Consider the following 57,671-nt stretch of genomic DNA (forward strand, 5'->3'; position numbering starts at 1 on the left):
TTATTTATTATATCATTCTGCTTTATATTTTTCCGCTGCTTTCAAAGTTCGAGAACACTACAAAAAACATGTTTAAGAACGCGCTCCTTATCGGAATCAGAAATCTTCCTCTGACGATCCTTCTGGGAATCTTCACAGGGATCATTGCTGTGACAGCCTATATATTCGTTGCTTTGATTCCTCTCTGGCTTTTCCTCGGAGTAGCTCTGGCAGCATATCTGGCTTCCTTCATCTATTCGAAAATATTTGAAAAGATTATCCTTTCAAATGATGAAGCTGATAAGGATGACAAAGAAGGACAGGATGATAAAACAGAGTAATCGTTAACAGAAACAGGACATTTTCCCTGTTCGGTAAAAAGAAGATGCAGGCGGTCGACAGACTGCCTGCATCTTCTTTTTTATTTTTTCTCTGATCAGAAATCTCTGGTTTCCAGTCCAGCCCTACAGGCTTTCGAAAAATTTCACGATTGCATCCACTAATTTCGAAAAGAAATTTCCTATTTTCTCCATAATTCCATCCGTGTCGACATTCAGGTCTGAAAGCCTGTCATAGAGCTCCTTCGCCTGATTTTTTATGGCATCGATGTCCAGATCCAGGCCGCTGATCTTATCCATCAGGCTTATGATCTTATCGATATCCGCATCCGACAATTCAATGTTCAGCTCTTCTGCGCCTTTCTTGATTGCGTCCCTGATCTCCTCTTCGGAATCCAGATTATTTTCAATCACCTGCTGCTTGATCAGGGCAATCAGCTCCTCGACCTTGTCCGAATCCCCAATGGAATCGGCCAGCTCTCCTGTGACTACAAGCTCGTTAGTTGCGGCGTCCATGCTTTCCTGGGAAATCTCCTCGCCTGTCATAACGCTGTATGCCTTCATGGCACCTACAAGCGCCGCCGTTCCTGTTATGGAAAACGGGCCGGCCACGGTGATATCCGCATCCTCAAGACCTGCCGTAATAAGAGCATTCCGGTACATTCCCGTCGTGCAGTAGGAGATGTTTTTTGTCGTGACCACCACTCCATGCCCTGCCTCACGCTTCTCGACAAGTACCGATGAAAGGGATCTGGTTCCGATTACGTCAGCTGCTACGTAATCGCCGAGAAATGCATGTTCCTCTTCGTTTGTAATGGTAATCACATCATATCCGCTGAGGTCTGCACCCGAAAGTCCTAATAGGTCAAGGACCACAGCCTTCTCGCTTTCCTTCAGATCTGCACCCAATGCCAGAAATGGTCTGGATTCCTCTGTGTTTTCCGAAGCCACCGCCGTCTCCTCAGCCGCTTCTGTATTCTCTCCCTGGGCAAATACAGGCATGCATGCCATCATAAACATAATCGCTGCAAGCGCCGTGGAAACTGTCCTTTTTTTCATTTTTCCTATTCTGTATTTCTTCATTTTCCTGCGTCCTCCTGTGCTCTGGTTATGTGTCCTTCCAGCCATTCATATATGCCGTTATAGACTATTTCTTTATTCGTCTCATTCAAAATCTCATGACGGGCACCCTCATACAGCCTGATCGAAATATCTTTCATCCCGGTCCCTGCAAATCTTCTGTATGCCCTTTCGACGCCCTTTCCGAATTCTCCCACGGGATCATCTTTTCCCGACAGGAATATTACCGGAAGGCTTTTAGGCATCTGTTCAAGATTTTTCTTCTTCTTTATATAGAGCATCTGCCTAAACATATCACGATAAGCGCTCAAAGTAAATATGAAACCACATTTCTCATTTGCCAGATACCATTCTACAATGCTTTCATCTGTGGTAAGCCAGTCTGCCCTGGTTCTGGAAGGCATGAATCTGCTGTTGTTGCTGTCGAAAGCAAGCTTGTTGATAAAAGGACTCCTGTATCTGGGACCTTTGGCTGTTTCAATCATCCGGGTTATGATAATGCCAAACCAGAGCATGAAATCCGGCTGATCCGCAGTCCCCGACAGGATGGCTCCGTTTATCTCTCCACCATATTTCGTTATGAATATTCTGGTCAGGAAAGATCCCATGCTATGGCCAATGAGAAAATACGGCACTGAAGGATACTGTTTTTTTGTCATTTTCATGAGGGTATGCATGTCGCCAATTACAAAATCATTCCCTCTTCTGTCTGCAAAAAATCCGAGATCATCCATGGTCCTTATTGACCCGCCGTGGCCAAGATGGTCATTTCCGACTGCAAGAATGCCTTTTTCTGCCATATATTCTGCAAATCCGTCATATCTGTCAAGAAATTCTGCCATTCCGTGGGAAATCTGCAGCACCGCTCTTATTTCCACGTCCGGAATCCACCTGATTCCGTGGATTTTTGTAAGACCGTCCATTGAGTCATAAAAGAATTCTTCTTTTTTCATCCGTCATCCTCCCATCTGTTTCTGTCTCTGTTATTATACCCCGACCGCCTTCGTTTTACATTATTTTTTTGTTCCGTACAAAGGACATGCCAACTACCCAAAGGCTGTATTCTATGTTACAATGAAGGCAAATTTGATATCCATTTGAATTTTATCAAATCCCCAATTACAGCAATCTGTTAAACTCATTCAATCGCGGGGATTGTATCAACTACTTACCTATTCAAAGAAAGAGAGCTACTATCATGAGAAAAACAAAGATTATATGTACCTTAGGCCCTTCAGTACGAGATGATGCCACGCTAAGGGAACTTATGCTTTCAGGCATGAATATCGCCCGTATCAACTTTTCACACGGCACCTATGCCGAACATAAAAAGGCACTTGACCAGGTTACAAAGCTTCGTGAAGAGCTGAATCTTCCGATTGCAACTCTTTTAGATACCAAGGGACCTGAGGTCCGCATCAAATCTTTTAAAGAAGGAAAAGTCGAACTCAAAAAAGGACAGACTTTCATTCTCACAACACGAGAAATAGAAGGCGATTCCTCCATCGTTTCTCTCACTTATCCTAATTTAGTAAACGACGTTCATGTTGGCTCCACGATCCTCATAGATGACGGCCTCATTGAAATGACCGTAACAGGCATAAAGGATTCCGATATCATATGCGAAGTCCAGAACAACGGATTCATTTCCAATAACAAAGGCGTAAATGTACCAGGCGTAAACCTTTCCATGCCTTTCATCAGCCCAAAAGACAGGGAAGACATTATCTGGGGAATCCAGCATGATTTCGACTTCGTTGCAGCTTCCTTCACGCGAAGCGCCGACGACATCCTCGAAATACGAAAGATTTTCAGCGAATATAACTGCAATACGGTAAACATCATTGCAAAAATCGAAAATCTGCAGGGCGTCGACAACATCGATGAAATAATCCGCGTATCCGACGGAATCATGATCGCCCGCGGCGACATGGGCGTTGAAATCCCTCTTGAAGATGTTCCAGTTATCCAGAAGATGATCATCAAAAAAGTCTACAATGCCGGAAAACAGGTTATCACGGCAACTCAGATGCTGGATTCCATGATGAAGAACCCGCGTCCGACACGAGCAGAGGCTACCGACGTTGCCAATGCGATCTATGACGGAACAAGTGCCATCATGCTTTCAGGCGAGACTGCTGCCGGACAATATCCTGTAGAAGCCCTCAAGACCATGGTTAAAATAGCGAAACGAGCAGAAAGCGACATCAACCTCGCTGCCCGGTTCAAATTAAGGGAAAGCCTCGATAATCCTGACGTTACGAATGCAATCTCCCATGCGACCTGCACTACGGCACATGACCTGAATGCTTCCGCCATCGTCACCTTAACACACTCAGGAAAGACAGCGCGCATGGTCTCCAAATACCGCCCAATCTGCCCGATTATCGGCTGCAGCCCTAACGCGAAGGTATGCCGCCAGCTGAATCTTTCCTGGGGGGTTACGCCGCTCCTGATCAACGAAGAAAGCAACTCCGACGAATTATTCGACCACGCTATCGACGCTGCTGAAAAAGCTGGTCTTGTGAAGGCTGGCGAAATCACTGTCATCACTGCCGGAGTTCCTCTTGGCATATCAGGTACTACAAACATTATCAAGGTTCAGGTCGTTGGACATGTCCTGCTGAAAGGAATCGGCGTGACGGAACCTACTGTCTGCGCAAGGCTCTGTGTGTGCAAAACCGCCGAAGAGGCAAAGGAAGCCTTTTTACCCGGAGATATTCTGGTGATTCCAGAAACCTCCAATGAACTCATGAGCCAGCTCAAGCATGCCAGCGGAATCATCACGGAAGCTGATGGGACAAACTCCCATGCAGCGGTGGTCGGCTTAAGCCTTGATATCCCGGTCATCATCGGTGCTGTCAATGCAACGAAAATCTTAAAAAGCGGTGCTTTCGTCACGATGGACCCGAACAGGGGAATCGTATTCTGTAACACTAACAAAGAACCGGCAAAGAAGGACAAATAGTCCGCTTTTCAAAAAACGGCTGCAGAATAAATCACCTATAATAGAACAAAAAATGGACTCCTATATGCTGAGTCCATTTTTTTATTCAAGTTTATTTTTTACCTGTAGGATTCCATGAATATCTCCACACAGTCCTCCTCAGAAAGCATTGTATAATCATTCAGGAACTTAGATCCCATCGAGAATTTTGCATTCTTTGCAAACTTTTCAAACTCTTCTTTTAAAATCCCATATTCCGACATCTTCAAATCCGAAAGACCGCATTCTTCTATTAAATGTTCCAATGCCTTAATAAAATCCATTGGTTCCGCAGCTTCTTCCGCTCCCAAGGCCTTCGCCATCTTTATATATCGTTCTCTTAACTCCGGGACATTTACAAAATGTTTATAGTATGCTGCACTGATCAATACCAATCCTGCTCCATGAGGCAGGTTCTGATGATAGGCAGACATTGCATGCTCCAGGGAATGTGCCGAGGTCAGGCTTCCAATGGCCAACTGCATGCCGGAAAGGGTGCTTCCCAATGCCACCCTTTCACGTGCTTCCAGGTCGCTGCCGTTCTTAACCGCTGCCGTAAGATTCCGGCCTATCAGTTCGATAGCCGTTGCAGCGACCATATCACTCATCAGATGGGCTTTATTGCTGATATACCCTTCCGTACTATGAAACAGTGCGTCGAACCCCTGGAATGCCGTATATTTTGGCGGCACTGTAGTCATCATTTCCGGATCGACTACTGCAATTGCTGGAAATAATTCCGGCAGGTACAGGCCTATTTTTTCATTGGTTTCTTCATTAGATATAACGAATGCCGAATCCGCTTCAGAACCGGTTCCGGCTGTTGTCGTGATGGCTATGACCGGCAATGGCTTTTCCTTTACAGGAAGGCCTTTTCCGGTTCCTGTCCCCATATAATCCCATAGTTCTCCGTCATTTACTGCCATCATTGCAATTGCCTTGCCCGCATCGATTGCGCTGCCGCCGCCTAAGCCGATTATAAAATCACATTTATGCTCTCTTGCCTTGTCTGCACCCTCCACGATATTCTCAACGACCGGGTTTGATGCCACCTTATCATAAACAACATATGCGACATCGGAACGTTTCAGTTCCTGCTTCACGATATCCAGATACCCGTTTTCTCTTGCTGATTTTCCGCTTGTTATGACAATTAATGCTTTCCTGCCCGGCAATCTGCAGTTATGAAGCTTTTTTACCTGCCCTCTGCCAAACATGATTTTTGTCGGTACCAGAAAATCAAATACTGCTCCTGCTTCCATATAAAATTCCTCCTATAGTCAATGCGGTATTTTTCCATCCTCTATTTTGCTGCTTCCGGAAACCTGATATGCAGGTAATCCTTAATCACTTCCACACTGTTATCTATGCCCATACGCCCGCTGTTCAGGGTCAGGTCATAATTCACCGGATTCGTCCAGTAGTTTCCGCCCGTATAGTGTTCATAATACGCTGCCCTGTATTGGTCCGTTTTTGTAATGGAAGCATTGGCAGTCTCTTCGTTCACCCCCATTTTTCCCATTACCCTTTCCAGACAAAATGCCCGTGACGCTTCGATGTAAACAGATACCACATTCGGATAGTCCCTGAGGACCCAGTCGGCACACTTGCCAACAACAACGCAGGATTCCGTTTTGGCAAGATTCTCAATGATTTGCTTCTGAAATTCAAACAGCCTTTCGTCCGATACAAATTCATCATCCACAGGTTTTGGCTTTATGGTTCTTGGCAGTCCCTTCAGCAGACCCGAGAATTTTTTTCCTCTCATTTTTTCATTTACCTCGGTAAACAGCTGTTCGTCCAGGCCGCTCAGCTGTGATGCCAGGGTTAAAATTCTGTTTTCATAGCAGGGGATTCCCAGCTCTTCCGCAAGTTTAGAAGCTATTTCTTTTCCTCCGCTGCCAAATCCTCTTGCCACCGTAATCACATAATTTTCCATTTTAATCCCTCCTTAGAGAAGACTTTCTACAGTATCTCTGATTATTTCATATGCCTGATCGCAATCCGCTTCCGTCAGGATAAGTGGCGGAACCATTCTGATCGTGTGTCCGCCTATGGCTGTAATAAGAAGTTTTCTATCAAGGCAGCCATGCTTAACATCGGCCGCGCCTACAGCCTCATCAAATTCAACACCCACCAGCAGCCCCTGGCCTCTTACCTCTTTTACATGGGGCAGCGCCTGTAATTTTTCCATAAAGTATGCACCCATTTTTTTTGCATTGCCTGCCAGATCCCTGTCCAGAAGTTCGTTGATCTGGGCCAGGGACGCGGCACAGGATACAGGATGTCCGCCATATGTGGTTCCGTGGGATCCTTTTGTAAATACCCTTGCCATTTCTTCGCGTGCACAGATGGCGCCGATCGGCATGCCTCCGCCCATGGCCTTCGCCATGGATATAATGTCCGGTTTTACATCATAATTCATGAATGACATCACCGCACCTGTCCTGCACCAGCCTGTCTGCACTTCATCCATTAGCAGCAGCATTCCTTTTTCATCGCAAAGCCTGCGCAGACCCTCTATGAATTCCTGGGTTGCCGGATTCACGCCTCCTTCGCCCTGTACAGGCTCAATCATAATGCCTATTGTTTGATCCGTTACTGCATCTTCAAAGGATTTTAAGTTATTAAATTCTGCATATCTGAATCCCGGCGTCATATCTCCGAACCCGGCCTGACATGCATTATCGGGCTGCCCTGTCGCACTCATGGCGCCAAAGGTTCTTCCATGAAATGATTTTTTCGCTGTGATGATTTCGTATTTTCCCGGACCATATTTTTCAACGCCATATTTCCTTGCCATCTTGATCATCGCTTCATTCGATTCAGCTCCTGAATTCTGGAAAAAGATTTTATCCATTCCTATGGTCGTGCATATTTTTTCTGCAAGCAGGGCCTGGGGCACTGTGTACGGATAGTTGAACACATGCATGATATCGGATACCTGATCCTTGACAGCGGCTACTACCTTTTCATTACAGCTGCCTGCGCTGTTAACGGCGATGCCCGCGTAAAAATCCAGATACGCTGTACCCTCTTCATCATACAGATACATATCCTTCCCTGTTTCAGCCACGAAATCGAATCTTTCATATGTCTCGATCATGTATTTATTTACTTTTGCCTTCAGCTCTTCTTTGGTTAATCCTGTGTCTTTTAGTTTCATGCTGTCCGCCTCAACTTTCTCTGTTTATTTCATTGCTTTGTCTGTTTATTTCATTGTTTGAAGGAAAATACCGTTGTAAGCCGTACGACCTCTTCTCCATAATTACAGTACCAGTGCTCCTTATCGGAATCGAATCGGAACGCATCTCCCGGCATGATTTCAAACTTCTGCTCCGGGAGTTCCAGGGTCAGTTTCCCGGCTGCTACTGTCAGATATTCCACTGTTTTTTCGCCATGTGATCCGCTGTAATAGGTTCCGTTCGGATGGATTTCCATTCCATATATTTCAAACTGCCTGTCCTTCTCATAGGGAAAATAGGTACAGACAGCATACTGGCCTTCCACTTCTTTGGTCGGTATCAGTTCCGTCTTTGAAATGTAGTATGATTCCATCCTTGGCGTTTCCAACAATTCATTGAGTCCGACCCTTAATCCGCTGACGATCTTCCCCAGACATCCGATGGAGGGATTTGCTTCGCCACGCTCTATCTGGGCCAGCATGCTTTTGCTGACGCCGGTCTGTTCTGCGGTCTCATCCAGACTCAGTTTTTTCCCGATCCGTATTTTTTTCAAATTGATTGCGATATTTTGATTGATATAATCCACTATTCCTCACTCCTTTTTAAAGCTCATCATGCACTCATGAATCTTGATAAGAATTCCTTCGTTCTGGGATTTTTCGGAGAAACAAAGAATTTTTCAGGAGCTCCGTCTTCCGCAATCACGCCCTGATCCATGAATATCGTCTTGGTGGAAACATCACGGGCAAAAGACATTTCGTGGGTAACAATGATCATAGTCAGGCCTTCCTCTGCCAGTTCCTTGATTACGTTCAGCACTTCTCCCACCATCTCCGGATCCAGTGCACTTGTCGGCTCATCAAAAAGCAGTACTTCCGGTTCCATAGTCAATGCCCTGGCAATGGCTACTCTCTGCTTCTGTCCGCCTGAAAGCTGTGCGGGTTTTGCATTGATATAGGGAGCCATCCCTACTTTTTTCAAATACTTGATTGCATTCGCCTTTGATTCCTCTTTGCTTTTTTTCAGAACCTTCCTGCTGCCTGCCATGCAGTTCTCTAGCACCGTCATATTATTGAAGAGGTTGAAGGACTGGAATACCATCCCTACTTTTGCACGGTATTCATTGATCTTCTTCTCACCTCCGCCGATTTCCCCGCCGCCGAACAGGATGATGCCGTCTGTGGGCGTTTCCAGTAAATTCAGGCATCTTAGCAGGGTTGACTTGCCGGATCCTGACGACCCGATGATGCATACCACTTCCCCTTTATCAATTCTGAAATCGATATCCCTTAACACTTCATGGGTGCCAAAAGCTTTGCTTAAATGCTGCACATGAATGATTGCCATATTATCCGCCTCCTAATCTCCAATGTATTCTGTCGCCAGTTCATAATCTTTTTTACCTTCCATTTTTTTCTCAAGAATCGAAAGCAGCTTGCTGAAAACAGCACACAGGATAAAATAAATCGCACCTGTAATCAGAAAGGCTTCAAAATATCTGTAATACGTGTTGGCTGCCGTCTTGGTTGCAAAATAAAGTTCTGAGATACCGATGACATTCAATACGGATGTCATTTTCAGATTCGTAATAAAGAGGTTTCCCGTCTCCGGAATGATATTCCTGAAGGCCTGGGGCAATACTACCGAAAACATGATTGTAAAATGCGACATGCCTAACGCTTTGCCGCCTTCAAACTGGCCATTGTCGATTGACTGGATACCGCCCCTGACTGTTTCTGCCATGTAGGCTCCGGTATTTAGCAGGATTACCAGGATAGCTGCGTTAAAAGACGAAATGTCGATGCCGTACTGTTTCAGCCCGTAATAGATGATCATTGCCTGGACCATCATCGGTGTTCCCCTGAATACCTGGACGAATCCGTCACAGACGGTTTTCAGCACCTTGTAATATATTTTTTTAACCATACTGTCTTCCGGGGCAATCGGCGTCGATTTCACAATTCCAATCACAAAGCCTAATACGAGGCCCAGCAGTGTGCCAAGTATGGCAGTTTCTAAAGTCACCAATGTTCCTTTCCAAAAGTAGGTGCCATATTCCTGCATTAAAAATATGATCCACTGAATAATATTTCTCTCCATACTCATTCTCCTTTACACATTATGAGAAAACTGCTTTGCGGGGTTCTCAGGTTGTCACAAAAAAATGACGCATAGGAGTTCGTGCGCCCCTATGCGTCATGATTTTATGTAACTATTCAGGACTATGTCAGTCGGTGTTCTGAACAGTTACTATTTTTCCTATTTTCATGTACCGTTTTTCTATTCGCTCAATGGCTGTAATTCCACCGCGAGATTCATAAGATCCGCCATTTTTGCTTCATCCCATTCGATTGCATCCAATGCATCATCCAGAGACTTCTGTAATTCACTATTGCCTTCCTTCACAGCAACGCATACATTCAGCGACTGTCCTTCCGGAACAATGAATCCATCGGAATCATCCAGCTTCACATAATTGATATCCGGGTTTGCAATTGATGCCGACATGGCGGTAGGTTCATCCAGTACGCCGCAATCCGCTGCTCCCATGGAAACTGCCATGACGATTTCCGATGTCGTCTCATAATAGGTCAGCTGGTTGACATCCGGAATCTGCGGAACATACTGTTCCCAAATCGTTCCGATCTGTGTTGTTGCCGAAGCTCCTGTAAAGTCCGCTAATGTTTTTACATCTGCATAGGCGCCTTCTCTGTTGACAATCAGAACATTGTTTCGAATGTAGTAGGGATCCGTGAAATCAACACTGTTGTCCCGTTCTTCCGTATATCCCATTCCGGCAATTATGACATCATAGTCTCCGGAGTTCATGCCCAGCACGATACTTGACCATTCCACTTTATGTATTTCAAGTTCCCAGCCAAGTTCATCTGCAAGCTTCTGTGCCAGCATAACGTCATAACCGTATGCATAATCTTCGCTGCCATAGATCGGAACTGCCTTATCGCCATTCGATACCTCTTCTGATGACTGTGTCCAGTTAAACGGAGCATATGCACATTCCATGCCAACTCTCAATACCTTCTTTTCTTCCTTCGCGCTGCTCTTTACCGCTCCACATCCTGCAAGTAACGATACCACTAAAATAATACACAACAAAACACTAACTGTTCTCTTTTTCATATGGATGACCTCCTTCATAATCGGGGTTGTAGTTTTCGTTGAAACTTATTCTGCAGATAAGCCTCGATCCATGAGCTCATGACAGGTACATTGTTGAACAAGAGTTTCGCTTGCGAAACTCTCGCGCTGACGCGCAGTCGCTTCTGCGACATATTCTTCTTGCGCGTCATTCGCCTCCTCGCGGAGCGTTTTTGATTCCTAGGAAATTCGAAGAATTTACTAAGAATCAAAAAAGGCGCCGGACTTTTGTCCAACGCCTTTGTTTTTGATAGGTCTCATTCTAACCCCATTGCAATTATTTTGTCAATACCTTTTTTATCAATATATTGCACAACAATTATTTTTCTGCATATATTTTTCAGTCTATTTACTTGAAAACCATGCAATATAATGCATTTTTCTGCATTATATTATTGCTTTTAACTATTCAGGATTTCATCCTTTGCAGTTATAAAGAGTGAAAAAAACGCAATTTAAAACGGCAGCAAAAACGTGCCCGAAACAAGCAGCGAAACCGTGACTGCCAGGAAACACCAGTCGTACCATCTGATGACGGTAACCGTATAATACGTCCTGGCGCCTTCCCCATCGAATCCTTTTGACTCCATTGCCATGGCTACATGCTCCGACCAGTGAACGGTATTCACAAGCATTGCAAATACAGGCTTCATTGAAAACGGCGTGACCGGAATCCCCCGGACCCGGAACGCCATCTGCGCTTTGGCAAATTCCTCCCTGATGCAGGGAAGCAGATGGAAAGCCGCCAGCACCCCGTAAGCATATTTTGGTTTCAGCCTGCACTGGTGCATAAGGCTTTTTACAAATTCCTCTCCATCCGTAGTCATTGCAAAGAGAACGCCAAGACCGGCAAAGGCCAGGATCCTGGAAGACAGCTGGATCGCATTGTAAACTGATGTCATGGAATATGACATCACTTCAAAATTCAGGCTTTCCACCTTCGATACAGCCTCCGGGGCAATTGCGCTGCCGGATGTGAACATCATGCCTGTAAAAAAAATACTGACGGCTGCAACAAAGGCCGGAACCAGGATTTTCACAAGGGATGTGAGCCTTGCCTTGGAAAAAAACAGGAGCAGGATCAGGCTGACGGCGATTATGCCGCCGTTGAGCAGCACTGAATAGCTGAAGGAAAGGATCAGGCCGCATACCAGTATGCTTACCCCTTTCAGAAACGGGTTCAGTTTTTCCATTCAATCAGCTCCTTTCCTTCCATGCGGTATATCCTGTCTGCATACCGGCGTGCCAGCCCAAGGTCATGGGTTGCAAAAATGACAGTCATCTCCCGCTCCTTCACCAGCCCAAGCAGCTGGTCCATAATGGCTTTTGTGGATCTGGCATCCTGGCCGTAGGTAGGCTCATCCAGCAATAGAATCTGCTGGTTTCCCACCAGCATGGACAACACAGCCAGGCGTCTCTGCTGCCCCTGGCTCAGCATATAAGGAGAATATCTGCGGTACTGCTTCATTCCATACGCTTCCAGCAGCCTGAAGACCCGCTCCTTCTTCTCCTCTTCCCCTAATCCGGGATGCCAGATAGAAAGGCTTTTCTCAACTTCATGCTGGACGCAGGCCGATACGAACTGGTTTCCAGGATTCTGAAACACTGTTCCGACACGGTGAAAGAGCTTTTGCGGCTTCATTTTTTTTACATCGGTTCCTTCAAGCAATATCGTTCCTTCATACTTCTTCTGTTTCAATATCACCGAAAACAGGGTTGTCTTCCCGCAGCCCGAATGCCCGATCAGGGCCGTTATCCTGCCCTTTTCAAAAGATGCGTCCGCTTTTTCAATCAGGAATTCCTTCCTTTTCCCTTTTCTGATCGATACTGATTTCAGTTCCAGTATTGTCTGTCCGATTTCGGGCGGCTGAAACTCCGGAAGCTCTTCCGGATAGAACAGGCCTTCCTGCAAAAAAAGTTCCCTGTACCTGGGAAGTGTCTCAACCGTAATTCCCCCCTGCAGCACCTGTCCGTTTTTCCCCAACACGATAAATTCATCTGCCGCAGAAAGCCAATGGTCCAGTCTGTGGTCGATGGCAATCAGGGTCGTATGCTGCTCTTCATTCTGCTTCTTCAGCATAGCGATCAGCTTCCGGGTGGAAGCTTCATCGATATTTGCAAACGGCTCATCCAGAAAAATCCCTGCCGGATTCATCAGGAGCAGACAGCATAAGGCTGCCTTCTGCTTCTCTCCCCCTGACAGCGTATGGATATTCCTGTCCAGCAGTTCCTCTATCTGGAGTTTTTCTGCCAGTTCCCCTATTCTGCCATCCATCTCTTCTTTTGGAACGCAGATATTTTCCATACAGAAAATCATTTCCTTTTTCAATGTGTCCATGCAGAACTGCAGGTCCGGATTTTGAAACATCATGGAAAGCAGCTTCGCACGCTCCGAATTCGCAATCGTTGATAATTCCCGTCCGCAGATCCGGATGCTTCCTGACAGGAGCTGCCCCGCGTTTTCCGGATACAGTCCCGCAGAAACAGCGGCTAACGTACTTTTTCCGCAGCCGCTGTTTCCAATGAGAACAACTATTTTCCCCTTTTCAATTTCCAGATCCACATGCTCCAGGATGTTTCTTTTTGCCTGTTCAAAATACCGGAACGTTACATCCTTTACAGAAAGAAAATTCTGGTTCATCCTTCACTCCAATCTGCTGCCCCTGCAGCAATTATATTACTGTTCACTCCGTGACCAGTAACTCAATTATTCTTCTTCCAGAGTCATCTGTCCAAGTCCGAGGGCATAGCCTTTCAGTACGCCGGCTTTTGCCAGACCGTCCGCCAGGAGCTTGCAGCCGAATCCACAAATGATCAGCGCGCTTGCCAGCCTGATCACAAAAATCCCAAGGACGACCATAGGGCTAAGGGTCCAGTACTGGCTGCGGATTCCTGTCCAGATAAAGCTTAATACCGTACATCCTGTCGCCGCAAGCATGGTTGACTGCAAAGAATATTTTTTATATCTGAATACGGCAAATCCGATTTCGGACCCCAGACCCTGGATAAATCCGCTGATGAAGATGATCGGTCCGAAAAAATTACCCATGAGCACTTCCAGCAATGCGGCAAGCATCTCTGCAATGATGCCAACACCTGGTTTCTGCAGCACATAAGTCGTAAATACCGCTGCCAGGAACCAGATTCCATAAAACGGCTCATAGCCGTAGATTCCAAGCCCCATCGGTGTCAGTATGCCCGTCAGGGCCGCTCCCATATAGACTGCTCCGAGATATACGATCCCAAATAATACCGCTGTTATCGCAACAAATAAGATATCCTTTAATTTCATTTCCTTATCCTCTTTTCTTATTATTCAGCCGTCGGGCTGTTTACGCTCAGGGTCGCCTCGAATATATAATGGCTGAGTTCCCTGCCGCAGTATTCCGTTGCTTCCTCAAAATATCTAAAAATGTCCTGCACATCTCCCTCCAGGATAGTCACATAATGTGATGATCCTGCATAGACACCCATATCAATTGCACGGTTGACGACACTGGCAATATACTCCATATAATTGGATACTCCCATGGGATACAGTGATATTTTGCACGTTACCGGGAAATGTGCATCCGCCAAAACAGGCTCGTTCATCCGCACATCATCTTCAGCCAGGAATGCATCCGCATCCACGTCACCGGGGCATCCTTTCGATATGGTCGCCCCCATAGTCATATGCACGCCTTCCCTGTAGGACTGCACAAAACATGCTTTCAACCCATCAAGCACATGGATCCTCCTGCCTCGGTAAAGGGTCGAAAGCTTATCCGTCATCTTCCATACCTTGGACGTATCCACCTTTTTGATAGCTCCCAGTATGATATCAACATAACTGTCTGTCATCGGAGACAGACTGAACCGGCATCCTGTTATATCCCTGGCTCCTTCACAGCCGCATCCACACTGGCAGCTGCCGTAATTCACATATGCCTTCTTTTCTGACATAAAAAAACCTCCTTTGCAGTTCCACGCCGCCAAGGAGGTTATCATCATTCTGATATAATGCTCTCCCTACGTCGGTATTAACCGAATCAGGTTATACGGGTCAGGCATCACGCCAATCTCAGCTATCAAAATAGCACCCCGGAACTTTTTCTATTTAATTTTACAATCCTTTACCAGTATAGTTACACTCGGATCATATGTCAAGGTATTGATTTTATCACTTCGACTCTGGAAACAGTTCCCTGATTCATGCTGGCTATCCGAAGCGCAAACTCTTTATAATATACACATGCGCCGATTGCAATCGTCTTTTCCTCTTCCGTCAGTTTTTTTACAACTACCTCTCTCAGGGTTTCTCCGTCTTCAACCGGAATGTGCACTCTTGCCAGCATATTCGTTATTTTCACCTTCTGACTGGCTCTGTACATGGCACGTTCTGTTTCATCAAAGCTGCAGAATAAATATTTTCTTGTGGCAAACAGGATGGCTATTGCAGTGACCCCCGCCAACGTTTCTAATGACGAAGCATGGCCTACGACCATCTGCCTTGCAATTGCAAACAGCAGTACTTCGATTACCGTCTGCGGCGAATGCTTGCATAACATTTTTATAAATTCGACTCCGATTGCCAATGTCATTGCCTGTTCAAGAAAAGTAATCAATATATCCTCGTTTTTGCTGTAGGATGAAAAATCAATTACATTTAAGAACATCATGAATGTCAAAACTACAATGGCAAAAATCAAAACCATGGAGATGAAAATCTCTACGAAATAAGAAATGCCAAAAAGCTTCGACTGGATATAGTTCTTCATATGTTTCTTGTACCCCTTTCAATAAATATGCCGGTAACAACTACTATTTCTTTACACGTTTGATATTGTATCCATTTCTAATTTACATAATATCTTTTTTCTTCCCCACTGTCAATCTACAAGTTCATTTTTCAGCGTTTTTTATATCCCTGGCCAACACACTGATTGGTGTTTTTAATAATGTCAATATATTTGCCATAATTTTTCACTAATTCATTATAAGACTGAACAATTTCAATTTCCGCCATGCAAACGATTGTTTCAAACTCTCATTGATTTTAAAATATCGATATTTGAAAGCGAATCACATGTACAATTACAGAGGAAGTGCAGCATAACAACTATGGTCAATATGTATACTTTGACGCCTCTTTCATTGTTTATACTATAATTTATGCAACATATTGCAGGTCTCTGAATATCCATTGACTGGCAAAAAACAATATGGTATAACATATTCATAGACATACAAACGATTGCATAAACTTCAAAACAACAACGCGCGATGTTGTTTCGAATCTCTGTCAGGCAGATATGTCAAATAAGAAAACCTATAAATCTTTCATATTGAAAAGGAGAACTCAATCATGGCAAAAGTAAAAAATTTCAAAACTATTTTCCCAGCGATATCCGTACCTTTAAACGATGATTATACGATCAACGAAGAAGAATTCCGCTTATACCTTCGCTGGATTAAAACTTTTTATGGCAAAGGAATGGACGGCCTGGTCTGCAACGGCCACACCGGAGAAATCACAGGCCTTTCACGTGCAGAACGTAAACGTGTAGTTGAAATCTGTGCAGAAGAATGCGGAGATAAAATGACGATCATCTCTGGCATCAACTGTGAAAATACAATTGAATCCATTGAAATGGCAGCAGAAGCAAAAGCAGCCGGTGCAGACGGAATCCTTTTAATGCCTCCTCATATGTGGTTACGTTTTGGTATGCATCCGGACGCACCATTCCAGTATGTAAAAGATGTAGCCGAAGGTGCTGATATTGATATCATCATCCACCTGTATCCTGCAACAAGCAAGGCTTTCTATCCAGTTGAGACATTAATTAAAATGTGCAAGGAAATCGATCATGTTAAATGCATCAAGATGGGTACCCGTGTAACTTCTATCTACGAACATGACGTACGCCTCCTTCGCCAGGAATGTCCTGATATCTCCCTGATTACATGCCATGACGAAACCTTATGCGTAAGCTGGTTCCCAGGCATGGACGGAGCGTTAATCGGATTCGCTGGATGTGTTCCTGAAATCATCTGTCCGGCTCGTGAAGTGTTTGCAAATCCGGACAAACATACATTAAAAGAAGCTCAGGACTGGTCTGACCGTATCTACCATATTTCACAGGCAATCTACGGCGGCGGACAGCCTTCAGGAGAAGCACATGCATGTCTGAAAGAAGCGCTTGTACAGCGTGGAATTTTCTCAAGCGGTCTGATGCGCAAACCTGTACTTCCATTAAACCAGGCAGAAAAAGACTTGGTTGCACTTGGTCTTCAAAGGAGTAAAATGGAAAAGGTTGATATGAATCAGTTCAAATAAACCGAATAGTTACAACAGAATACAATCAGCATACCATTTTGGCGGCTTCGGCTTTTGCCGGCGCCGCCTTCTAACTATGAAAGGGCGATACAATGGGAGAACAATTTGATCAGGGATTGGTTAAAAAACTACCTTTAATTGAACTATTAAAAAGAATCGGGCCGGGAATTATTTTGGCTGGCGTCGTTATCGGACCAGGCAATATCACGACCTCTGCAATGATGGGATCTAACTACGGCTATTCTATGATATGGCTGATTATTCCGATTGCATTTATGGCTATTACATTTATGCTCACTTCATATCGTATTTCCATGCTGACAGGCATGCCGATTATTCACGCAATCCGGCATTATTACGGCAAAGGCGCCGCAGCAATTGTTGGTATTGCAACATTTCTTGCCTGCCTGTTCTTTACAATGGGAAACATTACAGGATCCGGAGCTGGCATGAGCCTTATATTCGGCATGAACTGGAAATTGGGTTCTCTTATTATGATCGCAATTACTCTGGTATGCTATTTTACAAAAGGAGTATACTCCACTGTTGAAAAAGTGATTACATTATGCATATTAGGCATGATTGTCTGTTTCTACGCAACTCTGGTTGCAACAGGCGGCCCGGTGTGGGGAGAATTAGGAAAAGGACTGACAAACTGGAAAGTTGCTGAAGGCAGCCTTACAACAGCACTTGCTTATGTCAGTACAAATGCAGCCATTACTGCCGGAATCTATGGAACCTATCTGGGATTAGAAAAGAAATGGAAAAAGGAAGATCTGTTCAACGGCATTATGCTTGCAGATGCCATTGCACATGTGGTTGCTGTTATCATGATTTCAGGCTCGATTCTTCTTGTCGGCGCAATCGTACTGAATCCATCAGGAACGGCAATTACGGCACCTGCTCAGTTAGGGGAACTTCTGGTTCCATTTTTAGGAAAAGCAGCTCCCGTTGTCATGGGCGTCGCATTACTTGCTGCCGGTTTTTCTTCACTTCTGGGCAACACACAGCGTGGAATGGTATTGCTTGGTGCAGGTATTGATAAACCGGTGGGATTGGAAACGAAGTTCATCCGCTGGGGATGTCTGCTCTGCATCGCGTTTGCTGCAGCCATCAGCTTCAGCTACAATGGTTCACCCACACAGCTGATTCTGATTGCCAATCTGTCAACTGCAATTGCAACTCCAATCGGCGGATTCTATGTATGCCGGATGATTTTCCGCAAAGATGTAAATGAAGGGATGAAAACTCCTCTGTTTCTTCAGATATGCATGGTAGTCAGCTATGGGTTTGCCCTGGTCATGACGGGCTCTGCATTGATGAATATTATACAGAAGTTCATGTAACTGTCAGGTGCTCTAAAAATCCTGATGAACAGACTTATTTTACAAAAAAAGCAATGACCTTTCTTCTGAAGAATTGTCATTGCTTTTTTCATGCAAAAACAGTCTTGATCATTTTTCATGATATGCCATACGATTTCAAATCATCCTCTTTTTGTTAAATATTCACAATCTTTTTTACTTAATTTCATTTTAATTAACCTTTAATTAAGTATCTGTACAACATACCCTACAAACCTGTGAATTCTTTATACATGTGTTTACATCGACCTATTATTCCTCATGTTTTCATCAACTCTTTAAGCTATTTATCAAAATATCAGCTCTGTTATTTGTTAAACTATACTATTTTAATAAATTAAAACCTATGTTAAAATCAATTAAATTAATTTATATGCGCACATATTTTAATTAATTCATCAATTAACCGGAGGTAGTTTTATGAAAAAGATATTTGTTAAGAGGATCGCTTCCCTGCTTCTTGTAATCCCCCTGTGTATAAGTTCTCTGACTCATGCAATTCCGGCGGATGCGTCTATTGCTCTGGCAGCAGAAAGCAGTTCACCGGAACGGCTTTGGGATTTTTCTGACGGAACACAGGGATGGATTTTTGACGGCAGCTGGGCCGGCGATAGTTATCACGGTACCAGCATGTGTACCCATGACCCTGAGAAAGGCATGCTGAAAGTCGATATGGACTTTTCACAGGATTCCTCCAATGGCTGGTGCCAGCCAGGGATCAGTTTTTCCGAGGAAACGGGCATTGACTATTCCGCCTTCACCACATTGAGTTTCGACCTGTATTATGATTCAGCAGCTTTTACCACAGGCCAGATCACGATCAAAGCGGTTTCCGACAATGTTTTTCAGGAGCAGATGACAGGCTTCTACAATCTGACAACAGAAGATGCCGGAGGAACGCTGAAGAAAGCGACCATAGCATTTCAGCTTGATTCCAGCTATGCAAAAACAGAAACTCCCGGAAAACTCATGCTTCTGATCGTCGGAAACAGCACCGATTATAAAGGCAGCTTATGGTTCGACAATATCCGCCTGCATGCTCCGGTAATCGAAGATAATTATGTAGACGCGACGATAAGGCCGGCAACCCAGACTGTACTTTCAGACGACAGTTCGGCACTGACGGTAAACGAAACCAATATTCCTTATTCGGCAGAAATACAGCTGGCGGATCCGGATGCAAATAGTGCTTCCAAAGCAGTTTATCAGTATCTGAAAGCAGTAGGAGAATCAGATGCAGTCATCTACGGCCACATGGAAGATACGGTATTAAAAGCCGGAACTTCTGAGCTGACCGATTCTGATACCAAAGACCTGACCGGCTCGATTGCCGGCCTTACAGGGCTCGACTGCGGCAATCTGTTTATAGGCTTTGCGGCAAAGTATAATGCCCGCCATCCGGAAGCCGTGCCGATTCCGGAAACTACAGAAGGAAATATCAGAGCAGCGGCTCTGTTCACAAATGAAGCCTTTGATGAAGGGGCTCTGATGACCCTTTCTGCACATATGCCGAATTTCGCTTTCGCCACGGTAAAGGATTCCACAGCTGCCAAGACATACGACCGCTACGACTATACCATGGCAGATTCCTATAATTTAAAAGGGAGCTGTATGAATCAGATCCTTCCAGGCGGCGCGTATCACGAGCAGTTCAATGCCTATCTGGATATGATCGCAGAATATGCCCGGCAGGTAAACGGAGCCCTGCTGTTTCGTCCCTTCCACGAGAATACAGGAAGCTGGTTCTGGTGGGGCAAGGCATTCTGTGATGCCGAAACCTATAAAAGCGTATTTAAGTATACTGTAGAATATCTGCGCGATACAAAAAACGTACACAATATTCTTTATCTGTATGGTCCCGGTTCCGAGGCTTCTTCTCTGGTGGAATACGGCGAACGATATCCAGGAGATGAATACGTGGATCTTATCGGATTTGACACCTATGATTCCAATCCGGTACCAGATGAAGAAGGATACACCTTCCAGACAAATTTTGAAAATTCGGTAAGACTCACAGATGCCTTTGCAAAACAGCACAACAAGCTTTTCGCAGTGACGGAAACTGGCATTTCCGGTCTGCAGGATACAGGAAACAGGCGTCCGGGCTGGTTTACTGAAATCCAGGATATCCTTACAAAAGATGCTTATGACTGCTGCTATTTTATGCTCTGGACGAACTATTCGGACAGCAGTTTTTATACCCCTTATGCCTCCTCAGTCAATGAAGACGGTACTCTTCACGGCCACGAACTGATGGATCCGTTTATTGAATTTTATAATAATGAAAAAAGTATTTTTGCCAGCGACCAGAAATCCGTCCTGGCTGTGCATCCTGCATCCCCTTCCATAACAGCATGGGAGCAGGCAAGCGGCTACTTCACCCTCCCCGTTGCCGGATCCCGTATTCTGACAGAAACAGCTGTACATGCACGCCTGAACAAAGAAGGGGTATCCGCTTCCATCTGCGCTTCCAATGGTATCCAGGAAATCCCACTGGAAACAGTCGTTGACGGTAACACTGCATCCGCAATTCTGACTGCTGATGTCCTTACGCAGCTTGGTGAAGCCGCAAACGGAAAAATCATCTTATATGCCGGTGAGACAAAACTGCAGGAAATTCCAGTTGTATTTAATATTCCAGAACAGGAAAAAGATCCGCTGCTGGTAGATGATTTCGAATCTTATTACGGCGAGTCCTCCATATTAAATGGCAATTGGGCTGTGAACAAAGACAGCGGAAGCAATTTGGTTATTTCCCTGTCTGAAGGCAATGTTTTCGAAGGTGAATATGCACTTCAGTTTTCTTATGACGAGACAAAAACAGGATGGGCCGGTGCGGTAACCGCCAAAGAAGCCGACTGGTCCGCATGCAATGCCCTGCAGTTCTGGGTCGCTCCTGACGGAAAGAACCAGAAGACCGTCATTCAGATCAATACTGCTGACGGCGGCTCTTATGAAGCATACCTGAATTCCTACGTGGAATATGCAGTTACAACAGAACCTCTTCTGGTCACCCTTCCATTTTCGGAATTTGTGGATAAAGGAGGCCGCGGTCCACTCACCAGCCAGGCCGCAGGCGCAGTGACAAGCTTTGGCCTTTGGCTGAATGCGATCAGCGATTCCTCTGCCCTTGTCGATGGCCGGGTCAGCGGAACAATCTATTATGACAGGATTATTGCTGTTGCTTCCAGCAAAACAGCACCATCATTTGAAACAGCAGCTGATCTTTCCATTGCAGGAATGACCACAGAAGTTCTCCAGAAGGCTGTTGATGATGCAGAGGCTTTTATTAAAAAGGAATATACCAAAGAAAGCTGGCGTATATTCAAAGACTCTCTCAAGTATGCAGAAAAAGTTTTAAAAAATGAACAGGCAGATCAGGAAACTCTCTATCATGCTTTTGACGCCCTGCGACATGCTGAAGAGAGTCTGATTGAAATTGAAAAAGGATACAACGAGGACGTGATGTAAAAACATGTTCATTCGCACTGTAAAGTGTTTTCGCCTTCAAGTTTTAGGTTGGCGGAGTTGGAATGGCGAAACCACTTTGCTCTAAAGCTGCTCATTGAATCATGTTTTGCATCACTGTGTGACAGATGGCGAATGTGCAAATTGACGAAGCTGAATGTTACAAGAGAGCTTATGAAACTATCAATCTAAGAACCATGAAATCGGACAAGGTCAAAGCCCTTATGTGGCTTTGACCTTGTTTTTTTTGATTACATTCTGGGGGGATACTGACATCCGGACGGCTCTACCTACTCCGGACGGCTCACCCTGTAGAACCTGCCTTGCAGGTTCTACAGGGTCGCGGGCATTCGCCCGCTCTATTCATACCAGTTTACGGACGCCGCTGCAAGCAGCGCGCCCTAATCTGGGGGGGTACTGACATCCGGACGGCTCACCCTGTAGAACCTGCCTTGCAGGTTCCACAGGGTCGCGGGCATTCGCCCGCTCTATTCATACCAGTTTACGGACGCTGCTGCCAGCAGCGCGCCCTAATCTGGTATGAATATGAGCCTGCTCATTGCTTTTCGCGCAAAAAGAAACCGCCAAGCCTTATATTCTAAGACTTGACGGCGCCCCTGCCAAGGTAATCGAAGCGACGGGATTCGAACCCACGGCCTCTGCGTCCCGAACGCAGCGCTCTACCAAACTGAGCCACGCTTCGATAATATAAAAGCACCAACCCCGCAGCTCTCATGTCTGCAAAACTAGTGCTTATAATGCGCCAACAGGGGCTCGAACCCGGGACACCCTGATTAAGAGTCAGGTGCTCTACCAACTGAGCTATTGGCGCAAATGCGTTATCAACAACGCAAGATAAATTATATAATACTTATGTTAGAATTGCAAGCCCTTTTTTAATATTTTTTTTATTATTTTTTTATTTGATACCAGCGTCAAAAATCATGTTTGTTTATTTCTTAGATCATCCAGAAAAATCACCGGCAGATATCCACAATCCGCCGGTGATTTTTACCTTTCATCCACAATCAGCTATGCACAGGTGGACAACTACAGGAGCTTTGCCTCAAGCGCTGCCTGGGATACTGCTCCTACCAGGGTTCCTGTTACTTCTCCGTTTTTAAAAACCAGAAACGTAGGGATCGACATTACCTTATATTTTGCTGCAGATGCGGGGCTTGCATCAACATTGAGCTTGCCGACCTTTACTTTTCCGGCATACTTCTCCGCTATCTTTTCAACCACAGGAGCCATCATCTTGCATGGTCCGCACCAATCTGCATAAAAATCAACTAGAACCGGTATGTCTGATTTTAAAACTTCATCATTAAAGTTTCCGTCATTAAAAATAAGTTCCATCCTAATCTCTCCTTTTCTATTCATCTTATGACTTCCAGTGTTACTGTTCACTCCGTGACCAGTAACACGCTTCGCGATGCACAGAAATGGTTGAAATGCACCATTTCGCGCTGCAATCCCCGGGTTTTATGTGACTTTCGCTTCGCTACACTCACAAAAACACCTCGCGTTGGATAACGTGTAAACAGTAACCTTACAGTTGCAATATCCCTGCTTCTCATATAAGCAATTCATTTCCATGGCTGCTCATACCCTAAGTATAGCTATAATATTACCGGTATGCAATCAGTTTATTAATTGGATTTCCGATACTTGAAAATTTCTCCTCATACTCAGTCATTACATTGCCTTCCGACATCTCCACATCATTATGAAGGTCAAAGGTATGCTTTTCGAGTATCCAGCCTGCGTTCACAACTTCTTCCAGTGAAAAATCAAAAAGAGGCCTGTTGTCAGTCTTAAATTCAACCCTTCCATCCTTTTTCAGGATCTTATCATATCTCTTGAAAAATTCTTTTGAAGTCAGCCTTCTTTTCGCATGCCTGTCCTTCGGCCATGGATCGGAAAAATTAAGGTAGATCTTATCCACTTCCCCTTCGTCGAATACGGACCCGATATCTTCCGCATCCATTCTGATGAATAAAAGGTTTTCAACCTCAACCTCTTCCCTTTTTTCAAGGGCTCTCAAAAGAACACTCGAATACTTTTCTATTCCGATATAATTGATTTCCGGATTCCTGATCGCCAGTTCCGTAATGAATCTGCCTTTTCCCATTCCGATTTCAATCTGTACCGGATTCTGATTTCCGAAAACCTCTTTCCATTTTCCATGCTGTTCCTCTGGATTCTGTACTACGAACCTGTTTGATCCTATCACTTCCCGGGATCCCTTTATGTTTCTTAATCTCATGTTTTTCTCCTTTGCTGAATCAGCCTGTATTGAATGAATAAATGAATTATGATAAGTCAACTTACAAAAATCACATATTATGAGGCTGTTTTTTAATCAAATTATATATAGTATTTTTCTAAAAAAGGTGTATTATGGTTAGAAAGATGCTCTTTTTTTAGAAACAAACTCTGTCCGTCAGGGAATTATCTGTCTTATTATTCTTTCCTTTTCCCTGAGCCGTGACTCCGCTTTTACTATTATATATTCTGTTCCAAGCAAGTGGCAAGCAAAACAAAACCTTTCTGTTAAATAAAACAGGCATGAACATCTAAGAATAAACTGACAGTCAGGAAAACAATCAGGAGCGTGTAATTATGGAAGAAGTAGTAAACAGACTATCGCAAATCGAGGCAATTTCAACAGGCATTATCGAGGATGCCTCCATCCAGAAAAAAGCCCTTTCCCTGGAAAACATAAAAAGAATGGATGCATTCGACGCCGAAACCGATGCTGAGACGGCAAAAAGCATCTCAGAACTGACCGGGCAGCTGGACAGACAGCTTTCAGAAGAGCTCTCCCGTTTACGGGATGCTACGGATTCGGAACTGGAAAGGATCACAAACCTTTATCACTCGCATCATACAGAACTTGCACAGGAGCTGTTAAAAAAAGTAATAGGAGCTGATTGATATGGGCAGTTTATTTTCCTATGGCGCTATTGCCACTAAAATAAGGTCTATGCAGGCAGATCTGCTTAGCGATAATGAATACAGAGAACTTGCCATGCAGAGCAGCATACCTGAAGCTGTGGCTTTTTTAAGGAGACAGCCCGCCTACCAAAGCCTCCTGTCTGATGTTGACGAGTCGAAGCTTCACAGGGGACAGATTGAAAAGCTGCTCCGCAAGACGATCCAGCAGGATTTTTCCAAGCTTTACAGATTTGCAGATGCTGACCAGCGAAAATTCCTGAACATGTATTTTGAACGATACGAAGTCGCGGCCCTGAAAACCTTTCTCCGGATGCTGTTCAACCAGAAAGGCGGAGCCTTTGATATCTCATCCAGCAGGATTATTTTTGAGAAGCATTCCCAGATTGATATCGCTAAGCTTTCAACTGCATCGACCATAGAAGAATTCGTATCCTTTCTCAGGGAAACCCCTTACTATCCGCCTCTCATAAGGCTGGAGAGCATGACTTCCCCCACTCTGTTCGACTATGAGCTGGCTCTTGACATCTATTATTTCACCCATATATGGGACGTCCTCCCTGATGTCGTGAAAGGCAGGGAGCTGAAGGATCTGAAAGTCACCTATGGCGGCAAGATTGACCTGCTGAATATCCAGTGGATTTACCGGTCCAGATTCTACTACCATATGTCTGCCGCTGATATCTACGCACTAATTATACCTGTCAGCTACCGATTGAAAAAGGAGCAGCTGGTACATCTGGTAGAATCATCAGATGAAAACGAATTCACGGCTGTCCTGAAAACTACCCACTATGGAAAAATATATCCACAGGCTGACAGCCACACACTGGAGGATATGTATATCAGGCTCCGCGATAACATGCATGCCGCCGCAGTAAGAAAAAACCCTTACTCTGCCGCCGTGCTGGACTCCTATCTCTACCGCAAGGAACATGAAATCAACAAGATCACGACAGCGCTCGAATGTATCCGATATGGTCTTGAGCCAAGTGAAACAATCAAATATATAATCAAATAACTTACGGGGGGTGCAGAATATTGATTGTTAAAATGAAATTTCTTAGCATTGCCGGTCCAAAGGCTGATATTGACAGGGTCACCGAAACTTATCTCTCCAAATATGAAATCTATCTGGAGAACGCCCTTTCAGAGCTTAAGACAGTAAAGAGCCTGAAGCCATATATTGAAATCAATCCATACAAGGAGCTTCTTGCAAAATCAAAAGAATTTTTAAGCCTTATCGATACGAAAAATGTTACCTTTCCAGATAATCTTTCAATTGAAGAGTCAATCAGCATAATCAATTCCACTGACGAGCTGCTCAGGCAGATGAGAACCGAAAAGGCTAAACTGGAAAAGCAGCGGGACGAGCTTCAGGCTTCCCTGATTAAAATCCAGCCTTTCCGGGAACTCCGTTACGATATCGAAAAAATACTGGATTTCAATTTCATCAGATTCAGATTTGGAAAAATAGCAAATGAATACTACCAGAAATTCGAGCGGTACGTCTACGACGACCTGAATACCATCTTCTACAAATGCCACTCGGACGAAAATTATGTATGGGGCGTCTACTTTATGCCGGTAGGCGAGAAAGACAAGGTCGATGCGGTCTATGCATCCCTTCACTTTGAACGTTTTTTCCTTCCCGATGAATACACCGGAACGCCGGAAGAAGCCTATACCAGGCTGGAAGAGCAGATCATGGAGCTTTCCGCTGACATAACTGCAATCAATATGCGGGCGGCAAATACGCTGGCATCGATAAAGGAAAAGCTGCTTGCCGCTCATAAAAAGCTGGAAACCTTTGCAAAAAACTTCGATATCAGAAAAATGGCTGCCTGCACCAGGGACTACCACGACGTCTTCTATATACTCTGCGGCTGGATGTCAGAAAAGGATGCCCTGCTCCTGCAAAAAGATGTAGCCCACGATGACAATCTTTTTGTAATTATGGAAGATGATGTCAACAATATCCCTGAAAAACCGCCTACAAAGCTTAAAAATCCGAAGCTTTTCAGACCCTTTGAATCGTTCATAAGGATGTACGGTCTTCCGGCATATAACGAATTTGATCCTACCATTTTCCTTGCACTGAGCTATATCCTGATTTTCGGCTGCATGTTCGGCGACGTCGGACAGGGACTTCTTCTTGCAGCCGGCGGCGCCCTTCTTTACAAATTCAGAAAAATGGATATTGGCGCCATCGTTTCAATGGCAGGCTTATCCTCTATCCTGTTCGGTTTTCTGTACGGAAGCTTTTTCGGATTCGAAGATGTCCTTCCTGCATTATGGATGAAGCCCATGGAGATGCTCATCACCCTGCCCGTTTTAGGATCCCTAAATTCGATCCTTGTGATTACAGTTGCCTTCGGAATGGCCATGATTCTTATATCAATGATCATCAATATTGTAAACGGCATCAGACAGCATAACATAGAAAAGGTCCTATTCGACCAGAATGGTATCTCAGGCCTTATATTCTATGGATCTGCCGTAGCCATAATCGTGCTTTTCATGACCGGCCATGCCCTGCCGGGCGGAATACTCCTGGGCGTACTTTTTCTCATACCGCTTCTTCTCATAACTTTCAAAGAGCCACTTGCCCTTCTTGTTGAAAAGAAGACGGAGCATCTTCCGAAAGACAAAGCCATGTTCCTGACCCAGGCCATATTCGAACTCATAGAAATCGTACTGAGCTATATGACGAACACAATCTCCTTCGTCCGAATCGGGGCTTTCGCCCTGAGCCATGCAGGCATGATGGAAGCAGTCATGATGCTGGCCGGAGCCGAAAACGGAGGGTCTCCCAACTGGATCGTCATTATCCTCGGAAACCTATTTGTAATGGGAATGGAAGGCCTGATTGTAGGCATCCATGCACTCCGTCTTGAATACTATGAAATCTTCAGCCGGTTCTTTTCAGGAAACGGGCGGGAGTTCAAACCCTACTCGAACCAGTAACATATACTAACTGTTATAGAAACAAAGGAGGACAATACCATGCTTGTAAAAATACTTTTAATCGCCGCTCTGATCCTGAGCATCATCATCCCTTTCGGTGCATATCTGATTGGTGAAAAAAACAGGGGCCGCTTCAAAACTTCCCTTGGCGTTAATACTTTCTTTTTCTTTGGAACGCTTGTGCTTGCAAACATCCTTTTCTTCGGTGGGAATGTGCAGGCTGCGGAAACAACCGCAACCGCTTCCGTATCCGGCCTTGGTCTGATCGCGGCGGCCCTTTCCACAGGCCTCTCCTGCATTGGTGCCGGCATAGCCGTTGCAACAGCAGCAAGCGCTGCGCTGGGTGCGTTGAGTGAAGACTCCAGTATTTTCGGAAAGTCCCTGATCTTTGTAGCCCTGGCGGAAGGGGTTGCCATCTACGGCCTGATCGTATCCATCATGATATTAGGAAAGCTGTAAGCCATGAACATGTATCTGATCAGTGATAATGTAGACACCCTTACCGGGATGCGCCTTGCCGGTGTGGAAGGCGTCGTTGTCCATGAAAGGGACGAGCTGAGAAGCGAGCTTGAAAAAGCAGTTGCCGATAAAACCATCGGCATTATCCTTCTGACCGAGAAATTCGGCCGCGAATTCCCTGATATCGTGGATGATGTAAAATTGAAAAGAAAGCTTCCGCTCATCATTGAAATCCCGGACAGACACGGAACCGGACGCAAACCAGACTTTATCACATCCTACATAAACGAAGCAATCGGGCTTAAACTGTAGACATAAAAAAGCAAAGAAGGTGAACATCTTGAACCTGGAAGAAAAATTAAAGCATTTTGAGGAAGTCTCCATAGAGGAGGCCCAGTTACAGAGCGAAAAAATTATTTCCGACCACAAAGCAGCCCTGGATCAGATTTTTGAAGAACACAAGGAGAAAAAGCTGAGGCAGTCAGCTCTTCAGATAAAGACAGAATCAGAGCGTCTTCAGCGCTTAAAAAACAAGGAGCTTTCTTCTGAACAGCTCCTCCTGAAAAAGACGTTCAACATCAAACAGAAAGAACTTGTTGAAATGCTTTTTGCTGAACTCACAAATCTTCTTGGAGACTATACTTCCACGAGCGAATACGACGCCCTCCTGATCCGCCAGATCAATCAGGCAAAGGCATTTGCCAGAGGAGAAGAAATTATCATCTACATCGATCCGGCCGACTCTTCACGCCACAGAAGCCTTGAAGTCGCTACAAACACAAAGCTTACTGTAAGCGAATATTCCTTCATGGGCGGTACCAGAGCAGTCATCCCTTCAAAAAATGTCCTGATCGACAATTCCTTTGCATCCAGGATTTCTGAACTGAAGACAGAATTCACTTTTAACGGAGGTGTCTCCAATGAATAAAACCGGGCTGATTTATGGAATTAACGGACCTGTTGTATATATAAAAGGCAATACCGGCTTCAGAATGTCTGAAATGGTCTATGTAGGCAAAGAAAAGCTTGTAGGAGAGGTGATCAGCCTTTCCTCAGATACTACGACCATTCAGGTCTTTGAAGAAACTACCGGCCTCAGACCCGGTGAAATTGTGGAAGCCACCGGGGATGCCATCTCAGTAACCCTCGCACCTGGCATTCTCGACAATATATTTGACGGGATCCAAAGGCCTCTGAGCGAAATCTCAAAAATTTCGGGGGCCTACATCAGCAGAGGTGTGACTGTAAACGCTCTGGACACATCCAGATTATGGGATGTACATATGACCGCAAAGGCAGGCCAGGAAGTCTCCGGCGGATTTATTCTTGCTGAAGTCCCTGAGACAAAGTCCATCCTGCACAGGGTAATGGTTCCTCCTAATTGCAGCGGCACCCTTCTTCATGTTGCCGCAGATGGAACCTATACAATTAACGATACCATAGCTGTTCTTCAGCTTAATGACGGAACAGAAATGAACCTGACCCTTACCCAGAAATGGCCGATCCGGGTTCAAAGGCCTGTAAACGCAAGGTTCGCTGCCACCAGACCCCTGGTGACCGGCCAGCGGATACTCGACACCCTCTTTCCCATAGCAAAGGGCGGTACGGCGGCAGTCCCAGGCGGATTCGGTACAGGCAAGACCATGACCCAGCACCAGATTGCAAAATGGTCCGACGCCGATATCATCATCTACATCGGCTGCGGGGAACGCGGAAACGAAATGACCCAGGTTCTTGAAGATTTTTCAAAACTGGTCGATCCCAAGTCAGGCAACCCGCTTATGGACAGGACCTCCCTGATTGCAAACACCTCAAACATGCCTGTTGCAGCAAGGGAAGCCAGCATCTATACAGGCATTACCCTGGCTGAATACTATCGCGATATGGGCTACGACGTTGCAATCATGGCAGACTCCACCTCCCGCTGGGCAGAAGCACTGAGGGAATTATCCGGACGTCTGGAAGAGATGCCTGCCGAAGAAGGCTTTCCTGCATATCTTGCTTCCAGATTGTCGACCTTCTATGAAAGGGCCGGCATGGTACGCAACCTGAATGGCAGCGAAGGCTCCGTCTCCATAATCAGTGCTGTTTCTCCCCAGGGCGGAGACTTTTCAGAGCCTGTCACACAGAATACAAGGCGTTTCGTCCGCTGTTTCTGGGGTCTCGATAAGGCACTGGCCTATTCCAGGCATTTTCCGGCCATACACTGGCTGACCAGCTACAGCGAATATCTGGGGGATCTTGCTCCCTGGTACGCACAGCATGTATCTCCTGATTTCGTCGACTGCCGCAACCAGATTGTCGCAATCCTGAACCAGGAAAGCTCCCTGATGGAAATCGTTAAGCTGATCGGCAGCGACGTGCTTCCAGACGACCAGAAACTGGTCCTTGAGGTGGCAAAGGTCATCCGTCTCGGCTTCCTCCAGCAGAATGCGTTCCATCCTGAGGACACCTGCGTCCCTCTTTTAAAACAGCTGAAAATGATGGAGGTCATCCTCTATCTTTATTCAAAATCCAAGGCTCTGGTAACCATGGGGATGCCTATGTCCATCCTCAAAGAAGGCAACATTTTCGAACGAATCATCGCAATCAAATATGATGTGGCTAATAACGAGCTGGAAAAATTTGAGCAGTACAAAAAAGACATTGATGCTTTCTATGATCAGGTCATTGAAAAGAATGCATAAGGAGGTATGATTTATGTCAATTGAATATTTAGGACTCAGCGAAATCAACGGCCCCCTTGTGGTACTAGAAGGCGTCCAGGACGCCTCTTTCGAGGAAATCGTAGAAATAACCGTAGACAGGACTACAAAGAAGCTGGGGCGCATTATAGAGCTTTACGAGGACAAAGCCGTCATACAGGTATTTGAAGGCACCGAAAACATGTCCCTGCAGAACACCCACACGAAACTGACCGGGCATCCCATGGAAATCGCACTTTCTCCAAAACTTCTGGGACGGACCTTTAATGGCGTCGGCCAGCCCATAGACGATCTGGGCACTATATCCGGCATAAAAAGAAATGTAAACGGCTCTCCCCTGAACCCCGTTTCGAGAAAATATCCGCGTAACTATATAAGGACCGGAATCTCTGCAATCGATGCCCTTACGACTCTGATCAGGGGGCAGAAGCTTCCCATCTTTTCCGGAAACGGGCTTCCCCACGATAAACTGGCGGCTCAGATCGTAAAGCAGGCTTCCCTTGGAGACAACAGCTCCGATGAAAAGTTCGCAATCGTTTTTGCAGCCATGGGCGTGAAATACGACGTGGCTGAATTTTTCAGGCGCACCTTTGAAGAAAGCGGTGTCGCAGACCATGTCGTCATGTTTTTGAACCTTGCCAATGACCCGGTAGTCGAAAGGCTCATAACCCCGAAGGTAGCGCTTACAGCCGCGGAATACCTTGCCTTTGAACAGAACATGCACATCCTTGTAATCCTGACGGACATGACCTCATTTTCTGAAGCCCTCCGCGAGGTTTCTTCCTCGAAAGGAGAGATCCCTTCCCGAAAGGGCTTCCCCGGATATCTGTACAGCGAACTGGCCACCATCTATGAAAGGGCCGGAATCATTGACGGCGTCGACGGCTCCGTAACCCAGATACCGATCCTGACCATGCCGAATGATGACATTACACATCCGATACCGGATCTTACGGGCTACATTACTGAAGGGCAGATTGTACTTGACCGCTATCTCCATGGCCAGGCCATATACCCTCCAATCAATGTCCTCCCTTCCCTTTCGCGTCTTATGAAGGATGGAATCGGCGAAGGCTATACAAGAGCTGACCACCAGGACGTCGCAAACCAGCTTTTCTCATCCTATGCAAAAGTCGGGCAGGCAAGAGCCCTTGCTTCCGTTATCGGCGAGGATGAGCTGTCGCCCATTGATAAAAAATACCTGACCTTCGGAAGGGCTTTCGAATCAGAATTTGTCGGACAGGGAGAAGTCGAGAACAGGACGATAGAAACCACCCTGAACAAGGGCTGGGAGCTCTTAAGGCTCCTTCCTAAAGAAGAGCTGGACCGCATCAATACAGCTATACTTGAACAATACTACAACGCAGCAGAGTAAGAGGTGATAGTATGGATCCAAATACCTTTCCCACAAAAGGCAACCTGATATTGGCCAAAAACTCCCTGGCCCTTGCCAGACAGGGCTTTGATCTTATGGATAAAAAACGTAACATCCTTATCCGGGAGCTTATGGCACTGATCAGCGAAGCGAAGGGCATCCAGGCTGAAATAGATGCCACCTTCACTGCCGCCTACAGCTCCCTCCAGAAGGCAAACATGGAACTAGGCATAAGCTATGTAGAGGAAATTTCCTCTACCGTTCCCATTGAAGACTCCATCCGCATCAAGACACGAAGCATCATGGGGACCGAAATCCCACTCGTAGAGTTCATTCCCGGGTCTGACATGCCTACCTATGCCTATTACAGCACAAGAGAATCCCTTGACCGGGCATATGCGGCTTTCAGAAAAGTAAAGGAGCTCACCATCAAGCTATCAATGGTTGAAAATTCCGCCTACAGGCTTGCAGCAAATATCAAGAAAACCCAGAAACGTGCAAATGCACTGAAGAATATCACAATTCCTGCCTACGAGGCCTTGAGCAAAAGCATTCAGGAAGCCCTTGAGGAAAAAGAACGGGAGGATTTCACCCGCCTCAAGATCATCAAACGACATAAAGAGCAAACCTCCGGAAGATGATTCCCGGAGGTTCTTTTTTCACACTTATTTCATCGCATATTATATTGCTACTTTCTTAAAAATACCATATAATTAGGCTTAATAGTGCATAGTGGTGCGGTCTTACCGCACCACTGTTTTTTCCAAGCCCATATAAGGAGATTTTAAATAGATGAAAAAAACAAGAACTTTGATTGCTGCCCTTCTACTGCCTATCATATGCCTTTCCAGCATATTACATACAAACGCCGCAAATACAGAAACGCTTGCCACAGTTACCGACTGTACAAGCCATACCATACAGACAAATGAAATCGAAGGCTGGCCTGAGGGCCCTCAGGTGGCTGCAGAATCAGCCATCATCATGGAAGCTTCTACAGGCGCCATCCTTTACGAAAAAAACATTCATGATGAACATTATCCCGCCAGCATCACAAAAATCATGACAACCCTGCTTGCAATTGAAAACAGCAGCCTGGACGAGGTCGTCACATTTTCAAGAGAGGCGATATTCGGAATAGAAAGAGACAGCAGCCATATCGGCATTGACGTCGATGAACAGCTTTCTATGGAGAACTGCCTCTACGGCATCATGCTCGCCTCTGCAAACGAAGTCTCCTATGCTGTAGCCGAACACGTAGGCGGCGATCTTGATTCCTTCATTGACATGATGAATAAGAAGGCAAAAGAGCTTGGATGCGAAAACACCCATTTTTCAAATGCAAACGGACTTCCCGATGAGACCCATTATACCACTGCCTATGACATGGCTCTGATTTCCAGGGCGGCACTTGAACTCGATACCTTCCGGACAGTTGTCGCAACCCCGCGGTATACGATTCCAGCCACGAATATACAGCCCGAAACCAGATATATTGAAAACCACCATAAAATGCTCCGCAACACAAAATATCATTACGACGGCTGTGAAGGCGGAAAGACAGGCTATACGACCGTTGCCCTGAATACCCTCGTCACCTTTGCAAAACGCGGCGATATGGAGCTTATATGCGTCACCATGAAGACCCAGGGAACACAGGTATATACAGACACAGCCCTGCTTCTGGACTACGGCTTCAATAATTTCCACATGGAAAATGTAGCTGAGCATGAAACAAACTTTACACTTGGGGATTCCTGCTTTTTCGATACCCGGAGCAACATCTTTGGAAACACCAATTCTCCAGTAAATCTCAATACTTCAGGCTATATAGTACTTCCAAATACTGCAGCCTTTGGCGATGCATCTCCCGCCCTGGAATTTGATGATACAGATCGATCCGAACATTCTGATTCTCAAGATACTGATGCCGGCACTGCAGGAACAGCCGGCGATACAGAAGCCGTTGGCAGGCTCGCCTACACCTATCTTGACCGTTATATAGGTGGAACCTCCATAGACATGCAGAAATCCGATATACAGGAATTTGCATTTGGAAAAACAATCAGCTCTGATACTGCTGAAACTGCTGAGCCAGTCCCAGATAAGAGAAACTTTATCAAAATTAACATAAAAGTAATTCTGGGTATTCTGATTGTTGGCGCAGGAATCTATCTATTCCTGAGAGGATCCAGTTTCCGAAGCAGCCAGTTTTCATTGCGAAGCAGAAAATTTCCTGCTAAAAGACGCCCTAAAAGAAGAAGACGGAGAATGTATTAACAAAAAATTAGGACGTGATGCAAAACATGTTGATTCGCAGCGCGCTCTCGCTTAGATGAAGACGTAGTGGTACGTAAGGCCGCAAAATACGCGGCCCAAATACCAACATCTTCATAAAGCTGCTCATCAATTCATATTTTGTATCACTGCTTGATAGATTGCGAGCGAAGGTTACAAGAGGGCTTTTGACATACTAATCCTTATAAATAGCAAAATGCCGGGAATCATCGATTCCCGGCATTTTTATTATCTATAATGTTCCCGATGCGATTCGAACGCACGGCCTATCGCTTAGGAGGCGATCGCTCTATCCTACTGAGCTACGGAAACATATTACATAGACGGCTAAAAAAGTCGTCTATGATATTCTAACCTTTTATTCATAAAATGTCAATTCATTTATTAATTTAAGTACACATGCACTATTGGTTGCTATTTACGGAGTGAACATTAACCAACATTGCATATTCCGACTTCTACATAAAATCGATTTTTCCCTGCATCCATATTACGCCTTTAAAGCGTCTTCCGACTGCCGGTTCTCCAAGGATATCTTCCTTATTTATGCAGACATCAAATATCATCTCGTTGCACTCTATGGATAGCATATATATTTCTGCACCCGTCATGCTGTTTTTCACAAGCGAATAATCAAGTATCTCGCCCATTACCGAATACTGCTCGCATTCAATACCATAAGGCATAAAATAAGTATCTACAAGCGTAAAGACATCCTCATGCATGATCCTTCTGGAAATCTGGGTGTAGGTATCAATATCTTCCAGCGTGAGGCTCTCTATTGCCTCCTCATCGCCCTGTCTCGCAGCCGCTATCAGATGGCTTCTATTAACACTTGCTTCCTTGTAGTTAATCTTCTGCTCTTCATTTTTGCTGATCGGAAGAATAATCTTTCCTGACAGGGAAAGACCGGAAAGGGTTACGGCTGTATTCTGTTTAGACATGCTACCCTCGCGCCTTCCGTTCATATATTCTGCAACATCCTGAAGATAAAATATAAGTGAAACGCCAACCTTCATTTCATCGCATACACCGGCATAAGACTCCTTATCTGAATGTTTTTCAACTACCACATCTTCAGAAGTCGTAACTCCGGATCCATTGAAGTATGGATAATAATAATCCATAATAAACTCATTGCTCTCATTATACTCTCCCACCAGTGTCAGACCGACACGTTCGGAAAAATTCTTTGAGATCTGAGTAATTTCAACGTCTTCGTTTATTCTTGCCGTTTTTATGCTCGCTGGTGCCTTGATCACTTCTTTTACAATTTCTTCTATTTCTTTCTTCTTTTTCATATTAAAACCTATTGCTCTTAAATAACTATGCACTAAACTCACCTCTTCCCTATGCTTAAGGTATCTATCTTTCCTGTTTCCCTATTTCTTGATTTCAGTCAATCCGCCCATATATCCGATCAGTGCTTCAGGAACCTTAATGCTTCCGTCTGCCTGCTGATAATTCTCAAGGATAGCTGCTGTCGTACGTCCTACAGCGACACCGCTTCCGTTTAATGTATGGATGAATTTTGCCTTATCTTTCACATTATCCTTGTATTTGATATTTGCTCTTCTTGCCTGGAATTCTTCGAAGTTACTGCAGCTTGAAATTTCAACATATCTGTTGTAGCTTGGCATCCATACTTCGATGTCATATTTCATAGCAGCTGTGAATCCCAGATCGCCCATACAGATTTTCACGACCCTGTAAGGAAGGCCAAGAATCTTCAGCACTTCTTCTGCATCTGCAGTAAGTTTTTCCAATTCTGCATAAGAATCTTCAGGTTTTGTGAATTTAACCAGCTCCACCTTGTTAAACTGATGCTGCCTGATCAGTCCTCTCGTATCCCTTCCTGCTGAACCTGCCTCTGCCCTGAAACAAGCAGTGTAAGCGGCATGTTTGATAGGAAGCTGGCTTCCGTCTAAAATCTGTTCCCTGTACATATTTGTTACAGGAACTTCAGCTGTCGGAACAAGGAAATATTCCTTTCCATCACCCTGTACCTTGTAAGCATCATCTTCAAATTTCGGAAGCTGGCCTGTTCCGGTCATACTTTCCCTGCTTACCATGAAAGGAGGGAATACTTCTGTATAGCCATGTTTTTCCGTATGCGTATCAAGGAAAAAGTTGATGATTGCTCTCTCAAGCCTTGCTCCTGCACCCTTGTAAAAAGTAAATCTTGAGCCTGAAACCTTAGCAGCAGTTTCAGCGTCTACGATTCCCAGGTCTGATCCCAGATCCCAGTGTGCTTTAGGTTCAAAATCAAATTTCGTAGGATCGCCGAATCTTCTTATTTCCACATTGTCTTCATCAGAAGCGCCTGCCGGAACAGTCGGATTTGGAATGTTTGGAAGCGTGAGCATGAAATCATTTAACTCAGTTTCAACTAACGATACTTCCTTGTCCATTTCTTTCACTTTATCTGAAAGGATTTTCATTTCTTCAAAGATTGCAGAAACATCCTTTCCTTCTTTTTTCATAGCAGGTACTTTTTTAGAAACTGCATTCTGCTCCGCTTTCAGTACTTCAACTTCCGATAATAATGCTCTTCTTTTTTCGTCTAAATCTTTAAATCTGCTTAAATCAAAATCTTCGTTTCTTGTTGAAAGTGCTTTTTCCACGTCTTCAAAATTAGTTCTTAATAATTTGATATCTAACATCCTTATACCATGCCTTTCTTTTTCTATTTATGATTGAAGCTATAAGATCATTTACCTGATTGCCATTCTATTCGTAACCTGTATTTCATAGAACGAACTTTGCTACGAGATAAAAAAAAATCCTCTCATCCACTGACACAGGACGAAAGAATCCGCTCTCTAATTCACCGAACCCTTAAGTTTAGCAAAGATATCCCTTAATCCGCTTGGCAACTTACTTGTAACATAAGCTAAAACCTGATTATGCCGTATGTCGAAATGCTTGTTTCGGTTTTCGCAAACGCCATTTTACTCTTCTAACAGTGTTAATTTTAATCATTGCACTCATTATATAATAGTATATTTTATTTTGCAAGCCCTAGCTTCTTATTTTAAGTGGTGCGTTTTATATGGATTTTTATCTTATAGGACGAACCTGTCCTTGACATAAAAAGACTGCCTCCAACTAACATAATATTAGTTGGAGGCAGCCTCCGTTTACGTTTTCACGCTACAAACTATTTAATAATAACCCTGCTAATTAAAGTCTGGTTACGTTAGTAGCCTGATCTCCTCTGTTGCCCTGAGTGATTTCAAAGCTAACTGACTGACCTTCGTCTAATGATTTGAATCCGTCTCCTTCGATAGCTGAAAAATGAACGAATACGTCATTTCCGTTATCTGCTGTGATAAATCCAAAACCTTTTTCTGCGTTAAACCATTTTACTGTACCTTTATTCATTGAGGTACCTCCTAATTATTTTATTTATACTCCATTGTAAATAAAAAAATTCACACATTTCTACAAAATATATATATACCAGCAGAATACATATATTTTCTAAAAATATGTGAAATCCATTAATACTTCTGTAATACTTGTTTACTATATCATGTCTGTACCGATGCGTCAAGCATTTTCGAAAATATATATTTCGTTATGGTAAAGATACCATTATCCTTCTATATTTGCTTTTCTTCCATACTCTCATATTGGTGATATAAAACGTTCTTTATTATAAGGAAAGAAGTAACTATTCAGGACTATATCCTTCATAGTCACAAAGATGCACACAAATTGCAGAACCAGCAATCCGTTCCTGTCATTCTCAGATCTGGCAGCCGCAGCGTCTTTTTTTGCCCATATATTTCCATATTAAAATTTTATTTTTTTTCGTTATTTTATTGACAATCTTTTTTGTATCTGTTAAGATACATCTAGATAAACTTTTAACAATACAGTTAAATATTTAACATAATAAATCAGGGGTAGTCCCGCCATACTTTTAGGAGGAATTTTTGATGGAAGAAAAGAAAATACCAACAGCAAAAGAACATGTTAACCAGCTCGTTGATAACGCGCAGATAGCTTTAAAAGAATATTTAAAGCTCGACCAGGAAACAGTTGATAACATCGTTCATCAGATGGCTTTAGCAGGACTTGCAAAACAGCAGGAACTTGCAAAAATGGCAGTTGAAGAAACTGGCAGAGGAATCTACGAAGACAAAATCACAAAAAACATTTTCGCGACTGAATATATCTGGCATTCAATCAAATACCAGAAAACTGTCGGTATCATAGAAGAAAACGAAGAAGACGACTTCATGCTTGTAGCTGAACCAATCGGTATTGTAGCAGGTGTTACTCCGGTAACAAACCCAACTTCAACTACTATGTTCAAAGCAATTTCATGTGCTAAGACAAGAAACCCAATCATCTTCGGTTTCCATCCAAGCGCTCAGCAGTGTTCAAAAGCTGCCGCTCTCGCACTCAGAGATGCTGCAATCGCTGCCGGTGCTCCTGAAAACTGTATTCAGTGGATTGAATACCCTTCACTTGAAGCAACACAGGAACTGATGAATCATCCAGGAGTAGCTTTAATCCTTGCAACAGGCGGATCAGGAATGGTTAAACAGGCCTATTCTTCAGGAAAACCTGCACTCGGCGTTGGACCTGGTAACGTTCCATGCTTTATCGAAAAAACTGCAGTACTTGAACGTGCGGTTAACGATTTAGTACTTTCAAAATCTTTTGATAATGGTATGATCTGTGCATCAGAGCAGGCTGCAGTCATCGAGGCTCCTGTTTATGATAAGGTAGTAGCTTTAATGAAAAAAGCTGGATGCTATTTTGCAACAAAAGAAGAAATCAAAAAACTTGAACCAGTTGTAATCAACCTTGAAAAAGGCGCAGTTAATCCTGCAATCGTAGGAAAGGCTCCATACCAGATCGCAGCACTTGCAGGAATCACGATTCCTAAGGAAACAAAGGTTCTTTGTACTGAACTTGCAGGCGTTGGTCCACAGTACCCTCTTTCAAAAGAAAAGTTATCCCCAGTTCTTGCTGTTGTAAAGGCAAAGAATGTTGAAGATGGATTCGATTTATGTGAGAAAATGTTAATACTCGGCGGAATGGGACACTCATCAGTACTCCACTCAACAGATAACGAAGTAATCAACGCTTTCTCCAACAGAATGAAAACCGGACGTATCATCATCAACTCCCCATCAACACACGGTGCAATCGGTGATCTTTACAACACCAACATGCCTTCATTGACTCTTGGCTGCGGTTCATACGGCGGAAACTCAACAACACGTAACGTATCAGCTGTCGACTTAGTTAACGTAAAACGTGTGGCAAAAAGGAGAAACAACATGCAGTGGTTTAAAATTCCGGATAGAATTTATTTTGAATCAGGCTCAACAGCTTACTTAAGCAAGATGCCTAACATCACAAAAGCATTCATCGTAACTGATCCTTCAATGACTCAGTTGGGATATGTAAATAAAGTTTTATACCAGTTAAGAAAAAGAGAACAGTATGTTCACTGCGAAATCTTTGACCAGGTAGAACCAGATCCTTCATTAGATACAATCAATAAAGGTGTTGAAGCAATGAAAAACTTCAATCCTGATGTTATCATCGCACTCGGTGGCGGATCAGCAATCGATGCAGCAAAAGGAATGTGGCTTTTCTATGAACATCCAGAAGCTGACTTCAAGAACATGTCCTTAAAATTCCTTGATATCAGAAAGAGAGCATACAAATTCCCAATGCTTGGAAAGAAAGCTCAGTTTGTTGCAATCCCTACTACTTCAGGAACGGGTTCAGAAGTAACTTCATTCGCAGTTATTTCAGACAAAACTGAAAACAAGAAATACCCATTAGCAGATTATGAATTAACTCCTGATGTTGCAATCATCGATCCAGATTTCGTAATGTCAGTTCCTAAAAAATCAACAGCTTGGACAGGTATGGATGTTCTTACTCATGCATTTGAAGCATACGTTTCAATCATGGCTTCCGATTACTCAGATGCCCTTGCAGTTAAGGCAATTGAACTCGTATTCCAGTACCTGAAGAGCTCATTCACGAACGGAGCAAAAGATCCTACAGCACGTGAAAAAATGCATAATGCATCAACAATCGCTGGTATGGCATTTACAAATGCATTCCTTGGAATCAACCACTCCCTCGCTCATAAGCTTGGCGGAGAATTCCACGTACCTCACGGCTGTGCAAATGCAATCCTTCTTCCACACGTAATCAGATACAATGGAGCGGAATGCCCTACTAAATTTACAGCTTTCCCTAAATATGAACACTACATCGTTGGCGATAAAATCTTTGATCTTGCTAAGAAATTAGGACTTAATCCAAAGAACAACAACGACGCTGTTGAAAAATTTGCACAGGAAGTTGAAAAATTAAACGAATACTTAGAAATTCCTGCAACTTTAAAGGAATTTGGAATCGAAGAAAAAGCATTCTCTAATAAAGTAGACGAACTTGCAGATTTAGCTTTCGGTGATCAGTGTACAACTGCAAACCCAAGACTTCCATTAGTAACTGAATTAAAAGACTTATATATGATAGCGTACTACGGAAAAGGAAACATTCCTGCAGCAAAATAAGTTTTATCACACTCAATATCATCATTTTAATCCTCTTGAAATAACATAACAGCTGCATAGATCTCAATGATCATGCAGCTGAATAAAACCAGGAAAGCCGCTAAAGCAATAATGCTTAGCGTCTTTTCTGGTTTATTCTTTATACCAGAATTCATGTTTATGCTCCTGTATTATAACATTATCTGTGACTATTCAGAACTACGTTCATCATAGTCACGGATAATACGTACAGCTTGAAAATGATCCATTTGGCGAACGTATGACTCGGATTTGCATGCAAATCCAGCATAAAAATCTCTTGCTGGACTTGGATTCAGAACAGTACCCTTTTATAACATACTGGTCTATGCTCACTAATAACAAAAACAAGTGTCCAGAACTATATCCCGGACACTTGTTTTTGTTACTTACTTCATATTTTTATATTGAAATCATTTGATCGAATTGCCTGATCCAAAGCTTCCTTCTCTTCTTCTGATAAAACTATAAAAGACTCGCCCTTTACAATTTCCTTTATATAAGTATAGCAGCCCTCCCTGCTATGCATGGAATTCAGAACAAGTCCATCGTTTCTGCTGTTCAGCAACGCAAGAGAAAAGCTTAATTTCCCTCCCATTTCCTTAAATGCATCGTACTTGACCATCCCCACTTTTTGGAATGTTACCATGAGGTTTTCATCAATTCTTTTTATATCACTTTTATTTACCCTGTCTGAAAATTTCAATTCGTCTATTTCGCTGAATCTTTTTAATATCACATCTTCGAGGCTTTCAGCATTTTTTCCATTCATAAACAAACTGTATTTCTTATTTAGTTTTCTGATTTTCACAAGAGAAACTATAAGCATAATCAGCAGAATGATAGAAAATGCTGCTACTCCACATACTATGAATACTAGGTATTCCTTAAGAAAATCTATGATACTGCTATTCATTTTAACAATCCCTTTCCAATATACTTGATCTGTTTTTCTTTGCACACAGGATAGCCTGGCTTTAGTTTTGTATTGACATGAATAAATCAAGTATTCTTTCGAGATCTTCGCTTGAATAATACTCTATTTCTATTTTACCTTTGTCTCTGTTCTTTGAGTTGACAGCTACTTTTGTTCCAAAAATACTGATCATTTTTTCTTCAATATCTTTATAAATGAATTTCTGGTGGTCAGAAACCTCAGGTTTTTTCTTTTCCGTTTTTGTTGTCATTTTATTGATCAACAACTCTGTTTCCCTGACACTCAACTTCTCATCAAAAATTTTAGTAGCTAATGCATATTGAATTTCCGGATTTTCAATTGCAATAAGAGCTCTTGCATGGCCTGGTGTCAGCATCTCATCAATGATCATCTGCTGTACCCTTTTATCAAGTTTCAGAAGCCTCATGGAGTTTGTTACCGCTGTTCTGCTTTTTGATACTCTTTCTGCAATCTCATCCTGTTTGAGCTTAAATTCCTCCAACAGGCGTTTGTATGCCAGCGCCTCTTCTATCGGATTCAGATTCTCTCTTTGAATATTTTCAACAAGTGAAATCTCAAGCACTTCCTGATCCGAATACTTTCTGACCAACACCGGTACTTCCTTAAGGCCTGCAAGTTTTGCTGCACGCCATCTTCTTTCACCTGCAATAATTTCATAGTAGCCATCTTTCTGCTGTACAAGAAGTGGCTGAAGAATACCGAACTGTTTGATTGAATCTGCCAGTTCAATCAGGGAATCCTCGTCAAACGCTTTTCTTGGCTGATTTCTGTTAGGCTCAACTTTATTTATGTTAAGTTTTGTTTCAACAACATTCTCTTTTGTACTCTTTGCTGTCTTTTTAACATCCGTCTTGATTATGGTCTCAGGTATAAGGGAGTCAAGTCCTTTACCCAGTCCTCCTCTTTTTACTGCCATTCGTCTTCCTCTTTTCCTCTTTTGATTACTTCTTCAGCCAGAAGTCTGTAGCTTTCCGCCCCTGTCGATTTTGGATCATACAAGTTAATCGGAAGCCCGTGGCTTGGTGATTCAGCAAGCCTTATATTCCTTGGTATTATCGTTTTATAAATATTCTGTTTCAAATTGCTTTTAACGTTCTCAACTACCTGTAAGGACAAGTTTGTCCTTGCATCATACATTGTGAAAACAACGCCTTCCAATTCAAGATATGGATTAAGGCGGCCCTTGACCAGGTTTATTGTATGCATAAGCTGCGTTAATCCTTCTAAAGCATAATACTCACACTGAATAGGAACAAGTACTGTATCTGCTGTCGTCATAGCATTAATTGTAAGCATGCTTAAGGATGGAGGACAATCTATAATGATAAAATCATAATCGTCCTTAATTTCATCTATTGCTCTCTTAATAATGAATTCTCTTCCTTCGACACCAATAAGTTCAATTTCAGCTGCTGCAAGATCGACACTTGATGGAATTATCGATAAATTTTCTATCACATCTTCCTTCATGCAGTCTTCGACCTTACATTCACCGAGAATAAGGTTGTAAACTGTATACTCCAGTTCGTTTCGATTAAGTCCAAAACCACTTGTTGTATTTCCCTGGGGATCAAGATCAATTACTAGCACTTTTTGTCCTAATTCTGCAAGAGATGCCGAGAGATTAATGGCTGTAGTCGTCTTTCCTACTCCGCCTTTTTGATTTGCCACTGCGATAGCTCTTCCCATTGTAATCCCCTTTCTTCATCTGCATAAACACATTTATCATTATAGCATTATTCAAAATTATAATCTACCACTTAAACAATGTTTCACGTGAAACATTGTAATTTCATTGCCCTCACTGGCGGTTTCTCACCAAACCAAGATGTATTCCTATGTACTCACTTCATAGTATATAAATCAACCCCGTATTATCTGAATGTAAATCAATTCTCTATTCTCTTGATATGAATCGTTTCTCCATTCTATTGATATGAATCTAATTCTATTTTTATGAATCTAATTCTATTTTTATGAATCTAATTCTATTTTTATGAATCTAATGCTATTTATCTAAATCTAATTCTCTGGATATGCATCCAATTCTCTATCTGCACTTCCAGACTATGCTTGAATTTTCTACTACCATACTTCAACTATTCCATGCGCCTGCAGTTTTCATTTCGATTCAAAGGCAGAATGTTTCACGTGAAACATTCTATTTCTCATCTCACTGCATCCATTAAATTATCTGTTAATATTTTATACTTATTTACATTCTTCCATCAACAGATTATTCACATCACAAACACTACTTTTTTCACCTAACTTCAGTTCTCGATGTTTCACGTGAAACATTCGCATTTCCGATCAAAATCATCGCGTTTCATGAACCCCATACAAAAATTAAATCAACTCTTCAAAACCACATCCTTCCTGGTTGCAGATGATTCACATAAATTGATTTTACTCCTTTTCTTCCCAATGTAAATTTTTAAACTTTTATCCATATATTTATTAAAATATTATATGATTTCATTTGTATATCCCGACGAATTAGACTATAATATATTTATATTTAAACGAAAGGAGTCTCCCATGAAATCTAGAAACCGATTTAAATTTTTAATAATGGTTACGACTGCAGCTATTGCCATCCTACACCTCATCAACCATTTCGTATCCTATTTAGCAACACTAAAAGGAATTTTAAATACAAACCAGGGGAATTTTTACGAATGGAGATTTGGCAGGATATTTTACACAAAGCAGGGAAATGGTTCTCCTATTCTGCTGATTCATGACCTTAATTCTTCTGCTTCATCTTATGAGTGGAATCGGATCATCAAATCTCTTTCTGAAACCAATACGGTATATGCATTAGACCTTCTCGGATGCGGACGTTCTGACAAGCCAAACCTTACTTACACCAATTTTCTTTATGTACAGATGATTTCAGATTTTGTTAAAAATGTAATCCAGCATAAGACTGATGTTATTGTTACCGGTGCCTCCAACTCCTTTGTGATCATGGCATGTCATAATGATGAGACTATATTTGACAAAATTTTGATGATCAATCCTGACAGCTTGTTCAAATTGAACCAGGTTCCTTCCAAGAAAGCAAAATCATTAAAATTGATTTTTGATGTGCCTGTAATCGGAACCTTCATCTATAATATCTGGACATGTAAAGTAAATATACGTTGTGCTTTTGAAAACCGCTTCTTCAGCAATGAAAAGATGGTTTCTAATAAGACAGTCAATGCTTATTTTGAATCGGCACATAATGATAAAAACCATTCAAAATACCTGTACGCAAGCATACTTGGGAAATATACAAATATCAATATACTGCATGCACTGAAGGAATTGAATAACAGCATCTTCGCTATAGGCGGTTCTGATGAAAAAGATATCAATAATACAATTGATAATTATATTTACTATAATCCATCGATTGAAAGCGCCTATATTGAAGATACTAAACATCTTCCACAACTGGAAGCTCCTGAGGAAATTATTGAACAGATTCAGATTTTCTTCCATAGTTAGCTGATTCCCGATTGTTTTCTTCTGAAATAGTGACAATGTATGATTATGATTAAACAAAAGGCAATGTATGAAATTTCGCATACATTGCCTTTTTTGTTCTCTGATATTCTCATTTAGTTTGATTATGAACCGCCATCCTATTCAATCGGGCTTTTTGTAGGAAGTCCTGCTTTTCTAGGATACTTTTTCGGAGTCTTTTTGACTTTCTCTATTACCACAAGATTTCTAGACATATCTGTTCGTGGAAGTTCAAATTCCACCTCTTTTTCAAGCTTTCCTCCAAGAATGAAGATTGCATTTTTAGAATTTGCGAGTTCCTCATCGATTTTCCCGGATTTATAAGGGATGAATTTACCGCCTTCCTTCACATATGGAAGACAATACTCGGTAAGACTCGACAGGTTTGCAACTGCTCTTGATACACATAAGTCGAAACACTCCCTGTATTCCTCTTTCTGAGCAAATTCTTCAGCGCGTCCGTGAATTGTCCTGATATTCTCCAAGCCAAGTTCCTCGATTACCGCATTCAGAAAATTGATTCTCTTGTTCAGTGAATCAAGAAGCACGATATTCAGGTGTGGAAATGCTATCTTCAGAGGGATACCTGGAAAACCTGCTCCGGTTCCGATATCAATCACGGAACTGATGCCAGCGAGATCAGTCGCCTTGACAAGCGAAAGACTGTCAATAAAATGTTTATTTATGACATCTTCATATTCCGTTATCCCTGTCAGATTCATCAACTTGTTCCACTCAATCAGCATTTCATAATACCTGATGAACTGCTCAATCTGCCTGCCGCTCAACTTGATTTCAAGGTGACTAAGGCCCTCTTCGAAATATTGAATATTATATTTTTCCATCTATTTACCTCATATCCTGTTTTTTTGCATTATGCCTGTACTGTTCCAGATAGACGAGCAGTACAGATATGTCAGCAGGCGAAACCCCTGATATCCTTGATGCCTGTCCAATCGAAAGCGGCTTATACAAATCAAGTTTCTGCTTCGCCTCTTTCCTGAGTCCATCTATATTCAGGAAGTCCAGTTCCGCTGGTATTTTCTTGTTTTCAAGACTTTTGAAATGCTCTACCTGTTTCAGCTGCCTTCTAATGTAACCATCGTACTTAATGTTTATGTTGATCTGCTCAATGACGTCTGCCGCCAGTTGAGGACGCTCTTTGTCTAAAGGCTCTAGTATTTCATATGATAATTCCGGCCTTCTGATCAGCTCTGCAAGTGTAGTTCCCGTCTTAAGAGGGGTGCTTTCCTTGATTTCAAGAAGACTCTGCACTTCCTTTGAAGCACCTATATTCGTATTTTCAAGCCTTTTAATCTCAGCTGCAATCTGATTTTCCTTATTTATAAGACTGTTATACTGCTGTTCTGAAACAAGCCCTACTTCATATCCCTTTTTCATGAGTCGTAAATCCGCATTATCCTGTCTCAGTAAAAGGCGATATTCCGCTCTTGAAGTCATCATTCTGTAAGGTTCCTTGTTTTCTTTTGTTACGAGATCATCAATCAGCACGCCGATATAGGATTCTGACCTGTCCAGAATAAGCATTTCTCTGCCTTGGATTTTCAGCGCAGCATTGATACCTGCAACAAGCCCCTGACCGGCAGCCTCCTCGTATCCTGAACTGCCGTTAAACTGGCCGCCGCTGAACAATCCCTGTATCTGTTTGAATTCAAGTGTAGGATTCAGCTGTCTCGGATTTATACAATCATATTCTATTGCATATGCATTCCTTACTATCTTGGCATTCTCAAGACCCGCAACTGAGCGGTACATCTTGTGCTGGACATCCTCAGGCAGTGAACTTGACATTCCTCCCACATACATTTCATTGGTATACAGGCCCTCAGGTTCTATAAATACCTGATGTCTGTCTTTATCGGCAAATTTCACGACCTTGTCCTCTATTGAAGGGCAATATCTCGGACCTGTTCCTTCTATCATACCTGAATACAGGGGAGAACGGTCCAGGTTCTCCCTGATGATCCTGTGTGTCTCCTCATTTGTATAAGTCAACCAGCAGGAAGCCTGTTTGATCTGCACCGTTTCGGGATCAGTTGAAAATGAAAACGGAACTACCCTTTCATCCCCGAACTGCTCTTCCATTTTCGAAAAATCGATGGATCTCTTATCGATTCTCGCTGGTGTTCCAGTTTTGAAACGCTGTATCTCAATTCCAAGATTTTTCAGTGATTCCGTCAGATAATCCGCTGACTGCAGACCGTTCGGTCCGGTATAGCTGCTGACGTCGCCATAGATGCATCTGGATTTCAGGTATGTCCCGGTACATAATACGACAGATTTACAATTATATGTTGCACCGGAAAATGTCCTGACTCCCCTGATAACATTGTTCTCTGCGAGGATTTCTACAACTTCAGCCTGTCTTACTGTCAAATTATCTGTATTTTCCAGTATTTTCCTCATGCTCTTGCTGTATTCTGCCTTATCAGCCTGCGCCCTTAAAGAATGTACAGCAGGTCCTTTGGAAAGATTTAACATTTTTGACTGAATAAATGTCTTATCGATATTTTTTCCCATTTCACCGCCAAGCGCATCTATTTCCTTTACTATGTGGCCTTTCGAGCTTCCGCCGATGTTCGGGTTGCATGGCATAAGTGCAATGCTGTCTACACTGACAGTAAATATTATTGTTTCGAGCCCTAGCCTTGCACTTGCCAACGCAGCCTCACATCCTGCATGACCAGCTCCTATGACTACTACGTCGTATTCTTCAACTATCGCTGACATTATATTTCTCCTCTTTCTACTGTAAATCAGAATCTGCTTTTCTTTATGTGCTTATAGCCTGCTTATTTGCCGGTACAGAATTTGCTGAAAATTTCATTTACAAGATCTTCTTCCGCCTTTTCTCCGATGATGCTGCCAAGAGATTCATAGGCACTCATCAGATCAATTGAATAGAAATCCTCAGGCATCTCTTCAAGTATGCTTTTCTTGACCATTTCCAAACTTTCATATGCTTCCTGAATCAGATTCTTCTGCCTGATGTTTGTTATGTAAACCTCATCGTTAAATGAAATTTCTCCAGAAAAGAACATGTCCTTCAGCGTTTCCTCCAGAATTTCTATTCCCCTGTTTTCCTTTGCGGATATCTGGATGATTCGGTGGTCGGTTTTCTTTTCTAGCATTTCCTCTGTCGTAACCATTGTAAGATCGGACTTATTCAGCAGCACTACCGCTTTTTTCTCTTTTATCATCTGTATGATTTCCTCATCATTTTCATCAAGATCTGTTGAGGAATCCACAACATATATAATAAGATCAGCCTTCAATGAATATTCCCTTGCTCGTTCAACACCTATTTTCTCCACTACATCTTCCGTATTCCTTATCCCAGCGGTATCCATAATCGTAAGGCTGACTCCGCCAAGCTGTATGCTTTCTTCTAATACATCTCTGGTAGTTCCTGCTATATCAGTTACGATCGCTCTTTCCTCTCCAACAAGCAGATTCAGCAAAGATGATTTTCCGGCATTCGGTTTCCCGACTATTACTGTCTGGATTCCCTCTTTAATGATTCGTCCATTATCTGCTGATTTCAGAAGGTTCTTCAATTCTATAAGAAGCTTTTCAACCTCCACAAGAAGCTTTTCTCCGTATCCCTCAATGCTCACATGCTCCGGATCATCCAGGGCGGATTCAATAAAAGCAATATTATAAATAATCCTGCTTCTCATTTCCGTTATTTTATCATGAACTGCGCCTTTCAGCTGGCTGACTGAACTTTTCAGTGCAAAATCGTTTTTCGCATTTATAACATCTATAACCGCTTCTGCCTGTGACAGATCTATTCTTCCATTTAGAAATGCCCTCTTCGTAAATTCACCTGGTTCAGCTGGTCTTGCACCATATTTTATTACGGTCTCTAGTATTTTTTTTGTTACCAGAACTCCGCCATGACAGTCGATCTCTACCACATCTTCCCTGGTGAAGCTGTTTGGCCCCTTCATGAGCAGAACTATGACTTCATCGATTACATCTTCCCCATCACAGATATATCCGTAATGGACAGTGTGGCTGTCTGCTTCTGAAAGCCTTTTGCCGGCTATTCTGCTTCTGTAAATGTTATCGATAATCTCTAGAGAATCGCTTCCACTGATACGAACAATTCCTATCCCTGAATTACTCATAGCAGTAGCAATTGCTGCAATTGTATCCGTCTTCATATGATTTCCTTCCTTTATCTTTATAATGAATTAGGAATATGTACATGATTACTGTACATATTCCCAATTATCGCAACCTACTTTTTAAGTGTTATTACTACTCTTCTATATGGTTCTTCGCCTTCGCTATAAGTAGAAACATAACGGTCGTTCTGTAAAGCTGAATGAATCACTCTTCTCTCATAAGGATTCATAGGTTCTAAAGAAACCTGACGTTTTGTTCTTTTTACTTTATATGCGATGTTTTTTGCTAAATTCTCTAATGTGTCTTTTCTTCTCTGTCTGTAATTTTCTGTATCAACCTTAACCCTGATATAATTTTCGCTTTCCTTATTAAGTACCAGGCTTGTAAGATATTGCAACGAATCAAGAGTCTGTCCTCTTTTTCCGATCAGGATTCCCATATCAGCACCCTTTAATTCTATATTTACGGAAGTATTATCGTCCTCTGTAGTCACGATAATTTCCACATCCATATTCATAGACTGAAATACTTTTTTCAGAAACTCTTCCGCAGTATCTTCAATGCTGAATTTTTTTCTTGCCTTGATTCTTGCAGGTTTACTGTTGAATCCCAAAAATCCGGTGCTTCCCTTATCAATAACTTCATATTCTATCTGACTGCTTGTTGTTCCAAGTTTAATGAGTGCCTCTGTAATGGCATCATCCACTGTTTTAGCTGAAATTTCGATAAAATCCATTATCGTTCCTCCTATTTTTTGCTATCTTCGTTGTACTTCTTAACCATTCCTGCTTTTGAAGCTATGCTTCCCTTTTTTGAATCTGATGTACTCTTATATAATTCTGTGGAATCTGTTGTTGAAGATTTAGAAGCCTGGGAAGAAAGGTTTGTTTTTTTAGGCGTCTCCGGTGACTTTGCTTCCGGTATATTTCTTGCATTAGCTCCTGCAGTGCTGCTCAATTTCTGTGGTGGAAGACCCTTTTTTTCACGTTTCTTGTTTGCCTTTTCAAGATTCTTCTTAAGAAGTTCTTCAACATCCATTCTATCCATATATTTGTTAATAATGATCTGCTGTATGCATCTGAAAACACCACCGGCTACCCAGTATAAACCGAGACCGATAGGCATGGTAAACGTAAAGAATACTGACATTAATGGCATCATTACATTCATGGATTTCATTGTGTTTGCCATCTGGCTTTCATCATTCGTAGCTGCCGTTGGCATAAGCTTTACCTGAACCCACTGTGTAAGACCTGATAGTATCGGTATTAAAATTGCAATGCTTAAAAGATTTGTCATTGGAGATTCGGCAATACTGATTCCCCCTATGAACTGGTTCATATGAGCCATTTTACTGGAAGTATCCGATATTACATCCGTCAGACCCGGGAACTTATCTGCCAATTCGGTCCAGTTTGTAGCTTTGAATTTATAAAGAACATCGATAATACCATTTTCTGTTCCATAATCCGTTTTTGCGGTCATTTTTAATGTCTCGCCGATTGCTGTCATTACTTTTTCATAGCCCTTAGTTTCCATGATTCCATTTACCAGAGGTGCATACGCTTCCCTGATAGAGGTTACGTACGCCGGAACATTATAGATAACCTGATAGAGCGCAAACATGATCGGCATCTGTATCAGGAGCTGAAGGCATCCGCCAGTAGGTGAAGTACCATATTTCTCATAAATCTCCTTCTGCTCAGCCTGCATTTTCATCATCGAATCATTATCTTTTTTACCCTTATATTTTTTTGCTATTTCCTGAATTTCAGGGTTCATAAGGACATTAAGCTTTGAAAACTTCTGCTGTTTCATCGTCATAGGAATTAAAAATGTGTAGATTAAAAATGTAAATATAATAATACATAAACCGATATTCTCAATTCCGAATGTTCCGCTTAAAAACTTGAAAATCCCATTAAAAACCCATCCCAGAACCTTTGCAACTGGTCCTATGATCGGTGTGCTGCTCTGTGTTAATAATACTCCCAACAAATTATTGTCCTCCTTATTTTTATGGAACGGGATCGTATCCGCCTTTTGCAAACGGATTACACCTAAGCACTCTCCATACTGTCAAAATAGTCCCCTTAAAAGCACCATATTTTTCTATCGCTTCTATGCCATACTCAGAGCATGTCGGCGTATAGATACAATGCGTTGTTATCTTTAAAGGGGATAAATATTTTCTATAAAACTTAATTAAATAAATTAAAATTTTTTTCATACTCAAAATGATATCTTCTCTCTCATTATGCCATGAAGTTTTCCTAAATGAAGCAATGCACTCTCAATTTCCTTATAGCTTTTTCCTTTTGCATTGCCTCTGGCTACTATCACTATGTCTAAACCACTATTAAACATATCATCGTGAAGCCGGTAACTTTCTCTTACCAATCTCGTAATCCTATGCCTTACGATACTGTTGCCAACCTTTTTGCTTACTGAAATCCCAATTCTGTTTCTGTCCAGATTATTTTCGGCAATATACATTACAAGATATTTATTCGCATAAGACTTTCCGGTTTTATAAACTGTCTTAAAGTCTTCATTCTTTTTAAGCGACTCCGACTTCTTCATCTCCAAACACTCCCATTCTTATTTCAGGGAAAAGGTATCTACACTTTAATCCTAACTAACACTACGAATATTACCGATATTTATTTATTGCATAATTACAAATACCCTGCCCTAAGGCAGGGATTATTAATAGAAGAAAAGGCCACAAATATGCGGCCTACGCTGATAATTTTTTTCTTCCTTTTGCTCTTCTGGCAGCTAATACTTTTCTTCCGCCTGCTGTACTCATTCTTTCTCTAAATCCGTGAACTTTAGCTCTTGATCTTTTCTTAGGTTGGAATGTCATTTTCATTGTTTAAGGCACCTCCTTTAAATATAAACCAAATATCTATCATATATGGTAAACATAATATCACAACAATAAGAAGCTATAGACTTTTTATTGTATGCTCGCGTTTAAAAATATCATTTCAATTATATTCATATATTGGTGTTACGTCAAGTAAATACTGAGATTTTTTTTATTTTCGCATCTAAATAAGCCCTCTTCACTTATAAGGTATAAAGAGCGGCAGGTGCTTTTCCTTCTGAACATTCATTTTAACGCCGCCAAGAATACATTTCCTGGCTATAAAAAAAAATTTATTCTGGTAATTTTTATCCCGCGACGAAAGTCGCGGGGTTTTTTGGAGAAATTTTGGGGCTTTTTTTGATTTTCAACACCTTTATTTTATTAACAGGTGATTTACATAATGTTATCCACATTTTGTGCATAACTTGTGTATAACTTTTTAAAAACGTGTGTAAAACTTTTTTCTATGTTCAAAAAACCTTTATTTTTTCTGGCTTTCAGGATGTGAATATAGTTATCAAGATATTCACACTGTCTGAATTTTCATTCCATTTTCATGTTAATTTAATGTTTATATGATGTCAATAACTATATTTTTCCACATGCAAAAAAAATATGCCATTGAAAATTTAAAACTTATAGTTTAATATAAGATAGAATCATTTTAATGAAAATTATTATAAAATGGAATTAGTATAACATTATGCAAGTTAGGGAGATTTTTAACATGGATTTAATATTGGAAAAATGGGATGAGATTCTCGAGACACTCAGAAAAGAGCATGAACTTTCTGATGTTTCCTTTAAAACGTGGCTTCAGCCACTGAAAGTACATGCCGTTCAAAACGACACCGTCACTGTTTTAGTTCCGACAGAACAAATGGGACTTAATTATATAAGTAAAAAATATATGCTTCCGCTAAAGGTTGCAATATCAGAAGTTACCGGCCAGGATTATGAAATAGAACTGATCCTCCCCGAGCAGACAAAAACAAAAGAAGTAAAGAGCCTCAAACCTCAGATCAACGAAAATATCGAGAAAGCAAATTTAAATCCAAAATACACATTTGAAACTTTCGTAGTCGGCAGCAACAACAGTTTTGCAAATGCCGCCTCTTTAGCTGTTGCAGAATCTCCCGGTGAGGTATACAATCCTTTATTCCTTTATGGAGGGGTTGGTCTTGGAAAAACGCATTTGATGCATTCTATTGCTCATTTCATTTTAGAAAAGAATCCGCAAACCAAGGTTTTATATGTTACTTCAGAATATTTTACCAATGAATTGATTGAGGCGATCAGGAACGGAAACAACACCGCAATGGCTAAATTCCGTGAAAAATACAGAAACATCGATGTTCTTCTGATCGATGACGTTCAGTTCATTATAGGAAAAGAAAGTACCCAGGAGGAATTTTTCCATACTTTCAATGATCTGCACGGCGCTAAGAAGCAGATCATACTTTCATCAGATAAACCTCCTAAAGATATGGAAACTTTAGAAGCCCGGCTCCGTTCTCGTTTTGAGTGGGGTCTTATTGCCGATATCCAATCTCCTGATTACGAGACAAGAATGGCCATTCTCAGGAAAAAAGAGGAGCTGGACGGATACAACATCGACGATGAAGTCATTAAATATATTGCAACAAACATAAAATCCAATATCCGTGAACTTGAGGGCGCTCTCAATAAACTCATTGCTTATGCGAACCTCGAAAAAAGGGAAATCAATGTTGAACTTGCGGAAAAAGCACTCCAGGATATCATTTCACCTGACGCACCAAAGGAAATCACTGCAGAGCTCATTATCCAGACAGTTGCAGATCACTTCAATATTTCTACAACGGATATCTCTTCTCAGAAGAGAAACCAGGAAATCGTTTATCCAAGGCAGATTGCAATGTATTTATGCCGTAAGATGACTGACACTCCGCTGAAATCAATCGGTAATCTGCTTGGAAAAAGGGACCATACGACAATCATCCACGGAGCTGACAAAATCGCATCTGATATTTTAACGAATGAATCTACAAAAAATGTAATAGAAATCATCAAGAAAAAAATCAGTCCTAACTGACAGCCATGATTACGTCCTTTTTTGGCTGAAAGATCTGAGTTATTCACCTGGAGTGCCGATTTTAAAAGGATTATGAACAAATCATAGTGGTTATACACATTTTTATGTTTATAACCCGTCCAAATTGTGTTTATATCTCTTGTCGTGCACCAGCCTCTGTGAATAACTCAAAACTTATCCTTTGATTCAAGGTCGCTTTTTAACATACTTATCATTTCCCTAAAACCTTATTTTACATGGCTTTGAGGCACTTATTCACTTAATCACACCCCCTATTAATAATACTACTAATTTCTTTTCAATTTTTATACACGCAGATCCAGAAAGGAGTTATTCACAACATGAAAATCGTATGCAGCAAATCCAATTTACTCCAAGGGGTAAATATCGTATCAAAAGCAGTTCCATCAAAAACCACAATGTCTATATTAGAATGTATTTTAATCGACGCCACATCAAATGAGATCAAACTGATTGCCAATGACATGGAACTGGGTATTGAAACAATCATCGAAGGTGACATTGAAGACAGAGGAATTATCGCAATAGATGCAAAGATCTTTTCTGAGATTGTAAGAAAACTGCCTGATAACGAAGTAACGATCGAAGTTGATGATAATTTTAAAACCATCATCAGCTGTGAAAAATCAAAATTCAACATTGCCGGAAAATCAGGAGAAGACTTTTCTTATCTCCCTTATATAGAAAAAAACTATTTTATATCGGTTTCACAGTTTGCCTTGAAGGAAACAATCAGGCAGACAATCTTTTCAACTGCGATGAATGATAATAACAAACTGATGACAGGTGAGTTATTTGAAATAAATAGCAATACTTTAAAAATGGTTTCTCTTGACGGACACAGAATTTCGATCAGAAAAATAGAACTGAAAGATCACTATGATCAAAAGAAGGTCGTTGTTCCAGGAAAGACCCTTGTGGAACTGAGTAAAATTTTATCTGGTGAGATGGATGATATGGTAAATATGTTCTTTACTGAAAACCATATCGTATTCGAGTTCGATAAAACTACAGTTGTATCAAGGCTTATCGAAGGTGAATATTTTAAAATCGATCAGATGCTTTCAAGTGATTATGAAACCAAAGTCAAAATCAATAAAAAAGAGTTCCTGAACTGTATCGACAGAGCAACACTTCTGGTGAAAGAAGGCGATAAAAAGCCAATCATCATAAACATAACTGATGGAAATATGGAACTTAAGATAAATTCAGCATTGGGCTCAATGAATGAGAACATTGATATTGAAAAAATTGGAAAAGACATTATAATAGGGTTTAACCCTAAGTTCCTGATCGATGCATTACGCGTTATAGACGAAGAGGAAATAAACATCTATCTTGTCAATTCAAAAGCACCATGCTTTATCAGGGATGATGAAGAAAAATATATTTATTTGATATTACCTGTTAACTTTAATGCAATTAACAACTAAAAAGGGGATTTCGTATGGAAACCATAAAATTAAGAGATGAGTACATAAAACTGGGACAGGCATTAAAGGCTGCAGGTATGGTTGGTTCAGGAGTAGATGCAAAATTTGTAATTACTGACGGATTGGTAAAAGTAAACGGAGCTGTCGAATATCAGAGAGGCAAAAAGCTCTATGACGGTGACGTTGTTTCTTACAACGGAGAGGAAGTCAGAATCATAAAATAACCGGGATGATAGTTGGTGTGAAATGATTATAGAATCTATTGAACTTAAAAATTTCAGGAATTACGAAAAACTTCAAATGGAGTTTGATAGTGAGACAAATATTTTATATGGTGATAATGCCCAGGGAAAGACAAATATCCTGGAGGCTGTTTATCTAAGTGGTACGACAAAATCACACAAGGGATCAAAAGACCGGGATGTAATAAATTTCAAACATGAAGAATCGCATATCCGAACCATGGTAAGAAAAAATGGCATATCTTATCGCATCGATATGCATTTGAAAAAAAACAAAACAAAGGGCATTGCTGTCAATGGGATACCAATCAAAAAAGCTGGTGATCTTTTTGGCATAGTGAATATTGTGTTTTTTTCGCCAGAGGATTTGAATATAATTAAGAATGGTCCTTCGGAGAGAAGAAGATTTATTGACATGGAGTTGTGTCAGCTTGATAAAGTATATATGCATGACCTGACGAATTATAATAAAATCATTGGCCAGAGAAACAAGCTGTTGAAGGATATTGGATATGGATCGGGTGACGGAGCTCTTTTGGACACGCTTTCCATGTGGGACATGCAGCTTTGCAGCTATGGTTCTAAAATCATACAGCGTAGAAAAGTATTTATCAGACAGCTAAATGAGATTATTCATGACATACATAAAAAACTGACCGGGGAAAAGGAAGAGATAGAGCTGATCTACGAACCGGATTCTGACGAAAATATGCTGCATGAAAAATTGGAAAAAAACAGAGACAGGGATATAAAAATGAAAATGACCTCCGCAGGCCCTCACAGGGATGACTTGTGTTTTAAAGTCAACGGAGTGGACATCCGCAGATTTGGATCCCAGGGACAGCAGAGGACTTCGGCTTTATCACTAAAATTATCAGAAATAGAACTTGTAAAAAAAACAATTCATGACACACCGGTGTTGTTGCTGGACGATGTACTGTCAGAGCTTGACAGCCACAGGCAGAATTATCTGTTGAACAGCATTCAAAATATTCAGACGCTAATAACCTGTACCGGTCTTGATGAGTTTATAAATAATAGATTCCATATCAACAAAATTTACAAAGTAGTTGAGGGCAGTGTCTTCAGCGAAAATTAAGAAATACAGGAGGATACAAATGAGTAATGACTACGGCGCAAATCAAATACAGATTCTGGAAGGGCTTGAAGCAGTAAGAA

At 42.2% G+C, this 57,671-nt stretch carries 53 protein-coding genes, 3 tRNA genes and 1 riboswitch (2 of these 57 only partly in view); of the genes, 22 read left to right on the plus strand and 34 right to left on the minus strand.

The annotated features are described in order from the left end of the window. Nucleotides 1-320: the 3' portion of a YesL family protein gene (locus BJR36_RS06025; RefSeq protein WP_091231554.1), read on the plus strand. 346 nt of this gene lie to the left of the window's left edge; the window shows 320 of its 666 coding nt (coding positions 347-666); its start codon lies off the left edge, out of view; it ends in the stop codon at nt 318-320. Between the two features lie 123 nt (nt 321-443). Here the strand turns inward: BJR36_RS06025 and BJR36_RS06030 are convergent, their stop codons facing one another. Then, nucleotides 444-1,400 carry a DUF1002 domain-containing protein gene (locus tag BJR36_RS06030; protein WP_242875475.1) on the minus strand — a complete coding sequence of 319 codons (957 nt, stop codon included), beginning with the start codon at nt 1,398-1,400 and terminating at the stop codon, nt 444-446. Further along, nucleotides 1,397-2,350 carry an alpha/beta fold hydrolase gene (locus tag BJR36_RS06035; protein ID WP_091231558.1) on the minus strand — a complete coding sequence of 318 codons (954 nt, stop codon included), beginning with the start codon at nt 2,348-2,350 and terminating at the stop codon, nt 1,397-1,399. The genes BJR36_RS06030 and BJR36_RS06035 overlap by 4 nt, the downstream gene beginning before the upstream one ends. Nucleotides 2,351-2,595: 245 nt before the next feature. On the opposite strand from BJR36_RS06035, the gene pyk reads away from it, so the two are divergent. Next, on the plus strand, nt 2,596-4,365 hold the full coding sequence (pyk, locus tag BJR36_RS06040) for a pyruvate kinase (protein WP_091231561.1): 1,770 nt from the start codon (nt 2,596-2,598) through the stop codon (nt 4,363-4,365). Nucleotides 4,366-4,463: 98 nt separating this feature from the next. Here the strand turns inward: pyk and BJR36_RS06045 are convergent, their stop codons facing one another. The 12 genes from BJR36_RS06045 to BJR36_RS06100 form a co-directional block, all read right to left on the minus strand. Then, nucleotides 4,464-5,645 (minus strand): iron-containing alcohol dehydrogenase, encoded by a 1,182-nt coding sequence (locus BJR36_RS06045; RefSeq protein ID WP_091231563.1) that lies wholly within the window; start codon nt 5,643-5,645, stop codon nt 4,464-4,466. Between the two features lie 41 nt (nt 5,646-5,686). Next, nucleotides 5,687-6,322 (minus strand): cytidylate kinase-like family protein, encoded by a 636-nt coding sequence (locus tag BJR36_RS06050; protein ID WP_091231565.1) that lies wholly within the window; start codon nt 6,320-6,322, stop codon nt 5,687-5,689. 12 nt (nt 6,323-6,334) lie between these two features. Then, nucleotides 6,335-7,549: an aspartate aminotransferase family protein gene (locus BJR36_RS06055; RefSeq protein ID WP_091231566.1), complete on the minus strand. Its 1,215-nt coding sequence runs from the start codon at nt 7,547-7,549 to the stop codon at nt 6,335-6,337. Nucleotides 7,550-7,599: 50 nt separating this feature from the next. After that, nucleotides 7,600-8,154 carry a helix-turn-helix domain-containing protein gene (locus BJR36_RS06060; RefSeq protein WP_091231569.1) on the minus strand — a complete coding sequence of 185 codons (555 nt, stop codon included), beginning with the start codon at nt 8,152-8,154 and terminating at the stop codon, nt 7,600-7,602. 26 nt (nt 8,155-8,180) lie between these two features. Then, nucleotides 8,181-8,915 carry an amino acid ABC transporter ATP-binding protein gene (locus BJR36_RS06065; protein WP_091231572.1) on the minus strand — a complete coding sequence of 245 codons (735 nt, stop codon included), beginning with the start codon at nt 8,913-8,915 and terminating at the stop codon, nt 8,181-8,183. A gap of 12 nt (nt 8,916-8,927) precedes the next feature. Beyond that, entirely contained in the window at nt 8,928-9,668 is a 741-nt protein-coding gene (locus BJR36_RS06070; protein WP_242875476.1) for an amino acid ABC transporter permease, read from the minus strand. Between the two features lie 180 nt (nt 9,669-9,848). After that, nucleotides 9,849-10,709 (minus strand): transporter substrate-binding domain-containing protein, encoded by an 861-nt coding sequence (locus tag BJR36_RS06075; protein ID WP_169823606.1) that lies wholly within the window; start codon nt 10,707-10,709, stop codon nt 9,849-9,851. Nucleotides 10,710-11,182: 473 nt separating this feature from the next. Next, the gene (locus BJR36_RS06080) at nt 11,183-11,920 is read right to left on the minus strand and encodes an energy-coupling factor transporter transmembrane component T family protein (protein WP_091231581.1); all 738 of its coding nucleotides are present in this window, start codon (nt 11,918-11,920) and stop codon (nt 11,183-11,185) included. Next, nucleotides 11,908-13,368, minus strand: a complete 1,461-nt coding sequence (locus BJR36_RS06085) for an ABC transporter ATP-binding protein (protein WP_091231585.1) — start codon at nt 13,366-13,368, stop codon at nt 11,908-11,910. The genes BJR36_RS06080 and BJR36_RS06085 overlap by 13 nt, the downstream gene beginning before the upstream one ends. Before the next feature lie 66 nt (nt 13,369-13,434). Further along, the gene (locus BJR36_RS06090; RefSeq protein WP_091231588.1) at nt 13,435-14,019 is read right to left on the minus strand and encodes an ECF transporter S component; all 585 of its coding nucleotides are present in this window, start codon (nt 14,017-14,019) and stop codon (nt 13,435-13,437) included. 20 nt (nt 14,020-14,039) lie between these two features. Continuing rightward, nucleotides 14,040-14,672: a YkoF family thiamine/hydroxymethylpyrimidine-binding protein gene (locus tag BJR36_RS06095; RefSeq protein ID WP_091231591.1), complete on the minus strand. Its 633-nt coding sequence runs from the start codon at nt 14,670-14,672 to the stop codon at nt 14,040-14,042. Nucleotides 14,673-14,718: 46 nt separating this feature from the next. Further along, nucleotides 14,719-14,823, minus strand: a riboswitch (TPP riboswitch). A gap of 49 nt (nt 14,824-14,872) precedes the next feature. Continuing rightward, a complete protein-coding gene (locus tag BJR36_RS06100) occupies nt 14,873-15,487 on the minus strand; it encodes a hypothetical protein (protein WP_091231594.1) in 615 nt (204 codons plus the stop codon). Nucleotides 15,488-16,074: 587 nt separating this feature from the next. Between BJR36_RS06100 and BJR36_RS06105 the strand changes: the two genes are divergently transcribed. The 3 genes from BJR36_RS06105 (at nt 16,075) to BJR36_RS06115 (ending at nt 21,881) form a co-directional block, all read left to right on the plus strand. After that, nucleotides 16,075-17,046 carry a dihydrodipicolinate synthase family protein gene (locus BJR36_RS06105; RefSeq protein WP_091231597.1) on the plus strand — a complete coding sequence of 324 codons (972 nt, stop codon included), beginning with the start codon at nt 16,075-16,077 and terminating at the stop codon, nt 17,044-17,046. 92 nt (nt 17,047-17,138) lie between these two features. After that, nucleotides 17,139-18,392 (plus strand): Nramp family divalent metal transporter, encoded by a 1,254-nt coding sequence (locus BJR36_RS06110; RefSeq protein ID WP_091231599.1) that lies wholly within the window; start codon nt 17,139-17,141, stop codon nt 18,390-18,392. 438 nt (nt 18,393-18,830) lie between these two features. Beyond that, complete coding sequence (locus BJR36_RS06115; protein WP_091231601.1) at nt 18,831-21,881, plus strand: glycosyl hydrolase; 3,051 nt, start codon at nt 18,831-18,833, stop codon at nt 21,879-21,881. Between the two features lie 626 nt (nt 21,882-22,507). Here BJR36_RS06115 and BJR36_RS06120 read toward each other — a convergent pair. From BJR36_RS06120 to trmB, 4 genes are all read right to left on the minus strand, one after another. After that, nucleotides 22,508-22,581 (minus strand) — tRNA-Pro (locus BJR36_RS06120). Nucleotides 22,582-22,637: 56 nt separating this feature from the next. Continuing rightward, nucleotides 22,638-22,710, minus strand: a tRNA-Lys gene (locus tag BJR36_RS06125). A 218-nt stretch (nt 22,711-22,928) separates the two neighbouring features. Further along, entirely contained in the window at nt 22,929-23,237 is a 309-nt protein-coding gene (gene trxA / locus BJR36_RS06130) for a thioredoxin (protein ID WP_091231603.1), read from the minus strand. Nucleotides 23,238-23,508: 271 nt separating this feature from the next. Next, complete coding sequence (gene trmB / locus BJR36_RS06135; RefSeq protein WP_278276581.1) at nt 23,509-24,177, minus strand: tRNA (guanosine(46)-N7)-methyltransferase TrmB; 669 nt, start codon at nt 24,175-24,177, stop codon at nt 23,509-23,511. A 326-nt stretch (nt 24,178-24,503) separates the two neighbouring features. On the opposite strand from trmB, the gene BJR36_RS06140 reads away from it, so the two are divergent. The 10 genes from BJR36_RS06140 (at nt 24,504) to BJR36_RS06185 (ending at nt 34,622) form a co-directional block, all read left to right on the plus strand. Further along, complete coding sequence (locus tag BJR36_RS06140) at nt 24,504-24,818, plus strand: hypothetical protein (RefSeq protein WP_091231607.1); 315 nt, start codon at nt 24,504-24,506, stop codon at nt 24,816-24,818. 1 nt (nt 24,819) lies between these two features. Further along, entirely contained in the window at nt 24,820-25,857 is a 1,038-nt protein-coding gene (locus tag BJR36_RS06145) for a V-type ATPase subunit (protein ID WP_091231610.1), read from the plus strand. A gap of 20 nt (nt 25,858-25,877) precedes the next feature. After that, nucleotides 25,878-27,803: a V-type ATP synthase subunit I gene (locus BJR36_RS06150; RefSeq protein WP_091231613.1), complete on the plus strand. Its 1,926-nt coding sequence runs from the start codon at nt 25,878-25,880 to the stop codon at nt 27,801-27,803. A 39-nt stretch (nt 27,804-27,842) separates the two neighbouring features. Then, nucleotides 27,843-28,262 carry an ATP synthase subunit C gene (locus BJR36_RS06155; protein WP_091231615.1) on the plus strand — a complete coding sequence of 140 codons (420 nt, stop codon included), beginning with the start codon at nt 27,843-27,845 and terminating at the stop codon, nt 28,260-28,262. Between the two features lie 3 nt (nt 28,263-28,265). Further along, the gene (locus BJR36_RS06160; RefSeq protein WP_091231617.1) at nt 28,266-28,574 is read left to right on the plus strand and encodes a V-type ATP synthase subunit F; all 309 of its coding nucleotides are present in this window, start codon (nt 28,266-28,268) and stop codon (nt 28,572-28,574) included. 28 nt (nt 28,575-28,602) lie between these two features. Continuing rightward, nucleotides 28,603-29,190, plus strand: a complete 588-nt coding sequence (locus BJR36_RS06165) for a V-type ATP synthase subunit E (RefSeq protein WP_091231620.1) — start codon at nt 28,603-28,605, stop codon at nt 29,188-29,190. Continuing rightward, nucleotides 29,183-30,949, plus strand: coding sequence for a V-type ATP synthase subunit A (locus BJR36_RS06170; protein WP_091231623.1), 1,767 nt, complete (start codon nt 29,183-29,185; stop codon nt 30,947-30,949). The genes BJR36_RS06165 and BJR36_RS06170 overlap by 8 nt, the downstream gene beginning before the upstream one ends. A 13-nt stretch (nt 30,950-30,962) precedes the next feature. After that, nucleotides 30,963-32,342: a V-type ATP synthase subunit B gene (locus tag BJR36_RS06175; RefSeq protein ID WP_091231624.1), complete on the plus strand. Its 1,380-nt coding sequence runs from the start codon at nt 30,963-30,965 to the stop codon at nt 32,340-32,342. 11 nt (nt 32,343-32,353) lie between these two features. After that, on the plus strand, nt 32,354-32,983 hold the full coding sequence (locus BJR36_RS06180) for a V-type ATP synthase subunit D (protein ID WP_091231627.1): 630 nt from the start codon (nt 32,354-32,356) through the stop codon (nt 32,981-32,983). A gap of 151 nt (nt 32,984-33,134) precedes the next feature. Continuing rightward, nucleotides 33,135-34,622 (plus strand): D-alanyl-D-alanine carboxypeptidase family protein, encoded by a 1,488-nt coding sequence (locus tag BJR36_RS06185; RefSeq protein WP_091231630.1) that lies wholly within the window; start codon nt 33,135-33,137, stop codon nt 34,620-34,622. A 256-nt stretch (nt 34,623-34,878) separates the two neighbouring features. Here the strand turns inward: BJR36_RS06185 and BJR36_RS06190 are convergent. The 4 genes from BJR36_RS06190 to BJR36_RS06205 all read right to left on the minus strand — a co-directional run bounded on the left by BJR36_RS06190 (nt 34,879) and on the right by BJR36_RS06205 (nt 38,024). Then, a tRNA-Arg gene (locus BJR36_RS06190) sits at nt 34,879-34,952 on the minus strand. Between the two features lie 146 nt (nt 34,953-35,098). Beyond that, the gene (locus tag BJR36_RS06195) at nt 35,099-35,983 is read right to left on the minus strand and encodes a DUF3881 family protein (protein WP_330387832.1); all 885 of its coding nucleotides are present in this window, start codon (nt 35,981-35,983) and stop codon (nt 35,099-35,101) included. Between the two features lie 39 nt (nt 35,984-36,022). After that, complete coding sequence (serS, locus tag BJR36_RS06200) at nt 36,023-37,303, minus strand: serine--tRNA ligase (RefSeq protein WP_091231635.1); 1,281 nt, start codon at nt 37,301-37,303, stop codon at nt 36,023-36,025. A gap of 520 nt (nt 37,304-37,823) precedes the next feature. Next, nucleotides 37,824-38,024 (minus strand): cold-shock protein, encoded by a 201-nt coding sequence (locus BJR36_RS06205; RefSeq protein WP_091231637.1) that lies wholly within the window; start codon nt 38,022-38,024, stop codon nt 37,824-37,826. 560 nt (nt 38,025-38,584) lie between these two features. Between BJR36_RS06205 and adhE the strand changes: the two genes are divergently transcribed. Next, on the plus strand, nt 38,585-41,200 hold the full coding sequence (gene adhE, locus BJR36_RS06210; RefSeq protein ID WP_091231639.1) for a bifunctional acetaldehyde-CoA/alcohol dehydrogenase: 2,616 nt from the start codon (nt 38,585-38,587) through the stop codon (nt 41,198-41,200). Between the two features lie 26 nt (nt 41,201-41,226). Here adhE and BJR36_RS20865 read toward each other — a convergent pair whose 3' ends face one another. The 4 genes from BJR36_RS20865 to BJR36_RS06225 form a co-directional block, all read right to left on the minus strand. After that, entirely contained in the window at nt 41,227-41,355 is a 129-nt protein-coding gene (locus BJR36_RS20865; RefSeq protein WP_278276580.1) for a hypothetical protein, read from the minus strand. Nucleotides 41,356-41,612: 257 nt separating this feature from the next. Further along, the gene (locus BJR36_RS06215; RefSeq protein WP_330387833.1) at nt 41,613-42,179 is read right to left on the minus strand and encodes a DUF4446 family protein; all 567 of its coding nucleotides are present in this window, start codon (nt 42,177-42,179) and stop codon (nt 41,613-41,615) included. Nucleotides 42,180-42,195: 16 nt separating this feature from the next. Continuing rightward, entirely contained in the window at nt 42,196-43,092 is an 897-nt protein-coding gene (locus BJR36_RS06220) for a ParB/RepB/Spo0J family partition protein (protein ID WP_091231643.1), read from the minus strand. Continuing rightward, the gene (locus BJR36_RS06225; protein ID WP_091231645.1) at nt 43,083-43,865 is read right to left on the minus strand and encodes a ParA family protein; all 783 of its coding nucleotides are present in this window, start codon (nt 43,863-43,865) and stop codon (nt 43,083-43,085) included. The genes BJR36_RS06220 and BJR36_RS06225 overlap by 10 nt, the downstream gene beginning before the upstream one ends. Before the next feature lie 852 nt (nt 43,866-44,717). Between BJR36_RS06225 and BJR36_RS06230 the strand changes: the two genes are divergently transcribed. After that, nucleotides 44,718-45,674: an alpha/beta fold hydrolase gene (locus tag BJR36_RS06230; RefSeq protein ID WP_091231647.1), complete on the plus strand. Its 957-nt coding sequence runs from the start codon at nt 44,718-44,720 to the stop codon at nt 45,672-45,674. Nucleotides 45,675-45,811: 137 nt separating this feature from the next. On the opposite strand, the gene rsmG is transcribed toward BJR36_RS06230, so the two are convergent. The 8 genes from rsmG to rpmH all read right to left on the minus strand — a co-directional run bounded on the left by rsmG (nt 45,812) and on the right by rpmH (nt 52,722). Then, on the minus strand, nt 45,812-46,537 hold the full coding sequence (gene rsmG / locus BJR36_RS06235; RefSeq protein ID WP_091231652.1) for a 16S rRNA (guanine(527)-N(7))-methyltransferase RsmG: 726 nt from the start codon (nt 46,535-46,537) through the stop codon (nt 45,812-45,814). A 4-nt stretch (nt 46,538-46,541) separates the two neighbouring features. Next, nucleotides 46,542-48,443: a tRNA uridine-5-carboxymethylaminomethyl(34) synthesis enzyme MnmG gene (mnmG, locus tag BJR36_RS06240; RefSeq protein ID WP_091231654.1), complete on the minus strand. Its 1,902-nt coding sequence runs from the start codon at nt 48,441-48,443 to the stop codon at nt 46,542-46,544. Nucleotides 48,444-48,505: 62 nt separating this feature from the next. Next, nucleotides 48,506-49,882, minus strand: a complete 1,377-nt coding sequence (gene mnmE / locus BJR36_RS06245) for a tRNA uridine-5-carboxymethylaminomethyl(34) synthesis GTPase MnmE (protein WP_091231657.1) — start codon at nt 49,880-49,882, stop codon at nt 48,506-48,508. A gap of 77 nt (nt 49,883-49,959) precedes the next feature. Further along, nucleotides 49,960-50,583: an RNA-binding cell elongation regulator Jag/EloR gene (gene jag, locus BJR36_RS06250; protein ID WP_091231660.1), complete on the minus strand. Its 624-nt coding sequence runs from the start codon at nt 50,581-50,583 to the stop codon at nt 49,960-49,962. An 11-nt stretch (nt 50,584-50,594) separates the two neighbouring features. Next, nucleotides 50,595-51,845 carry a YidC/Oxa1 family membrane protein insertase gene (locus BJR36_RS06255; protein WP_091231662.1) on the minus strand — a complete coding sequence of 417 codons (1,251 nt, stop codon included), beginning with the start codon at nt 51,843-51,845 and terminating at the stop codon, nt 50,595-50,597. 19 nt (nt 51,846-51,864) lie between these two features. Beyond that, nucleotides 51,865-52,077 (minus strand): membrane protein insertion efficiency factor YidD, encoded by a 213-nt coding sequence (yidD, locus tag BJR36_RS06260; RefSeq protein WP_091231665.1) that lies wholly within the window; start codon nt 52,075-52,077, stop codon nt 51,865-51,867. A 2-nt stretch (nt 52,078-52,079) separates the two neighbouring features. Then, nucleotides 52,080-52,430, minus strand: coding sequence for a ribonuclease P protein component (rnpA, locus tag BJR36_RS06265; RefSeq protein ID WP_091231670.1), 351 nt, complete (start codon nt 52,428-52,430; stop codon nt 52,080-52,082). A gap of 157 nt (nt 52,431-52,587) precedes the next feature. Next, entirely contained in the window at nt 52,588-52,722 is a 135-nt protein-coding gene (gene rpmH / locus BJR36_RS06270; RefSeq protein ID WP_091231673.1) for a 50S ribosomal protein L34, read from the minus strand. A 727-nt stretch (nt 52,723-53,449) separates the two neighbouring features. Here rpmH and dnaA point away from each other — a divergent pair. The 5 genes from dnaA to gyrB form a co-directional block, all read left to right on the plus strand. Beyond that, a complete protein-coding gene (dnaA, locus tag BJR36_RS06275) occupies nt 53,450-54,796 on the plus strand; it encodes a chromosomal replication initiator protein DnaA (protein ID WP_091231675.1) in 1,347 nt (448 codons plus the stop codon). A gap of 341 nt (nt 54,797-55,137) precedes the next feature. Continuing rightward, the gene (gene dnaN, locus BJR36_RS06280; protein ID WP_091231679.1) at nt 55,138-56,250 is read left to right on the plus strand and encodes a DNA polymerase III subunit beta; all 1,113 of its coding nucleotides are present in this window, start codon (nt 55,138-55,140) and stop codon (nt 56,248-56,250) included. Between the two features lie 14 nt (nt 56,251-56,264). Continuing rightward, nucleotides 56,265-56,474 carry an RNA-binding S4 domain-containing protein gene (locus BJR36_RS06285; RefSeq protein ID WP_091231682.1) on the plus strand — a complete coding sequence of 70 codons (210 nt, stop codon included), beginning with the start codon at nt 56,265-56,267 and terminating at the stop codon, nt 56,472-56,474. A 22-nt stretch (nt 56,475-56,496) separates the two neighbouring features. Next, nucleotides 56,497-57,591, plus strand: a complete 1,095-nt coding sequence (gene recF / locus BJR36_RS06290; RefSeq protein WP_091231684.1) for a DNA replication/repair protein RecF — start codon at nt 56,497-56,499, stop codon at nt 57,589-57,591. Nucleotides 57,592-57,610: 19 nt separating this feature from the next. Further along, on the plus strand, nt 57,611-57,671 hold the 5' end (the start) of the coding sequence (gyrB, locus tag BJR36_RS06295) for a DNA topoisomerase (ATP-hydrolyzing) subunit B (RefSeq protein WP_091231688.1). 1,856 nt of this gene lie beyond the right edge of the window; the window shows 61 of its 1,917 coding nt (coding positions 1-61); it begins with the start codon at nt 57,611-57,613; its stop codon lies off the right edge, out of view.

Origin of the sequence: Anaerobium acetethylicum (assembly GCF_900096945.1) — a bacterium.
GTDB classification, from domain to species: Bacteria; Bacillota; Clostridia; order Lachnospirales; family Lachnospiraceae; genus Anaerobium; species Anaerobium acetethylicum.

Bases quoted from the DNA above. Each gene is read 5' to 3' on its own strand.
- BJR36_RS06030 (WP_242875475.1), bottom strand. From the start codon at position 1,400: ATGAAGAAATACAGAATAGGAAAAATGAAAAAAAGGACAGTTTCCACG.
- BJR36_RS06035 (WP_091231558.1), bottom strand. From the start codon at position 2,350: ATGAAAAAAGAAGAATTCTTTTATGACTCAATGGACGGTCTTACAAAA.
- pyk (WP_091231561.1), top strand. From the start codon at position 2,596: ATGAGAAAAACAAAGATTATATGTACCTTAGGCCCTTCAGTACGAGAT.
- BJR36_RS06045 (WP_091231563.1), bottom strand. From the start codon at position 5,645: ATGGAAGCAGGAGCAGTATTTGATTTTCTGGTACCGACAAAAATCATG.
- BJR36_RS06050 (WP_091231565.1), bottom strand. From the start codon at position 6,322: ATGGAAAATTATGTGATTACGGTGGCAAGAGGATTTGGCAGCGGAGGA.
- BJR36_RS06055 (WP_091231566.1), bottom strand. From the start codon at position 7,549: ATGAAACTAAAAGACACAGGATTAACCAAAGAAGAGCTGAAGGCAAAA.
- BJR36_RS06065 (WP_091231572.1), bottom strand. From the start codon at position 8,915: ATGGCAATCATTCATGTGCAGCATTTAAGCAAAGCTTTTGGCACCCAT.
- BJR36_RS06070 (WP_242875476.1), bottom strand. From the start codon at position 9,668: ATGGAGAGAAATATTATTCAGTGGATCATATTTTTAATGCAGGAATAT.
- BJR36_RS06075 (WP_169823606.1), bottom strand. From the start codon at position 10,709: ATGAAAAAGAGAACAGTTAGTGTTTTGTTGTGTATTATTTTAGTGGTA.
- BJR36_RS06080 (WP_091231581.1), bottom strand. From the start codon at position 11,920: ATGGAAAAACTGAACCCGTTTCTGAAAGGGGTAAGCATACTGGTATGC.
- BJR36_RS06085 (WP_091231585.1), bottom strand. From the start codon at position 13,368: ATGAACCAGAATTTTCTTTCTGTAAAGGATGTAACGTTCCGGTATTTT.
- BJR36_RS06090 (WP_091231588.1), bottom strand. From the start codon at position 14,019: ATGAAATTAAAGGATATCTTATTTGTTGCGATAACAGCGGTATTATTT.
- BJR36_RS06095 (WP_091231591.1), bottom strand. From the start codon at position 14,672: ATGTCAGAAAAGAAGGCATATGTGAATTACGGCAGCTGCCAGTGTGGA.
- BJR36_RS06100 (WP_091231594.1), bottom strand. From the start codon at position 15,487: ATGAAGAACTATATCCAGTCGAAGCTTTTTGGCATTTCTTATTTCGTA.
- BJR36_RS06105 (WP_091231597.1), top strand. From the start codon at position 16,075: ATGGCAAAAGTAAAAAATTTCAAAACTATTTTCCCAGCGATATCCGTA.
- BJR36_RS06110 (WP_091231599.1), top strand. From the start codon at position 17,139: ATGGGAGAACAATTTGATCAGGGATTGGTTAAAAAACTACCTTTAATT.
- BJR36_RS06115 (WP_091231601.1), top strand. From the start codon at position 18,831: ATGAAAAAGATATTTGTTAAGAGGATCGCTTCCCTGCTTCTTGTAATC.
- trxA (WP_091231603.1), bottom strand. From the start codon at position 23,237: ATGGAACTTATTTTTAATGACGGAAACTTTAATGATGAAGTTTTAAAA.
- BJR36_RS06140 (WP_091231607.1), top strand. From the start codon at position 24,504: ATGGAAGAAGTAGTAAACAGACTATCGCAAATCGAGGCAATTTCAACA.
- BJR36_RS06145 (WP_091231610.1), top strand. From the start codon at position 24,820: ATGGGCAGTTTATTTTCCTATGGCGCTATTGCCACTAAAATAAGGTCT.
- BJR36_RS06155 (WP_091231615.1), top strand. From the start codon at position 27,843: ATGCTTGTAAAAATACTTTTAATCGCCGCTCTGATCCTGAGCATCATC.
- BJR36_RS06160 (WP_091231617.1), top strand. From the start codon at position 28,266: ATGAACATGTATCTGATCAGTGATAATGTAGACACCCTTACCGGGATG.
- BJR36_RS06170 (WP_091231623.1), top strand. From the start codon at position 29,183: ATGAATAAAACCGGGCTGATTTATGGAATTAACGGACCTGTTGTATAT.
- BJR36_RS06175 (WP_091231624.1), top strand. From the start codon at position 30,963: ATGTCAATTGAATATTTAGGACTCAGCGAAATCAACGGCCCCCTTGTG.
- BJR36_RS06180 (WP_091231627.1), top strand. From the start codon at position 32,354: ATGGATCCAAATACCTTTCCCACAAAAGGCAACCTGATATTGGCCAAA.
- BJR36_RS06185 (WP_091231630.1), top strand. From the start codon at position 33,135: ATGAAAAAAACAAGAACTTTGATTGCTGCCCTTCTACTGCCTATCATA.
- serS (WP_091231635.1), bottom strand. From the start codon at position 37,303: ATGTTAGATATCAAATTATTAAGAACTAATTTTGAAGACGTGGAAAAA.
- BJR36_RS06205 (WP_091231637.1), bottom strand. From the start codon at position 38,024: ATGAATAAAGGTACAGTAAAATGGTTTAACGCAGAAAAAGGTTTTGGA.
- adhE (WP_091231639.1), top strand. From the start codon at position 38,585: ATGGAAGAAAAGAAAATACCAACAGCAAAAGAACATGTTAACCAGCTC.
- BJR36_RS20865 (WP_278276580.1), bottom strand. From the start codon at position 41,355: ATGAATTCTGGTATAAAGAATAAACCAGAAAAGACGCTAAGCATTATT.
- BJR36_RS06220 (WP_091231643.1), bottom strand. From the start codon at position 43,092: ATGGCAGTAAAAAGAGGAGGACTGGGTAAAGGACTTGACTCCCTTATA.
- BJR36_RS06225 (WP_091231645.1), bottom strand. From the start codon at position 43,865: ATGGGAAGAGCTATCGCAGTGGCAAATCAAAAAGGCGGAGTAGGAAAG.
- BJR36_RS06230 (WP_091231647.1), top strand. From the start codon at position 44,718: ATGAAATCTAGAAACCGATTTAAATTTTTAATAATGGTTACGACTGCA.
- rsmG (WP_091231652.1), bottom strand. From the start codon at position 46,537: ATGGAAAAATATAATATTCAATATTTCGAAGAGGGCCTTAGTCACCTT.
- mnmG (WP_091231654.1), bottom strand. From the start codon at position 48,443: ATGTCAGCGATAGTTGAAGAATACGACGTAGTAGTCATAGGAGCTGGT.
- mnmE (WP_091231657.1), bottom strand. From the start codon at position 49,882: ATGAAGACGGATACAATTGCAGCAATTGCTACTGCTATGAGTAATTCA.
- jag (WP_091231660.1), bottom strand. From the start codon at position 50,583: ATGGATTTTATCGAAATTTCAGCTAAAACAGTGGATGATGCCATTACA.
- yidD (WP_091231665.1), bottom strand. From the start codon at position 52,077: ATGAAAAAAATTTTAATTTATTTAATTAAGTTTTATAGAAAATATTTA.
- rnpA (WP_091231670.1), bottom strand. From the start codon at position 52,430: ATGAAGAAGTCGGAGTCGCTTAAAAAGAATGAAGACTTTAAGACAGTT.
- rpmH (WP_091231673.1), bottom strand. From the start codon at position 52,722: ATGAAAATGACATTCCAACCTAAGAAAAGATCAAGAGCTAAAGTTCAC.
- dnaA (WP_091231675.1), top strand. From the start codon at position 53,450: ATGGATTTAATATTGGAAAAATGGGATGAGATTCTCGAGACACTCAGA.
- dnaN (WP_091231679.1), top strand. From the start codon at position 55,138: ATGAAAATCGTATGCAGCAAATCCAATTTACTCCAAGGGGTAAATATC.
- BJR36_RS06285 (WP_091231682.1), top strand. From the start codon at position 56,265: ATGGAAACCATAAAATTAAGAGATGAGTACATAAAACTGGGACAGGCA.
- recF (WP_091231684.1), top strand. From the start codon at position 56,497: ATGATTATAGAATCTATTGAACTTAAAAATTTCAGGAATTACGAAAAA.